Origin of the sequence: Pseudomonas sp. A-RE-22, assembly GCF_019956035.1 — a bacterium.
Lineage (GTDB): Bacteria > Pseudomonadota > Gammaproteobacteria > Pseudomonadales > Pseudomonadaceae > Aquipseudomonas > Aquipseudomonas brassicacearum.
Genome location: NZ_JAHBCZ010000039.1, coordinates 1 through 50,729 on the forward strand (window position 1 = coordinate 1; position 50,729 = coordinate 50,729).

49 protein-coding genes are annotated in these 50,729 nt (G+C 59.9%); 24 read left to right on the forward strand and 25 right to left on the reverse strand.

The window, feature by feature from the left end; genetic code table 11:
• Positions 1 to 35: 35 nt before the first annotated feature.
• The 4 genes from KGA89_RS19300 to KGA89_RS19315 are packed head-to-tail and all read right to left on the reverse strand — an operon-like array spanning position 36 to position 4,901.
• Positions 36 to 1,076 (reverse strand): beta-ketoacyl synthase N-terminal-like domain-containing protein, encoded by a 1,041-nt coding sequence (locus KGA89_RS19300; protein WP_223472319.1) that lies wholly within the window; start codon positions 1,074 to 1,076, stop codon positions 36 to 38.
• Positions 1,073 to 2,185, reverse strand: a complete 1,113-nt coding sequence (locus KGA89_RS19305) for a DUF2169 domain-containing protein (protein ID WP_223472294.1) — start codon at positions 2,183 to 2,185, stop codon at positions 1,073 to 1,075. Before KGA89_RS19305 ends, KGA89_RS19300 begins: the two co-directional genes overlap by 4 nt.
• Before the next feature lie 15 nt (positions 2,186 to 2,200).
• Positions 2,201 to 2,659, reverse strand: a complete 459-nt coding sequence (locus KGA89_RS19310; protein WP_223472295.1) for a DUF6484 domain-containing protein — start codon at positions 2,657 to 2,659, stop codon at positions 2,201 to 2,203.
• Positions 2,660 to 2,675: 16 nt separating this feature from the next.
• Positions 2,676 to 4,901: a type VI secretion system Vgr family protein gene (locus KGA89_RS19315; RefSeq protein WP_223472296.1), complete on the reverse strand. Its 2,226-nt coding sequence runs from the start codon at positions 4,899 to 4,901 to the stop codon at positions 2,676 to 2,678.
• A gap of 549 nt (positions 4,902 to 5,450) precedes the next feature.
• Between KGA89_RS19315 and KGA89_RS19320 the strand changes: the two genes are divergently transcribed.
• The 7 genes from KGA89_RS19320 to KGA89_RS19350 all read left to right on the forward strand — a co-directional run bounded on the left by KGA89_RS19320 (position 5,451) and on the right by KGA89_RS19350 (position 11,725).
• Positions 5,451 to 6,155, forward strand: a complete 705-nt coding sequence (locus KGA89_RS19320) for a heavy metal response regulator transcription factor (RefSeq protein WP_214510414.1) — start codon at positions 5,451 to 5,453, stop codon at positions 6,153 to 6,155.
• Positions 6,155 to 7,528 (forward strand): heavy metal sensor histidine kinase, encoded by a 1,374-nt coding sequence (locus KGA89_RS19325; RefSeq protein ID WP_223472297.1) that lies wholly within the window; start codon positions 6,155 to 6,157, stop codon positions 7,526 to 7,528. The genes KGA89_RS19320 and KGA89_RS19325 overlap by 1 nt, the downstream gene beginning before the upstream one ends.
• 128 nt (positions 7,529 to 7,656) lie before the next feature.
• Positions 7,657 to 7,917, forward strand: coding sequence for a DUF2790 domain-containing protein (locus KGA89_RS19330; protein WP_027913078.1), 261 nt, complete (start codon positions 7,657 to 7,659; stop codon positions 7,915 to 7,917).
• Between the two features lie 45 nt (positions 7,918 to 7,962).
• Positions 7,963 to 9,009: an oxidoreductase gene (locus KGA89_RS19335; RefSeq protein WP_223472298.1), complete on the forward strand. Its 1,047-nt coding sequence runs from the start codon at positions 7,963 to 7,965 to the stop codon at positions 9,007 to 9,009.
• A gap of 70 nt (positions 9,010 to 9,079) precedes the next feature.
• Positions 9,080 to 10,402 carry an NTP/NDP exchange transporter gene (locus KGA89_RS19340; RefSeq protein WP_223472299.1) on the forward strand — a complete coding sequence of 441 codons (1,323 nt, stop codon included), beginning with the start codon at positions 9,080 to 9,082 and terminating at the stop codon, positions 10,400 to 10,402.
• A gap of 71 nt (positions 10,403 to 10,473) precedes the next feature.
• Complete coding sequence (locus tag KGA89_RS19345; RefSeq protein WP_223472300.1) at positions 10,474 to 10,974, forward strand: lipocalin-like domain-containing protein; 501 nt, start codon at positions 10,474 to 10,476, stop codon at positions 10,972 to 10,974.
• Positions 10,975 to 11,089: 115 nt separating this feature from the next.
• Positions 11,090 to 11,725, forward strand: coding sequence for a hypothetical protein (locus tag KGA89_RS19350; protein WP_223472301.1), 636 nt, complete (start codon positions 11,090 to 11,092; stop codon positions 11,723 to 11,725).
• A gap of 42 nt (positions 11,726 to 11,767) precedes the next feature.
• Here KGA89_RS19350 and KGA89_RS19355 read toward each other — a convergent pair whose 3' ends face one another.
• A complete protein-coding gene (locus KGA89_RS19355) occupies positions 11,768 to 12,313 on the reverse strand; it encodes a hypothetical protein (RefSeq protein WP_024618963.1) in 546 nt (181 codons plus the stop codon).
• 196 nt (positions 12,314 to 12,509) lie between these two features.
• On the opposite strand from KGA89_RS19355, the gene KGA89_RS19360 reads away from it, so the two are divergent.
• Complete coding sequence (locus KGA89_RS19360; RefSeq protein ID WP_223472320.1) at positions 12,510 to 12,992, forward strand: LysR substrate-binding domain-containing protein; 483 nt, start codon at positions 12,510 to 12,512, stop codon at positions 12,990 to 12,992.
• Here the strand turns inward: KGA89_RS19360 and KGA89_RS19365 are convergent.
• The 5 genes from KGA89_RS19365 to KGA89_RS19385 form a co-directional block, all read right to left on the reverse strand.
• Entirely contained in the window at positions 12,888 to 13,589 is a 702-nt protein-coding gene (locus KGA89_RS19365) for a hypothetical protein (RefSeq protein WP_223472302.1), read from the reverse strand. The two genes, KGA89_RS19360 and KGA89_RS19365, sit on opposite strands and share 105 nt — an antisense overlap.
• Before the next feature lie 725 nt (positions 13,590 to 14,314).
• Positions 14,315 to 14,644: a hypothetical protein gene (locus KGA89_RS19370; RefSeq protein ID WP_223472303.1), complete on the reverse strand. Its 330-nt coding sequence runs from the start codon at positions 14,642 to 14,644 to the stop codon at positions 14,315 to 14,317.
• A 521-nt stretch (positions 14,645 to 15,165) separates the two neighbouring features.
• Positions 15,166 to 15,654 (reverse strand): hypothetical protein, encoded by a 489-nt coding sequence (locus tag KGA89_RS19375; protein WP_223472304.1) that lies wholly within the window; start codon positions 15,652 to 15,654, stop codon positions 15,166 to 15,168.
• 22 nt (positions 15,655 to 15,676) lie between these two features.
• On the reverse strand, positions 15,677 to 16,816 hold the full coding sequence (locus KGA89_RS19380; RefSeq protein ID WP_223472305.1) for an RHS repeat-associated core domain-containing protein: 1,140 nt from the start codon (positions 16,814 to 16,816) through the stop codon (positions 15,677 to 15,679).
• 456 nt (positions 16,817 to 17,272) lie between these two features.
• A complete protein-coding gene (locus KGA89_RS19385) occupies positions 17,273 to 17,515 on the reverse strand; it encodes a hypothetical protein (RefSeq protein ID WP_223472306.1) in 243 nt (80 codons plus the stop codon).
• A gap of 351 nt (positions 17,516 to 17,866) precedes the next feature.
• On the opposite strand from KGA89_RS19385, the gene KGA89_RS19390 reads away from it, so the two are divergent.
• Positions 17,867 to 19,432 (forward strand): M10 family metallopeptidase C-terminal domain-containing protein, encoded by a 1,566-nt coding sequence (locus KGA89_RS19390; RefSeq protein ID WP_223472307.1) that lies wholly within the window; start codon positions 17,867 to 17,869, stop codon positions 19,430 to 19,432.
• Positions 19,433 to 19,480: 48 nt separating this feature from the next.
• Here the strand turns inward: KGA89_RS19390 and KGA89_RS19395 are convergent, their stop codons facing one another.
• Positions 19,481 to 20,863, reverse strand: a complete 1,383-nt coding sequence (locus KGA89_RS19395) for an XAC2610-related protein (RefSeq protein ID WP_223472308.1) — start codon at positions 20,861 to 20,863, stop codon at positions 19,481 to 19,483.
• 155 nt (positions 20,864 to 21,018) lie between these two features.
• On the opposite strand from KGA89_RS19395, the gene KGA89_RS19400 reads away from it, so the two are divergent.
• Positions 21,019 to 21,648 (forward strand): LysE family translocator, encoded by a 630-nt coding sequence (locus tag KGA89_RS19400; RefSeq protein WP_027913091.1) that lies wholly within the window; start codon positions 21,019 to 21,021, stop codon positions 21,646 to 21,648.
• A 63-nt stretch (positions 21,649 to 21,711) separates the two neighbouring features.
• The gene (locus KGA89_RS19405) at positions 21,712 to 22,392 is read left to right on the forward strand and encodes a class I SAM-dependent methyltransferase (protein WP_003201980.1); all 681 of its coding nucleotides are present in this window, start codon (positions 21,712 to 21,714) and stop codon (positions 22,390 to 22,392) included.
• Here the strand turns inward: KGA89_RS19405 and KGA89_RS19410 are convergent.
• From KGA89_RS19410 to KGA89_RS19420, 3 genes are all read right to left on the reverse strand, one after another.
• Complete coding sequence (locus tag KGA89_RS19410; protein ID WP_027913092.1) at positions 22,381 to 22,953, reverse strand: phosphoglycerate mutase family protein; 573 nt, start codon at positions 22,951 to 22,953, stop codon at positions 22,381 to 22,383. The two genes, KGA89_RS19405 and KGA89_RS19410, sit on opposite strands and share 12 nt — an antisense overlap.
• Positions 22,954 to 23,190: 237 nt before the next feature.
• On the reverse strand, positions 23,191 to 24,429 hold the full coding sequence (locus KGA89_RS19415; RefSeq protein WP_028236860.1) for an OprD family porin: 1,239 nt from the start codon (positions 24,427 to 24,429) through the stop codon (positions 23,191 to 23,193).
• A gap of 119 nt (positions 24,430 to 24,548) precedes the next feature.
• A complete protein-coding gene (locus KGA89_RS19420) occupies positions 24,549 to 25,832 on the reverse strand; it encodes an MFS transporter (RefSeq protein WP_003201986.1) in 1,284 nt (427 codons plus the stop codon).
• Between the two features lie 262 nt (positions 25,833 to 26,094).
• Between KGA89_RS19420 and KGA89_RS19425 the strand changes: the two genes are divergently transcribed.
• The 11 genes from KGA89_RS19425 (at position 26,095) to KGA89_RS19475 (ending at position 36,889) form a co-directional block, all read left to right on the forward strand.
• Positions 26,095 to 27,042, forward strand: a complete 948-nt coding sequence (locus KGA89_RS19425; protein WP_223472309.1) for a LysR family transcriptional regulator — start codon at positions 26,095 to 26,097, stop codon at positions 27,040 to 27,042.
• A 92-nt stretch (positions 27,043 to 27,134) separates the two neighbouring features.
• Positions 27,135 to 27,926, forward strand: coding sequence for a putative hydro-lyase (locus KGA89_RS19430; RefSeq protein ID WP_223472310.1), 792 nt, complete (start codon positions 27,135 to 27,137; stop codon positions 27,924 to 27,926).
• A 40-nt stretch (positions 27,927 to 27,966) separates the two neighbouring features.
• Positions 27,967 to 28,506, forward strand: a complete 540-nt coding sequence (locus KGA89_RS19435; protein ID WP_223472311.1) for a hypothetical protein — start codon at positions 27,967 to 27,969, stop codon at positions 28,504 to 28,506.
• Between the two features lie 195 nt (positions 28,507 to 28,701).
• Complete coding sequence (locus KGA89_RS19440) at positions 28,702 to 29,622, forward strand: LysR family transcriptional regulator (RefSeq protein ID WP_043042161.1); 921 nt, start codon at positions 28,702 to 28,704, stop codon at positions 29,620 to 29,622.
• Positions 29,623 to 29,916: 294 nt separating this feature from the next.
• Positions 29,917 to 30,504, forward strand: a complete 588-nt coding sequence (locus KGA89_RS19445) for a hypothetical protein (RefSeq protein WP_223472312.1) — start codon at positions 29,917 to 29,919, stop codon at positions 30,502 to 30,504.
• A complete protein-coding gene (locus KGA89_RS19450; RefSeq protein ID WP_223472313.1) occupies positions 30,501 to 31,397 on the forward strand; it encodes a fatty acid desaturase family protein in 897 nt (298 codons plus the stop codon). Before KGA89_RS19445 ends, KGA89_RS19450 begins: the two co-directional genes overlap by 4 nt.
• A gap of 3 nt (positions 31,398 to 31,400) precedes the next feature.
• The gene (locus KGA89_RS19455) at positions 31,401 to 32,135 is read left to right on the forward strand and encodes a metal-dependent hydrolase (protein WP_003201999.1); all 735 of its coding nucleotides are present in this window, start codon (positions 31,401 to 31,403) and stop codon (positions 32,133 to 32,135) included.
• Positions 32,136 to 32,229: 94 nt separating this feature from the next.
• A complete protein-coding gene (locus tag KGA89_RS19460; RefSeq protein ID WP_003202001.1) occupies positions 32,230 to 33,609 on the forward strand; it encodes a UDP-glucose dehydrogenase family protein in 1,380 nt (459 codons plus the stop codon).
• Positions 33,610 to 33,785: 176 nt separating this feature from the next.
• Positions 33,786 to 34,493: an HPP family protein gene (locus tag KGA89_RS19465; protein WP_003202003.1), complete on the forward strand. Its 708-nt coding sequence runs from the start codon at positions 33,786 to 33,788 to the stop codon at positions 34,491 to 34,493.
• A gap of 134 nt (positions 34,494 to 34,627) precedes the next feature.
• Positions 34,628 to 35,734, forward strand: a complete 1,107-nt coding sequence (locus tag KGA89_RS19470; protein WP_223472314.1) for an enoyl-CoA hydratase/isomerase family protein — start codon at positions 34,628 to 34,630, stop codon at positions 35,732 to 35,734.
• Between the two features lie 3 nt (positions 35,735 to 35,737).
• Positions 35,738 to 36,889 carry an acyl-CoA dehydrogenase family protein gene (locus KGA89_RS19475; protein ID WP_003202007.1) on the forward strand — a complete coding sequence of 384 codons (1,152 nt, stop codon included), beginning with the start codon at positions 35,738 to 35,740 and terminating at the stop codon, positions 36,887 to 36,889.
• A gap of 243 nt (positions 36,890 to 37,132) precedes the next feature.
• Here the strand turns inward: KGA89_RS19475 and KGA89_RS19480 are convergent, their stop codons facing one another.
• The 11 genes from KGA89_RS19480 to pssA form a co-directional block, all read right to left on the reverse strand.
• Positions 37,133 to 37,906 (reverse strand): enoyl-CoA hydratase, encoded by a 774-nt coding sequence (locus tag KGA89_RS19480; protein ID WP_003202009.1) that lies wholly within the window; start codon positions 37,904 to 37,906, stop codon positions 37,133 to 37,135.
• Positions 37,907 to 37,919: 13 nt separating this feature from the next.
• Complete coding sequence (locus tag KGA89_RS19485; protein WP_223472315.1) at positions 37,920 to 39,047, reverse strand: acyl-CoA dehydrogenase; 1,128 nt, start codon at positions 39,045 to 39,047, stop codon at positions 37,920 to 37,922.
• Between the two features lie 9 nt (positions 39,048 to 39,056).
• Positions 39,057 to 40,247 carry an acetyl-CoA C-acyltransferase gene (locus tag KGA89_RS19490; RefSeq protein ID WP_161796641.1) on the reverse strand — a complete coding sequence of 397 codons (1,191 nt, stop codon included), beginning with the start codon at positions 40,245 to 40,247 and terminating at the stop codon, positions 39,057 to 39,059.
• A 12-nt stretch (positions 40,248 to 40,259) separates the two neighbouring features.
• Positions 40,260 to 41,021: an SDR family NAD(P)-dependent oxidoreductase gene (locus KGA89_RS19495; protein ID WP_003202015.1), complete on the reverse strand. Its 762-nt coding sequence runs from the start codon at positions 41,019 to 41,021 to the stop codon at positions 40,260 to 40,262.
• A 16-nt stretch (positions 41,022 to 41,037) separates the two neighbouring features.
• A complete protein-coding gene (locus KGA89_RS19500; protein ID WP_223472316.1) occupies positions 41,038 to 42,702 on the reverse strand; it encodes an AMP-binding protein in 1,665 nt (554 codons plus the stop codon).
• A gap of 262 nt (positions 42,703 to 42,964) precedes the next feature.
• On the reverse strand, positions 42,965 to 44,389 hold the full coding sequence (locus KGA89_RS19505) for an ArnT family glycosyltransferase (protein ID WP_223472317.1): 1,425 nt from the start codon (positions 44,387 to 44,389) through the stop codon (positions 42,965 to 42,967).
• A 100-nt stretch (positions 44,390 to 44,489) separates the two neighbouring features.
• Positions 44,490 to 44,783 (reverse strand): lipid-A-disaccharide synthase N-terminal domain-containing protein, encoded by a 294-nt coding sequence (locus KGA89_RS19510; protein ID WP_003202020.1) that lies wholly within the window; start codon positions 44,781 to 44,783, stop codon positions 44,490 to 44,492.
• A 1-nt stretch (position 44,784) separates the two neighbouring features.
• Positions 44,785 to 45,528 (reverse strand): glycosyltransferase family 2 protein, encoded by a 744-nt coding sequence (locus KGA89_RS19515; RefSeq protein ID WP_003202022.1) that lies wholly within the window; start codon positions 45,526 to 45,528, stop codon positions 44,785 to 44,787.
• Positions 45,529 to 45,561: 33 nt separating this feature from the next.
• Complete coding sequence (locus KGA89_RS19520; RefSeq protein WP_042956570.1) at positions 45,562 to 46,533, reverse strand: NAD-dependent epimerase; 972 nt, start codon at positions 46,531 to 46,533, stop codon at positions 45,562 to 45,564.
• 321 nt (positions 46,534 to 46,854) lie between these two features.
• A complete protein-coding gene (locus KGA89_RS19525) occupies positions 46,855 to 47,871 on the reverse strand; it encodes an AraC family transcriptional regulator (RefSeq protein ID WP_223472318.1) in 1,017 nt (338 codons plus the stop codon).
• 11 nt (positions 47,872 to 47,882) lie between these two features.
• A complete protein-coding gene (gene pssA, locus KGA89_RS19530) occupies positions 47,883 to 49,226 on the reverse strand; it encodes a CDP-diacylglycerol--serine O-phosphatidyltransferase (RefSeq protein WP_003202029.1) in 1,344 nt (447 codons plus the stop codon).
• Positions 49,227 to 49,347: 121 nt separating this feature from the next.
• Between pssA and KGA89_RS19535 the strand changes: the two genes are divergently transcribed.
• On the forward strand, positions 49,348 to 49,911 hold the full coding sequence (locus tag KGA89_RS19535) for a TetR/AcrR family transcriptional regulator (protein WP_003202031.1): 564 nt from the start codon (positions 49,348 to 49,350) through the stop codon (positions 49,909 to 49,911).
• A gap of 36 nt (positions 49,912 to 49,947) precedes the next feature.
• A complete protein-coding gene (locus tag KGA89_RS19540; protein WP_046062452.1) occupies positions 49,948 to 50,427 on the forward strand; it encodes a DUF1348 family protein in 480 nt (159 codons plus the stop codon).
• The last annotated feature ends 302 nt before the right edge of the window (positions 50,428 to 50,729 follow it).

A 50,729-nucleotide genomic window follows, 5' to 3' on the forward strand; every position in this document is an offset into this window, starting at 1 on the left:
AACCTCCATATTGTTGGCGTAGACCTCATTCGCCATTACGCAGCCCTCACAGTCTGGTAACTGAGCAATGCAACGGCGCGTTCGCCGGCGTCGTTGCCGAGGTGGCAGAAGATATTCGGACCTTCGCCGTAGCCCTTGCGACTGGCGGCCAACGCCACGGCGAGCATGGCCGGGCCGATGGCGGCGCCGACTTCGCCGATGCAGTCGGCCGGGTGCCAGAGATGGAAGAACTCCTTGCGTACGCGCAAGGTTCGGCTGAGGGCCAGGGAGGCTTCCTTGAAGTAGTACTGCTCGCCGGAGATGTCGGTGAGCCGATAATCCATTTGCTCCAACCCACAGCCGGCTTCGTTCAGCGCCGCCCGTACAGCTTGAGTCAGGCCTTCGGCGCGCAGGGGAATGCCTTCGGCCTCCACCGTGGCCTTTTCCACGCCGAACCCCAGGCCCATGCAGGCCAGTTGCGGCTCTTCGCTGGCAACGGGGGCGGCCAGGACCACGGCGGCGGCGCCTTCGCCGGGGATAAACCCGTTGGAATTCTGGCTGGTGAGCAGGCGTTCGCGTGCTTCGAAAGCGGCCAGCGTCGGTCCGTTCAAAAAGGAGTCGACGCCAGCAACCAGTACGTGGCGATTGCCGCCTTGGTAGATGAGCGTACGCGCATTAAGCAGGGCCACGGCAGCGCTGACCCGTCCACGGGCGATGACGTTGGAACTGGGATGAAAGCGCAAGCCCAGTTCGGCTTCGATGGCGTGCAGCAGCCCCTTATCGAGACCATTGAGGCGGCCGGGGCGCTCGGCTTCCGCTACCCCCAGCAGCAGCGGAGTCTTTTCCGGATCGACGTTGGGGGTACTTTGTAGCGCCTCGGCGATGGCACGGGCGGCCATCTTGATCAGCTTGGTGCGGCCGCGCCAGGGCTGTTCCAGAGACACGCTGGCGGCCATCAGCCATTCGCCACCTTGGTCAATAAAGCGAGTTTCCTGAAAGTTGTCGATGGCGCAGCGGATCGCCGCGCAGCTCGCGGCTGCACTAAGGCCGACAGCGCTGACCATGCCGGAGCCGATGATGCAAAGCGCGGTCATCAGTCCGCCTCCTCGGGTGCCTGCTTGGCTTTTACCAGGGAGGAGAGCGACGGGTAGTAATCCTTGCCCAGTTCACGGGCGCGCCACCAACCCGTGGACATGGTGCCGACCAGCACCTGGGCGATCTCGAACATATTGCGTCGCAGCGGCCGGGAGACACGCCAGGTCAGCTGCACCTGGAGCGCATCCGTATCAATCAGCAGGGTGTCGATGACCGCCTGCACAGTCTCATGGCCACCTTTTTTCAAGAAGAACGTTACCGGCACCTCCATTTCAGGGATGCGAAAACCCGCGCGCTCCTGGGGCGTGAGGTTGAGCAGCAGCACGTCCTCGCCGCCACGCAGGTAAGGAATCTGCTGATCGTCAGGGGCCGCCTGGAAGTAGCGACGGTCGAAATCTTGCGGCAGAAACGGAAAGCAGTCGGCCAGCCAGGTTTCGTCGTAAGTACCGGCGAAGCGGGCGCGTTGCGGCCAGCTACGGCCCAGGGGGCCGAGAGCCATGGGGCGGAAGTCGCCGGAGGGGCTGTCGATCGGCTTGCCCAGTTCCTCGGTATTGGGCATTGGCTTGTAAGCGACTTCAGCACTGTCGATGCTGCCTGGGAACCAACCGCAACCGCTTGGGTTGTCCGGGTAGCAATGACGCATATCCGGATTCTTGGCCATGGGATGGGTACCTCCGTAGGCCTGGGCATAGGAGATGTCCTGCTCGGTAAAGGGTTGCGGTAAACCGGGAGAAACCCCCAATAGCCCCGGTTGCCATTGTCGGGGGCCGAGGACGGAAAAGGCCTTGCTCATCTGACCGATGCGAATGCCCGCTGCCAACTGCGTCACGGGCCGCCCGCCTGGGGCATAGGCCTTGCCGCGTACCAGCACATCGCAGAATGGCTTGACCGGGGCGAAGTCCATTTCCTGTAGCGGAGCGCTGAGCCCCGGCTCGCCGAGGAAGGTATCGGCCATCAGCAGCGGTTGCTGGGTGTCGGCGAGGGTTGCCGGACGGCCGTCCAGCGGCAAATTGAACGTGCCTTTGGCCACTATCACCAGGGATTCGCGGCCATCGGGCTCCAGGCCCTGGGTGTAGGCAGCAAGCAGTTTGCTGGCGTTGAGCAGTTCCATAGGCCGACTACCTGTCTAGTTGATCTGCACCGAACCGCCCTTGATGCGATTCACGCCGGATGACCGGTTCGAAAGATAGGTCCCTCGAATCAGCACCTTGCCCTCGCGGGTGAGGGTGATGCTGGCCTTGCCGCAGCGCAGGACGATTTCCCGCTCCGCGGTGAACTCCAGGCGTTCGCCGTCCAGGTGGGCGACGGCTGGCGTTGTGGTTTGCGGCAGACGCTGGATGCGACCGATCACCAGCGGCCGGGTCAGGTCGCCGGCCTCGAACATCAGCGCGACCTGGGCGCCGATGTCCTCGCGGCTGAGCGGTGTGGTGGTGCGCGCGGCGAGGCCGCCGTCAGCAGGGCAGCCGGGAAATGCCACGACCGGCGCGTCGGCCTTGGGCACATCCAGCAACAGGCCGATCACGACGCCATCCACGCGCGTCGGCGCGGCAGTGGAGGAGGAGGGCAGGTAATATTCGACGGTCATCGCACACGCTCCATGACTAGTTCTGCAGAATCTTCTGGCCTTTGACGACCACGTTTTTGTTGGCCTTGATCTTGATGGCGCCAGAGCCGTCGATGGTGATGTTCTTGCCGCTGATCACGATGGTGCCGTCCTTCTTCATGGTGATGCTCGCCGCGCCCGTGGTCAGGCTGATGGAGTCGCCGGCGGTAAGGGAGAAATGCTTGCCCACGTCCAGGCTGTCGTTCTGATTGATGTTGGTGGTGCGATTCTGGGCGACGTCGCGGGATTCGTTCTGGCCAATCTGGGTGCTCTGGTTGCCGTTGATCTCGATGCCTTCGTTGCCCTGGACCGTTTCGTTACGGTTGCCGCTGATGCTGATCGTTTCGTTGCCGCCCACGTCTTCGGTGCGGTTGCTGGCGATGCTGATTTTCTCGTTGGCACCGACTTTTTCCGTGCGGTCTGCGCCGATGGTGATGGTCTCGTTACTGCCCACTTTCTCGGTGCGATTGGCGCCAATGGTGATTTTCTCGTTGCTGCCAACATCCTCGGTGCGGTTCACACCGATGGAGATGGTTTCGTTATTGCCGACCTTTTCCTTGCGATCCACACCAATGGTGATGGTTTCGTTGTTATCGACGGTTTCGGTGCGGTCGTGCTTGACATGCACGGTCTCGTCGTTGTCGATGGTCTTGCGGCGATCATGGCCGACCCAGTGGGTTTCGTCGTTCTCGACCTCGATGTCCTGGTTCTTCTCGGCGTGGATAAACAGTTGCTCCGAGCCTTTCTTGTCCTCCATGCGGATTTCATTGAAGTTGGCCGGTGAACCGCCCTTGCTTGAACGACTTTTCACCCCGCTCTGGGTGGCATTGGCCGGCAATCCGTAGGGCACGGTCTGTTCAGCGTTGTAGACGCGGCCAGTGATAATCGGCCGATCCGGATCGCCCTCAAGGAAACTGACGATCACTTCCTGACCGATCCGCGGGAGCTGCACGGATCCCCAGTTCTTACCGGCCCAGGCCTGGGACACGCGAATCCAGCAGGAGCTGTTTTCGTTGGACTGGTCATGGCGATCCCAGTGGAAATGCACTTTGACCCGGCCATACTGGTCGGTCCAGATATCCTCGCCGCTGGGGCCGACCACCACGGCAGTCTGCGGCCCGCGAACAATGGGCATGGGCGTGAGGGGCAGAGGGCGGAAGGACTGGCTGGCATCCATGCAGTCCAGCTCGCTGACGAACTGTTCGGCGATGTCCGACTGGCCGCTTTCATAGGCTTCCTGACGGATCTGATAACGGGCGACCACCACCAGGTACTCGCGGTTCTGGTCTGCACGGTCGTATCCCGTCAGCGTGAACACATGACCGCAACCGATTCCGCGGGCGCGACCGCGTAATTGCACACGCTCGAATTGGCTGTGAATGGCTTCGATGCGGGTACGCGCGTAGTGATCGCCATCGTTGCTCTGGACGTATTCACCCGGGTAGTCGTAGAGCGGGTAGTCGGCGTTGGTGTGGTTGCGCGGCACGCTGGAGCGCACCTCAAGACTGGCGCGTGGGCGCAGGAAGTCATAGTCGTTCAGCGCCAGCGAACCGGGTTGGACTTCCCGCGCCAGTTGCCAGTCGTAGAAATGATCGCGCTCGCGCATTTGCCGATCAGGCGGATAGAAGGGCACCGAGGCGTAGTCTGGCGCCGTGGAGTGGGCGCCATAGGCGTCGGCCAACACCAATACATGGCGCGCCTCTTCATGGCGAAAGTAGTAATAGATGCCTTCCTGCTCCATCAACCGACTGACGAAGTCGAAGCTGGTTTCGCGGTACTGCACGCAATATTCCCACTCGCGGTAGCTGCCGCTCAGGCTGTCCTCGAAATCGGAGAAACCGAGGTCGCGGAACACCTGCTTGATGATGTCCGGCACGGTCTTGTTCTGGAAAATCCGGCAATCGGAGGTGCGCGTGAGCAGCCAGAACCAGGGGCGCAAACTGACGCGATAACCGGCGAATTGGCCGTGGCCGGTCAGTTGCCGGCAACTGCAGACAATGCCGTGGAAGTAGCGTTTGCCGCCGTCATACAGTTCCAGGGTCAGGCCCATTGGCTTGCCCAGCAGCTGGTCGAACGTGATCGCCCGGTCTTCGGAGGTCAGGTCCAATTCGTAGTGGAACAACCGCCCCAACTCTTCGCTGCCTTCCATGCCTTGCAACAACAGGACATCGCCGCCGAGAGGACTGTCGACCTGTACCAAACGGTTGTTTTGCGTGATTGCCATGAACGGCTTCCTTTGGCTCGTGTTCGGGCGTCAGTTGGCCGTCGTAAAGAAGGTGGCGTCGCATGCATCGTCGTCGCCATAGGGGATGCCAGGGGGAATCGAGTCCAACAATTGCTGCACATCCACCACAGGGGGATCTCCTTATCGGTCTTGCGGTCTTCAATCAAACTGGACGTACGAGCAGATCCTTATCCTGCGGATTAACGTGTGTCTGGAGCCCGTTGGATAACGTTCCAGCATCGCCCCAAATGGGACGGATACCTGACGTCAAGATAGGTGACGGAAGGTCGTCTACATAGTTTCGTTAGCTATAACTGTAATTCCAAATTCGAATAACTCCACGAGAATGACGAACTCGGCCCTTGAAGCATTTTCTGACAAGAATGTCAGGAGGCGGTCAGCCTGCGGACACCTTCACAGCCTAGACTGGGGAAAATGTACATCCAGGCGATCTTGCAGGGGGGCTTGAAGCATCAGCACCAAGCCAAACATCGGGATCGACTATTTGATCTCCCAATTTGTGGCACCGTTTCAGAGAGGCGTTACCCGATGCGTTTGCTCATTGTCGAGGACGAAGAAAAAACCTCCTCCTACGTCCATCGTGGCTTGACCGAACTCGGCTACATTGTCGACGTTGCCACGAATGGCATCGATGGCCTGCATTACGCGCTGGAATGGGATTACGACGTGGTGATCCTGGATGTTATGTTGCCGGGCAAGGACGGCTACGACGTGCTGCAAGGCCTGCGCCTGCACAAGAAAACCCCGGTCATCATGTTGTCGGCCAGGGGGACGGTGGATGACCGCATTCGAGGACTGCGCGAGGGCGCCGATGATTACCTGGGCAAGCCTTTTTCGTTTGCCGAACTTGTCGCACGTGTCCAGGCCTTGATCCGTCGTCGCGCCGGTGACACGGTTGACCTGACGCATTTGCGCATCGACGACCTGGAGGTCGATCTGCAAGCGCGCAAGGTGACCCGGGGCGGGCTGCGGCTGGACCTGACGGCCAAGGAGTTCTCCCTGTTGAGCCTGTTGGCGCGGCATCAGGGCGAAATTCTTTCCAAGTTGATGATTGCGGAGCAGGTCTGGGACATGAATTTCGACAGTGATGCCAACGTGGTCGAGGTTGCGATCAAGCGCGTTCGCGCCAAGGTAGATGCCCCGTATCCGCGCAAGCTGCTGCATACCGTCCGTGGCATGGGGTATGTGCTGGAAAGCCGTGAGGTCGATGGCAGGCAAAGTGGAACGCCTTGATGAAAAGATCGATCGCCAAGCGGCTTGCCCTGATGTTCGCCCTCGCTGTCCTGCTGATCATGTCGATCAGTGCGACGCTGTTGCGCTGTTCCTTGAAGCAATCGCTCGATGAGCAGATGCAGAACGAGCTGATCCTGCGCCATTCCGTGCTCGACCCGGTGCTCGCCAAATACGATTCGCCGACGTTCTGGGTCGGTTTGCGCCAGAAGCTCGACGGCCTGACGCCTGCGGATGAACGGGTCCGCTATTGGATCCTGGTTGACGACCCCGCCTTCAGCTACGGCGGGGCGATGCCGGACGGCCAGGATTGGTCGAAGCGCTCCGATGGACTGTTTACCCTCGACCTGCCTGACCGAGAGCGGCCCATGATGGCGTTGCTCAAGACCATTCCCGCCATGGTCAACCGTCCGGAACTGCGTTTTATCGTGGGGCTGGATTCAACGCCGTTTCTGAAGACCCTGGACCACTTCACCAAGATTTTGATCCTGACCTCGGCGTTGGGCATCGGGCTGGTTGCGCTGCTCGGTTACTGGATCGCGCGTTTCGGCCTGGGGCCGGTGAGACGACTGAGCCGTCAAGCCAATAGCCTGCCGCCGGGAGATTCGAAGCAGCGACTGGACACCGAGGCGCTGCCTGGCGAATTGCAGGAGCTGGCGGTGTCGTTCAACGGTGCCCTGGCTCGCCAGGAAGCGGCCTGGTGTCAGCTCGAAGGGTTCAATGCCAATGTGGCCCATGAGCTGCGAACGCCCTTGACCAATCTGATCGGACAGACCCAGGTGGCATTGGCCCACGGGCGCGATGTGGGTGAGCTGCAGGATCTGCTGCAGTCGAACCTCGAAGAGCTGGAACGGATGGGCACCATCGTCAACGACATGCTGTTCCTGGCGGGGGCCGAGAGCGGGCAACGGGCAACCGAGCTCAGTGATGTCTCGCTTTATGAAGAGGCGTTGAAAACGGTGGAGTATCTGGAGCCGGTCTTGCACGACAAACAGCTGGGCGTGGTGATCCAAGGTGACATGCGCGTGTGCATCGACCGACGCCTTTTTCACCGTTCCCTGGCTAATCTGATACAGAACGCGGCGCGCTACGCTGTGCCGACCAGCACGATCACGGTGAGCCTGGTCAACCACGGCATGCAGGTCGAGGTGAGCGTTTCCAATGCCGGAGAGCCCATCGACAATTCGCACCTGGAGCGTTTGTTCGAGCGTTTCTATCGCGCCGACACCGCCAGGGCGCGAAGCGATGCGCACCATGGCCTGGGCCTTTCCATCGTGCGGGCGGTGGCGTCCATGCACGGTGGCCGCGTGTTTGCCCACAGCGAAAATGGGCTCAACACCTTCGGATTCTCCTTGATGAACCAGGCGGCGCCTTAGTCGTCGCCTGCGAGTAAAGTCTGCCCGCGTTTGACATCTTCCCGTCAGCCAGCAGTCACCTTGACGTCAGTCGCCCCCGCCTAGAGTGCTACGACCATCCCAACGAGGACAGTGTCGTGGAGCCCACTATGAACATTCGAAACCTGTCGATTGCCGGCCTGCTGGCAGTCATCTCCTTGAGCGGTTCACCGCTGCTCGCCAAAGAACAATCGCAGCTTCCGGCCTACGAATATGGCATGCCGCTGGACATTGCCAGGGTCATTCATATCGAGGCGGCGACATCGCCGGTATGCGAGGTCGTGCCAGCCAAGATGACCTACTTGAACACCCAAGGGGTAAAGAAACACGTCAGCTTTCTGCAGTTGGCTGAGGCGTGCTCGACACAGTGACCGTCCGGCGATGCCGGTTCATTTCTTCAGACAGGGACCATCACCATGTGGAATAGCACAACAACACCCACCATTGGCCGCATGAGCCGGCTTGGAAGACTGGCTCGAATCCTCGCTGCGGGCGTCGCGCTGCTCAGTGCGGTGAGTATCGAAGCCTCCACTCGCGTTGCACCGAAACCAGACTGGTCGACCGGCGACATACCGTCCCAAAAAGGTCGAATTGTCCTGATCACCGGTGGTACCAGTGGCATGGGCTACGAGGATGCGCTGGCCTTGGCGCGTGCCGGCGCCGAGGTCATCATCGCCGCGCGCAACCCGGAGCGCGGCGCACAGGCTATCGCACGTATCCGCGAGTCCGTGCCCGATGCCAAGGTGCAGTTCGAGAACGTGGACCTGGCTGATCTTTCATCGGTGCGCGGCCTGGCCCAGCGTCTCCATCAGCGACTGCCGCGCCTCGATGTGTTGATCAACAATGCCGCCGTCATGGCGCCGCCCGAGCGAGGCACGTCCGCCGATGGCTTTGAACTTCAGTTGGCCACCAACTACCTGGGGCACTTCGCGCTGACCGGCCTGTTGGTGCCGCTCTTGCGTCAAAGCGAGGATGCCCGCGTGGTAAGCCTGTCCAGCATTGCTGCGGCGCGCGGCGCGATGAATCTTGATGATCTTCAGAGCGAGCAGAAGTACGACCCGTACGCCGCCTACGCGCAATCGAAACTGGCCGTCTTGCACTGGGCATTTGCCTTGCAGCGGCGCAGTGATGCCGAAAACTGGGGCATTCGCAGCATGGCGGCGCATCCCGGCGTTGCCGTTACCGAGTTGGTCGCACGGGGGCCAGGCCTCGACAGCGAGTTCGGTCGGCGCTGGGCAAAGGACCGTGACGCGTACCACTCAGCGGCACAAGGGGCGTTGCCCACCTTGTATGCCGCCACGGCTGCGCAAGCCGTGGGTGGGGCTTATTACGGCCCGACCGGTGACGATGAAAGACGCGGTCCGTTGGGGTTCGCCAAGACACCGCCCGCCGCGAGCACGGAGGCGGATGCCGAGCGGCTCTGGGTTGTCTCCGAGCGTTTGACCGGCGTGACCTATCGCTGATGCAACCCTGGGCGCGGGCGCCCGTCCCGCGCTTGACCTTTGTCTTGTTGCCGTTTCTCCGGAGTCCCTTATGAGTGCGCCTTCCTATTTGCACCGGCTGAGTCTCGCCCTCAACGCCCGTGACGGCGAGTTGCGTCCGGCGCTGTGCGGGTTCCTGCTGTTCCTTTGTCTCTTCACCGGTTACTTCATGCTGCGCCCAATCCGTGAATCGATGGGCATCGCGGCGGGGGTGGAGAATCTGCAATGGCTGTTTACCGCGACCTTCCTGGTCATGCTGGCAGCCGTGCCGTTGTTCGCCTGGCTCAGTTCACGGGTGCCGCGCCTGCGCCTGATCGACTGGGTGTACGGTTTCTTCGGTTTCAACCTGCTGATGTTCGTCGAGCTGTTCCAGTTCCAGCCGGACAGTGTCTTGGTGGCCCGGGTCTTTTACGTCTGGATATCGGTTTATAACTTGTTCGTCGTATCCGTGGCCTGGAGCTTGATGGCGGATGTATTCGACAGTGAGCAGGCCAAGCGCCTGTTCGCCTTCATCGCTGCGGGCGCCAGCGTCGGCGGCCTGCTGGGGCCGACCCTGAGCGCGCTGCTCATCGGTCCCCTCGGCGCCTCGGGGTTGATGCTGCTGGCGGCCCTGTTGCTCGGTGCCACGCTGGTGTTGAAACGAGCACTGATGCGGTGGCGCGAAACGGGCGGAGCCGGCCGCCCCGGCGCCGCACCGACGCAAAGCCCTCGGCAACCATTGCACGGTAATCCGTTCAGCGGTTTGACGGCGGTGCTCAAGTCACCTTACTTGCTGGGAATCGCCGGCTTCGTGGTGCTGTTGGCGACAGTCAGCACCTTTCTCTATTTCGAACAGGCGCGCCTGGTGGCCGAGCACTATCCGGATCGCCAGGCGCAGGTACGCATCTTCGGCACCATTGACATCATCGTGCAGGCCGGTGCGTTGCTGTCCCAGTTGTTCATCACCGGCCGCATCGCGCCGAAGTTGGGGGTGCGTGCGTTGTTGGCCGTCGTGCCGCTGCTCATGTGCATCGGCTTCCTCGGCCTGGCGTTGGCGCCGGGGTTCGCTCTACTGGCGGCGGTGATGATCGTGCGACGGATCGGCGAATACGCGTTCGTCCGGCCGGGCAGGGAAATGCTGTTCGCGCCGCTGGATGCCGAGAGTAAATACACGGCCAAGAACTTCATCGACACCGTGGTTTATCGCGCAGGTGACGCCATGAGCGGCTGGGCCAAGAGCCTGCTCGACCTCCTGGGACAAGGCGCCGGCCCGGCCGCGATAATCGGCGCCTGTTGCGCACTGCTGTGGGGCTACTTGGGCTGGCAACTGGGGAGGAGGGCGGATAATGCCACTTTGCGGGAGCTACGCTTGGCGGCCATCTCGGCCAGGGCATGAAGACCGTGCCGACCAGAATGAAACCCACTCTATTGTCTGCCGCGTCGTTGCGGCGAGGAAAGGTGAAGCGGATGAGTCTGAAAAATACGCTACTGGCAGTCGTAGCAGCCATTGCCTTCTCGGCGTTCTCCACAGCGTTTGCGGGCAAAGAAAATTCCGTGGTCGGGACATGGCGCATGGTCAGTGCAACCGTTGAGAGCCAGGGCAGTAGATCGAATGCTTATGGCCCCGATCCTCATGGTTGGCTCGTCTTCACGCCAGAGCTGACGTTTGTCGAAGTACTCACGGATCCACGCGTGCCGGCGTTTCGATCCAACGTTCGTGGCGAAGGCACCGATGAGGAAAACCGGGCCGCGATGGCGGGAAGCATCGGTTTTTTCGGGCGATATACCGTCGACCAGAACGGTGAGTTCACAGGCAACACTGTCGAAGGGGCTACGTTCCCGAACTGGGTGGGCGCTGTGCGCACCCGGGATGACCTGCAGTTGAAGGTCGATGGCAACCGGATGGTAGAAGATTTTCGCCGCCCGGATGGGGCGAAGGTTCACATTGTCTTTGAGCGTGTCAGGTAATCGCGAAGCGGCGTGTGTGCAATCAGATGATAGCCTTTTGCTTTTAAACGGATCCCGCTAGAATTCGTCCCCCTCTCTGTGAGCGGCATTAGTCAAATTACGCAAGGAAGTCGATATGCAATTTGCAAAAGCCATAGGCCTAGCCCTGGCCTTGAGCCTGAGTGGATGCGCCAGTTTCACCAAAGATGAAGTAGCCCCCGTGAATCTGCCTTCAATGGCCGGCTACTCGAACAAGCCGAACGTCTATGTCGATTTCGATTTCTATCAGGGCGACCCCGACAATGCCAAGGCCACCGAGGTGCCGCAGGCTCGCGACATGCTCAAGCCGGATCTGAAGCGGACCTTCGATGAGTCAGGGCTTTTTGGGCGCGTGGTCTTTGACGAATTCCAGAAGCAACCAGGCGATTACAATCTTCGATTGAAGGTCTATAACCATGCGCCAGGCGGTGGGCAAATGGTCCTGGCGTTCCTCAGTGGCTTCACGTTCACGATCATTCCTGCGTTGGCAACCGACCAGTACACCATGAGCCTGGAAACCCTGGACGAGCAGGGCCAGCCGTTGGGCAAGGCCAGCAATCATGATGCGATCAACACCTGGATGGGCATCTGGTTCCTGCCCCTGGCAGGTAATACGCCCAAGGCGGCCATCACCGACACCTTCAACCGCCAGGTCAATGCGCTGTTGAAGAACTGGGTCGACAACAACCGCATAAAATACTCCGCTGTCGACACCCGCATTCCACGGGGCTGACACCGATAGAAAAAGAGCCGCAATCGCGGCTCTTTTTTTTGATCACTTCAACGCTTGAGTGAACTGCGGGTCGTTGTACAAGCTCTTGAGCAGGTCTTGCACCATTGGGTTGTAGTTGTTCGCGGCCGCCGGAATGGCGATCGGACCGAAGAAACTGCTGTCCCAATCACGCTGCACGTCTTTAGTGGTTTCGTATAGAACCTGATCACCTTTACGCAGCGTGAAGCGCGCAGCCACTTCGCCATGGCCGCTGCTCATGCCTGCGGTGAGCTGGCTCTTGACCAACTGAACCTGCAGCTGCCGATCAGCCCGAGGGTCCAACAGACCCGCCTGGCGGAGCTCATCGTTGATCGCGGCCTGGATGTGCAGTGGAACGCTGCCCTCGGGCGACGAAATCGGGTTCAGGCGCACCATCAGCGACCCTTGACCTGAATCCGCATTCACCTGCGTCTCGCGCAAGGGCTGCATGGGTGCATTTTTCTTGAGCTGCTGAACGTTCTGAAAGTTGGGTTCATAGCGGGTCATGGTCACACCACAACCTTGTAGCAGCAGCGCGCAGAACGGTAGAGCCAAGTAGAGCTTCTTCACAGCAAATCCTTATGTGCTTTTTTAGAAGGGGTGATTATCGACTGGTGGCCTTGAGCCATCAATGGTGAAGTGCGGTTTAGAATGCAGTGGATGATGAGAACGAGGGGGAAGCGAAGGCCGTCTTCGACCTTATCGGTCGACTGGAGGGTAGGATACAGCCTGTCATAGATCTCTGTTCTCCTGGCAGGCCGTACGCATTCGTCGCCCAGCCGAGGCCTTCGTCGTCACTCGGCATGTGGGCGATTTGCGCGTGGGCCTGTATGCTACGGCGGGGCTACTCGAGCACCGAGGATGGCCTCGATGCGCAAAGGAACTGAGCGAATACCCAGTTATCGGACCGGACCGCAACCTGGCGGAGCAGGCGTTCCAGGCACAACAGGGCTTTGCCTGTACAGGGGAACATGCGGTATTTCGCAGCGACGATCACCTGGCCCAATTCGCAGCGCTCCGCTCAGGGCTGGGCATTGGCGTGTACTCAAGCCAACTGGCGCGCCGTCATGCGCTGGCGCGCTTGCTGCCCGAGCAGGTGGACTTCTCGATGGACGTCTGGATCGCGATGCAGTACGAGGCGGAACTATTTAAGATATTCCATGCGTCGTTTGGCCCTGTAACAGTCATTGGTATCGATGGCCTTCTGGTAATACTCCAAGCGCCGCGCACGATTGCTGTCGCCCTGTAAACGGTAGATCTCAGCTTGATAATCACGACCGTTGCCCCACTGCATGGCGAAGCCGACCGGTTCCTCACGCTTGCACTCAAGCCTGACAACAGGCTGTGGAAAATATTTTTCGTAAAGCGGCATGCTGGTTTCTATGGCTTGCAAGGCTTTTTGGTACTCGGGCGTATCGGTAAACGCCAAGCACCAGGAGGCAATTTCAAGTGCTGGTGGAGCAAAGCCTTGGGCGAGGCTTCGTTCGAACAAGGGGCAAGCTTTCTCTTTGATCACTTCGCTCGGAGATAGCATCGCGTAAATCAATCCGAGACGATATTGGGCCACGGGATGATCAAGGGCCGCTGCTTGTTCAAGCAAGGTAAAAGCTGGCTTGAGTAGCGCACCTCCTTCTTCGGCTAGGGTGAGGGAGCGCTGCCTTTCCTCCTCGCTTGTCGTTGGGGTATCGGCTGTCACTGCTTCAAGCTTGTCATCCGCTTGTAGCAGGTATGGGAGAGCTTCCTGATAAAGGCTCTCGGCACGAGGATCGATATGCAGTGTGCTGGCCAGGCTCAATTGTGGCAGCAAACAAATTAGTAGGATGTAGCTCCAACGATGTAGGTACACAGATTGGCCTTCTTGCATCAGCTATTAAGGTACGGTCTAGACAAACTGTCCGGTGGTTTTTTCGCCGCCAGAGGCATTTAATTTGGCCGACCGCCGGCTAGTATCGGCCGGTTCGCTTCAAAAATTAGCTGCGCTGTCTGACCGACAGCAAAATTTTTGTATTGGCCGGCGGGGGATCGCGGCACGATGAGACAGTTATCAAGTGGGTGGGAGCGGATGTTTTACTCGTTCAACCTGGGGAAGATGGGCTGGGGCTGTGCCGTCGTTTCTTGGGTACCATCCCCCCGACGAGGGCGCTCTTTTTCTGGTAGCGTCACGCAGCCATCAAGGATGTGAATATCTACGACACGGTGCTTCATCTGGCAGACACTGGATGGACGCATAGCAGAAATCTAAACCACAGCGGCCTAACGATGTATTGCCCTGCTTAACTACTGGGGTTGGAATAAATCTCACTGATGCAACGCTCGTACTGCTGCTTGCTGCTCGAAGTTGTCAGCCTCGAGCAGGCCAAGCCAGGTGTGCTATATAATCCTCGTGCCGAAGCTTTCCCGGAATACGGTATTTAATATAAAAAAGCGGCACCTATTTCGACAATCAATGCCTAAAATGCAATTCTAACCGTTTGATCGCTATCATCATTTACCTTTGGATTCGTAGATGGCAACAGGCTGTCAGAGGACATATTTCGCCTATCGCGCAAGCACGAATGTCAACTACCCTAATCAAAGTCGGGATGGATTTGCTTTCAATGTTTGAACTACGTCTTTCGGTTTCTTTTTGTAGCATTCAATCATATGCTTGCAATAATCACCGACAGTGTAAATTGTCAAATTTCCAGAGCTTATCGCTTTGCGTGCCTCTTTGGTGCATACATCCAGAATGTCGCCTTCAATTATATCGCACTCATTTGGGTTAAAGAAACCAGGAGCGCGAGTGGCGTTTAGGTCGCGTCCAAACACTGAGCTTTCAGTCAATTCATCTACAGAGATTTTGAATACACTTGCAATTCGCTGCATGGCGAGCCTGCGAATAGTGTCATCTTGGGTTGTCATATACTGACCTCATATTTATTTTGCGTAAATGCAATCGCCTGCGGAGGTGGTTTCCCAGGCAGCCCTTCCTATTACTCCCCAATCATAAAACCCCTCCATCACAACCGAAGCGGTGGCTATAGTGCTTGCTGCGACTATGGTTAGCGTGCGTCCAATAACTCTCAATGCTCTAGATTTGGAATCTACTTGGCCAACGACTTAATTGACTAGTTGACGGGTTTACCTCGCTTTTGGAATCCCGAGAGCTCTCATCTCACTTGAGGCTTTCACCTTTGATTGCATCGTATTTAGTTGGATTTAATAAAGCCAAGAGGGAGAGTGACTTTAAGGTCACAGCCAATACCAGGCTGTCATAAACTCGTTTGCAAAGATGTTGGTTTCACTTGAAACTCAAGGCAAGCTTGCGAAATGATTTTGCTTTGATTTTTAGTATTTTAACCTCATGCGTAGCCGACCCTGTTTCCTGTGGGACCTTGTCACTTGACGCATAGCGACTGATATAGGTATGTAACCTACCAAAGTTATTGTCGCGTACGTGCGGATTCCGTCAAAGCATTTTTAGCACTCTGCCGCACAATCTCGCAAAATTTTTCCGCCTCTGCATTGTTAATGCATGTATTGGAATTTAGTATGATCCTGTTCAGGTCGTCATCTGAAACGGTCGCATCGATATGCTGTATCGCCCAGCTTTGAAAATCAGGGTGTGTTTTTGCCAGTGAGACAAATGTATCGAATTGATCCCATCTTCTGGCGAAGAGGTTTGCCACGGCTTCAGAGTAGCCTTCGCCAAGCTCACCATCATCACAAGAAACGAAGGCCTTTTGATGTTTAAAAAGAGATGACCAATCTCCGCGTGCTTCAACTAACAAACCCGCTGCTCGGTTATTCATCTCGGGAGGGCACTTTCCGTACGCCGAAGCCTGGGAGAATGGCATATATCCCAATCCAAGTCCGAAGAGCAAGATCAAGAAGATCAGGGAGCGAGAACATATAAATCTGCTGAGCATCATGATTATCACCCTTTCGATCATACTACTGTTGTGTACCAAACTGAGGGGCGTTGGCGTTGTTATTGATAACGGTCATGGATGTTACTGGGTCAGTTGTTATGAGATTACGCACAAACCCCATAGCCGCGTCTGTCGTTCGGATACATCCCAGCGTCGGATGGTTTTGTGCACCGCTATTCGCTCTGCCTGAATGGAGCCCCATTCCTGTTCGCCCCGGAACGTTGAAGATAATAATTCCATGCGAGCCATATGGACCATTGGCACCGCTCTCTGGATGCGGATTAGAACCGCTGTAAGAATAAGTTCCATTTGGCCAAGGCCCGTTGCTTGTTGTCGTGGTGTTATTGTTTGCAGGGTAGGTTCCGACCGTATTTCCAGCGCTATCCCTGATGGTGACAGTGTGCGTTTGGCCGTCGTAACTGACCGATGAGAGACCGTTCGGGTCTACCCAGCTCATAGGGTTACCGCCCACATATGCGTACGTATTAATCCCCCCCGCAAGATCAATCGGATCTCCCGAGATAAACCGCCCAAAACTTGGAGAGTAATACCGTGCCCGATAGTAATAGAGACCCGTGCCATCATTTTCTCGACCGGTGTATTGCTGGCTGTTAACACTGACGGAGCCGCTGCTGCTGGTCTGGCCATAAGGATCATAGGTGTATTGAGTGGTGGATGCTCCGCTGCTGTCGGTGAGCGCCTGGGTGGAACCCAGTGCATCAGCCAAGTAGTTGTAAGTGCTGCCACTGGCTTCGGTGCGGCTAAATATTTCATCTAGGCCGCCCGTGAGGAGGTTGGCTTGCACCGTCGGGGGGGCGGTACCGGTCAGCTCTTGCACCAGGTTGGGGCCATCGAAAACATAGCCGGTGGTCTGTCCGGCAATCGTCTTCTGGCTTCGTCTGTTGGCCGCGTCATAACTGAAGCTGCCGGACATGGTGCCCGTAAGAGTGCTCAAGCGCTGGCGCGAATCCCATGTGTAGCTATTGCTGCCGTCACTGGTCATGTTGCCGTTGGCGTCATATAGCAAGGAGGCACTGCTCCATGCCGTCAACTGGTTAGCCGCATTATAGCTGGTGGTGCTCACGGCACCGGGGAGGGTGGTGCGGGCCAAGCTGCCGCCAAGCTGCACTCGTTGGCCGGCGTTGTCGTAGCCGTAGCTCAAATTACCAAGGCTCGTGCTGTTCGGAATGTGATTGAAACCTTGGCGTCCACCCAGGTCGAGCGCGGGGTTAGCATCGAGCGCTTCAATATGAGGGGAGTATTTTGCAAGGCAATAGGCGAAGGGGGCGATCAGGAGCGCGCATTGGCTAAGCAAACACGGGAGTGGGCTGAGGCATCTGCGGGATTTGTTCGGACGAGGGCGATGCTTGAGAAGATTGCCCAATCTTGGGATCGCGACGCGGAGCGCTCTGATACTGACGCCCAGCAAAACGCTTTGAGATTTTGATGGAACCCGAGCTTGACCCAACGCCCCGTGGCAAGGTACGCGGATCGATCTGTGGAAAAGGTGCCGTTGCATCTGTCCCGATTCGGACGATCAGATTATCGGTTTGACGGCCACTTTGGAGCCAGATGGCGTAACCATCCAGCAAAGCCAGAATCGCCTCAAAGTGGCAGGTTAAGATGGTGTCATCGACATCCAGATCTCGGCTTTTGGCATAGGTGTAAAAAGCCTGGATAGCACGTAGGTGCGTGCGGCGGTGTTGTATGCACGATGCCTGAGCTTGAGCTTGAGCTGGACGTAGATGAATGGAACGAGCTTAGGCAATGGCGCTACCTGATCATCCTGAACAAGCAGCGGTACGCGCTGACCGGAAGAGAAACGGATCTGAACCAACTTCACTGGAAGGTCCTCATTCAAAGGTGCTCCATGAACATTTAGTACATGGCCCGTTGAGAGAGCGGATGTCAGAAGCGGGTTTGTCGAATCAGCGCCTTGCGAGGCTAATGAACATTCATAAACACATCGTTTAACATAATATACATTACACGTAATAGTATATTTCAGATTCTGCCTGGTTACCCCATGCAGCCATTCTCAAACGGCTGCCACTCGACTTGGCTGGACGCCGCTGCATTGGGCAAGTCGATGTTCAATTTCAAGCGCGCGCCGATAAGCTGGAGAAAATATGAGGCCATTATCCATTGGTCTGGCGCACCAGTGGTTCCGGGCTAGAGTGATTCCTTCAGGATATTTTTGAAGGATGCAGACATGGCCAGCACTTACAGCGCCCCGGGGATCATGATCGTCGATATCGCCGGGCACACCGATAATGTCCAGGACATGATCTTACAGCCCGACGGTTCAGTACTGATCGCCGGCTTCAGTTACCACAACGATGACCTGGATGACGGCAAGGATTTTTCCCTGACCCACCTCTACGCCGATGGTAGTTTGGATACGACCTACGGCAACGCTGGTCGGCTGGTGATTCACAAGCAAATCCCCCTCGACAAGGCGTACAGCCTTCAAGTCCAGGCCGATGGCGCCGTGGTGACGGCTCACGAAGGCCACGATGACACCCCTATCGTCCAGCGATGGGGGCCAGACGGTAAAGCCGATACCGCGTTCAACAGCAATGCCCAAGCCAGCCTGTCCAGCGGGTTCGGCGCCGCGCCGCTAGTGGACGTCAACGCCGACGGCAGCTTGCTGGTCGGTGCAATCGAGGGCAATACGTTGAAAGTGGCGCAGCTGCTTGCCGACGGCACGCGGGACCTGTCCTTCGGCACGGATGGTGTATTGACCTTGCAAGCCCAGGGAACGTTTGCATTCATGCAGGGCATCACCGTCCTGAAGGATGGCGGCGTGTTGGTCCAAGGCGCGCCAGGTTTTGACAACAGCCTGCTCAAATACACTGCCAGCGGGGAGCTGGACAGCCACTTTGGCGATAATGGCGTCGTCGCGCTAACCCACTTTGCCAGCTACAACGGCAACGTGGCTGTACAAGACGATGGCAAAATATTAGTCGCCAGCACTGTAGCTTACGATGTTTTTTCCGTACTGCGGCTCAATGCCGATGGCAGCCCCGACACCAGTTTCGGTAATCAAGGGCTGGTCAGCATCGACTTGCCCGGGGTTTCGGCGGCAGCCAACGAAATCACCCTGCAGAACGATGGAAAATTTTTGCTCAGTGGAAGCGCTTTTGCCAACGGCGGCAGCGACTATGCGGCCGTTCGGCTCAATGCCGATGGCAGCCTGGACACCACGTTTGGCAGCGCGGATGGCAACACAAGACTTACCGGCTCCTCTGGCCATGATGAATTGCAAGGCTTGGGTACTGACGAAATCCTGCGCGGTCTTTCAGGGGACGACGTGCTACAGGGCAATCTCGGCCGTGACCTGCTATCCGGCGGCTCGGGAAGCGATGTATTCAACTACGCCAATGTGGCCGACAGTTTTCGCACCGCTGACAGCAGCGGCAGTGACCGCATACTCGACTTCAACCCCAGTGAGGATCACATCGACCTCAGTGCCCTGGGCTTTACGGGTATCGGGAACGGATACGACGGCACCCTGGCGATCGGAACTAACGCAGACGATACCCGCACGTACCTGAAAAATTTCGAGGCCAATGCCGACGGCCAACGCTTCGAGCTGGTGCTCGACGGCAACCTTGCCGCACAGCTCAACGACAGCAACCTGATATTCAGCACGGCGAGCGACGCCGCCCGCTCCGGCTTCGATGCTGCCAAGGGCCAAGTCGAGCTTTACGCGCCTGAACACGTGGAGCTGACGCTGATAGGCAGCGTGAATTCACCCAGCTATGACCTGACCTGATCGGCCACGCAGTGGCTGAGCCAGCCTTCATCCCCATTAATGTCCTGCTCAACGCTGCTTCAAATAAACCCCCGTCAACATATCCGGGGAATCTGGCGCAGCGTTGTAATTGATGACCGCAAAATTCTTCACAAGCTGTATGTGATATGGGCCATTTTTCTCGGAAGCTTGCGGCTCGCGCACGATGATCAGGTTGTCGCTTTCCATCGGTACGATGTGATGCTCGGTCACGCCGCCCTTCAAGGTCACGGTGAATTCGGTGACTTCTTTCCCGTTGGCGTCGCGGTCCGGCAGGATCTTCAAGTCCAGGTCCGCGTCGCGCCCCAGGGCGTCCTGGCGCATCTGGTAATGGCCGCTGCGCAGGTCACGGTCGACGTCGTCGATTTTGTCGCCATCCAATTCGCGCTCTTCATCGTGCAGCAGGATCGCCAACTTGCGGTCGTCGCCCTGAGTGCCGCTGACCCAGGTGCCGGTGTGATTGTAGGGTTCGACGTTTTCCCGGGAGATCCTCCAGGTACCCGTTTGACGACCGTCATCGGCATATTCGTGGAGGCTGATGAGGTCGTCGTCGGCGTCTTCCCGGGTTCCCAGCAGATTGATCGGTTCGCCACTGCCCGCCTGGGTATAGCGCACCTCGCCAATGATCACGACACCTTGCGCCTGGTACCAGAGTTCTACCGGGGTCTTGGCATCGAGGGTTCCGGCAAGAATCACCGGATCCTCCTTTTCCGGGCCTTCCAGGCTCGATTGTTCGCGCCACTGGCCATCTTTCAATTCGCCGGTGGTGCGTAGCGTGTAGCCGCTGGGCATGCTGGTATTTTCGCCTGGCTCGGTCGGCTGGATCTGCTCCTCGGTGTCCGAGTGAAGCAGGACCAATTCGTCGCCGCGCATTTTCCAGTGGGTGGCGCGAGTCCAGCAGCAGTCACGGTCGGTTTGCGAAAGCAGGACGCCGTCCAGCGGGCTGACGGCGAACATGCCTTTGCTGTCCTCCTTTGCCAGGCCCGTCAGCGCAGGGTTGAGGACCCACTGAGTTTTCTGCGGATCTTGCAGGTAGACGTCGAACGCCGGTTTGTAGCTCGCGTCGGGATCGTTGCCGTTACGAATCGCCAAGTCCAGGCGGCCATCGAAGTTGAAGTCGTCGAAGTACAACAGGCTCTGGGGGCCGAGTAGCCAGTTGTCGACTTTGCCGTTGCGGTCCACGGGCACATTGCCGGCGGGCGTCTGCAACTGCTGCAAGGCTTCGTGGGTGGCGTTGTCGCGAATGGTGATAAACGCGTGCGCCAGTTGATGCGGGTCTTCCGGCGGTTCCGGGAACAACACTTCGACCAGGTATTGGCCGCTGCGATCATTCACCGAAAACGCCCTTGGCTCGGCCATGACCGGGGCTACCAGCGTCATGGAAAGAAGCACACTGCTGACAAGCGAACGCATCCACCCACTTCCTTGCTGAAATTCGGGCCAGCAGTTTAGCGATTACCGTGATGCATCGCGAGAAACGACTGTTGCTATCAGATTGGCCCGGACTGTAACTGACGCCCTCCTCGTCATTCGCTTACTGTCGTGGCTCATCCCACGGAGTGATCCCCATGCCGGATACCGCCAATCTCTACCTGTTCGTGGTTGCTGTCGTGCTTCTGCTGATCGTCCCAGGGCCCAACATGGCCTTCGTCACCAGCCATGCGCTGGCCCACGGCTGGCGTGCCGGCGTTGCCGCCGCCCTTGGCATTTCCTTCTCGGACGTGCTCATGACGATGATGGTCAGTGCGGGCATTGGTGCGCTGGTGATGAGCTGGGCACCGGCGTTCGACATCCTGCGCCTGGCCGGGGCTGGTTATCTGCTGTGGCTTGCCTGGCAAGCACTGAGAACGCCAGCAGCGACTCAGGATAGCCAGCTCCAGTCGGCTTCGCTGTGGAAAATCTTCTGCCGCGGCGCCCTCAACAGCCTGTTGAATCCCAAGGCGCTGCTGTTCTTCATGGTGTTCCTGCCCCAGTTCGTCAACGTCAAGGTCGGCGGCGTGAGCCTGCAGTTGATCTTCCTGGGCGCGCTGCTGGCGCTGATTGCACTCATCTTCCATACGCTGCTGGGTGTTTGCGCCGCACAGCTCAGGGCGAAACTGGCAAGCGGCGGGATTTCAAGGCGCTTGGGCACGTATGGTTTTGCCGGGGTCATGGCAGCGCTGGCGGCACGCCTGTTGTTTCTTGACCGCCCGCTTTGAGCACTGGCTTCCCTGCGCCAGCGATTGGCCTATGCTTAGCCAATCCATTGCGGAGCTGGATCAATGTCATCCTCGGAAACCACCCTCCTTCAAAGCTGGCACCACAATGCCCAATCCTGGATCGAAGCCATCCGTACAGGTGCCATCGAAAGCCGGCTGACGGTCACGGACCAGGCCATGCTACTGGCGGTACAGAGCCGCCAGCCCGAGCGCGTGCTCGATCTGGGTTGCGGCGAAGGTTGGCTGTTGCGGGCGCTGGCTGAACGGGGCATCGAAGCGGTCGGTGTGGATGGCGACGCGACGCTGGTCGATGCGGCGCGGGCGGCGGGTTCCTCGCCAGTGCATCTGGCAAGCTATGACGCGCTGGTGGAGGCAAAGGTGGACGTCGGCAGCGGCTACGACCTGATCTGCGCCAATTTCGCCCTGTTGCACCAGGACATCATCCCATTGCTCGCCGCGATGAATGCCCTGCTCAGCCCAGGCGGTGCGCTGGTGGTTCAGACGCTGCATCCATGGACCGTGGCGGCAGGCGATTATCAGGACGGTTGGCGAGAAGAAACCTTCGATGGGTTCAAAGGCCAATGGCAACGTATGCCGTGGTACTTCCGCACCTTGTCCAGTTGGCTCAACGCCCTGGACATGGCCGGTTTCCGATTGGTGGTCCTGCAGGAACCGCAGCATCCACAAAGCCCGATGCCGCAGTCGTTACTGCTGGTGGCCGAGCAATCCCCGTCATGGCGTTAGCGACTCGACGGTAAAACACCCCGAGCGATACACCCTGCGCGCCTGCAGTCCGCGCTTTTGCAGGGTTTTCCTGACAGTTCTGAGAAACATGCCGTGGGAGATAACGATCGTGGTCTTTCCCGGTTCGCCGCAGCTGCTGTAAAGCTCATCGGCGACACCGAGCGCCCGCTGGTGTTCGGCTTTCCGGCTGGCGGCTCCCAGTGAAATCCCCAGCAACCACAGGATCCTGTGCAAGGCGAACCAATGCCTCACGCCCATTTTCAAGACGGGAATGCTGCTCAGCCGCAGGTCGTATTCACGTAGTCGAGCATCCTGTTGGATACGTGTGGCTTCGAATAGCCGGCATGCCGTCGCGTAGGCTCTGTTGACGGGCGAGGAAATGATGTTGGCTTCGGTCGCCAAAAGCACTTGGGACAAGTCCGGTTGGCTCAGGAATGCGGCAATTTCACCCTCATCGATGGACGAGGTCTGATTGTATTCATCCAGCAGCAGCTTGGCCGAATGCGCATTGCAGGGTTTGTAATCGATCAGCGGCGTGGCATGGCGTATCAGGTAAATCACAGCGACAGCTCCCTTGTATTGTCTTGAAAATCCCTTTCGAAGCGCACCTGTATACAGGCAACGACGCCATTCATCGAGTTTGATAATGTAGGAACCGTGTAGGAGCTGTCGAGTGCAACGAGGCTGCGATCTTTTCCCAGACACTTGAGTCTCAAGCGAAAGATCAAAAGATCGCAGGTTTCGCCAGCTTCTACAGAGTCCTGCGAGAGCAAGCTCTGGCCAGAAATTGCCGGGGGCTTACCAAAGCGCCATCGTGTAGCTGACAATCAACCGGTTCTCATCCAGGTCATTGCCAAAATTCGAGCGCACCGTCGCGTTGCGCCATTTCAAGCCCAGGCCCTTCAACGTTCCGTCCTGTACCACATAGGCGATATCCGTGTTGCGCTCCCATTCCTTGCCTTCGCCCGGTGCGCTGCGCTGGACGTTGTCGCCGGTGATGTAGCGGGTCATGAAGGTCAACCCGGGTACGCCAATGGCCGCAAAATTGTAGTCATAGCGCGCTTGCCAGGAACGCTCGTCGATGTTGGCGAAGTCGCCGATCTGCACGAAGTTGACCAGGTAGGGATCGCTGCGTCCGATGTACGGGAACGGATCGTCGCCGCTCATGCGCTGGTAGCCCAGGCCCAACGCATGGCCCGCCAGGCTGTAGGTGAACATGGCGCCGAAGGCCTGGTTGTCGAGTTCGCGAAAACTGCCGTCTTCGGTGCTGCGCGAATAGCGCACGTCACTCTTGAACGACTGGCCTGCGCCCAGGTCCAGGGTGTGGACGAAGCCGAGGTAGTTCTGCTGGTAGATGTCTTCCAACAGGCTATAGCGGTATTGCGCGCTGAGGTTCGGCAGGAACTGATAGTCCGCTCCGGCGAACTGGAACTTGTCGCTGCTGCCGCCGATGCGGTTGGCGGTCATGTCCTGGTAGTCGGTGGAGTCGACAAAATTGATCTGCGTGAGTTGCCCGGCGGTCAGCTTCAAGCGATCGATTTCCTGCACGCTCAGCAAGCCGCCCTTGAAGGTTCCTGGCAACAGGCGCGTGTCGTTGGAACTCACCGCAGGGTCCTTGATCTGCAACGTTCCCAGCTTCAAGGTGCTGTTGGACACACGGACTTTGGCGGTCAGGCCCAGTTCGCCATAGCGGTCTTGCGAACCACCAGACAAATCCGCTGGCAGCAGGTTGGTGCCCGCCGTACCGCCCCCGGAGTCCAGTTTGAAACCGGCCATGCCCAAGGCATCGAGGCCGAAACCCACGGTCCCGGCGGTGTATCCCGACTCCATCCGCAGCAGAAAGCCCTGCGCCCATTCTTCGGCCTTGTCCCGTGCCCCTTCCTGGCGAAAGTCACGGTTGAAGTAGAAGTTGCGGGCCTCCAGGCTGCCTTTGCTGTCGGCGATGAAGTCGGCCTGGGCGTTCGGCACGCCGATCAGGCTCAGGCCCAGCAACGTACCGGCGGGGGTATAAAACCAGGTGGATGTGAAATGCCCCATGTCATGCTCCTTTTTTATGGACGCGAGCGAACCCTCTCGGGGGCGTTGCAATCGCGTCCGATGGTTGTTGTTTTAAGGGGTGTAGCGGCGTCCGCGCTGTGCACGGACGTCACAGGTAGTCAGGACTCGAGTTGTCTGCCGCGGGTTTCCGGCAGGCTCAACGCCGCCAGGATCACCACGCCATAGGCGCCAGCGGCGAATACGCCGATCCCGGTGCCGATGGGCAAGGTGTTGCTCAACGCGCCGATGAACAAAGGGAACAGCGCCGCGATGGAACGCCCGGCGTTGTAGCAGAATCCCTGCCCCGACCCGCGCATGCGGGTGGGAAACAGCTCGGTCAGGAATGCGCCCATGCCGGCGAAGATGCCCGAGGCGAAGAAGCCCAGTGGAAAGCCCAGCCAGAGCATCCAGGTGTTATCGATGGGCAACTGGGTGTAGGCCAGGACGATTGCCATTGAGCCGACGGCGAACAGGATGAAGTTCTTCTTGCGGCCGATGGCATCGGTCAGCAATGCACTGGTCACGTAGCCGATGTAGGAACCGACGATGACCATCGCCAGGTAGCCGCCAGTACCGAGCACACTAAGGCCGCGTTCGGTTTTCAGGTACGTCGGCAACCAAGTGGTAATGGCGTAGTAGCCACCCAGCGCGCCGGTGGTCAACAGCGAGGCGCGCAACGTGGTGCTGAGCATCCGTGGGGCAAATATCTCGAAGAATGCCCAGCGAGAGCCCAGTTCCGGCTTGGCCTGACGCTCCCGCATCGCATGTTCGAAGGTATCCGACTCCTTGACCAGTCGACGGATCACCAGCACAAACAACGCCGGCACCAGGCCGATCATGAACAACGCCCGCCAGGCGTCTTCCGGCGGCAGGAAACTGAACAGCCCGGCATACAACAGCGCCGTCACTCCCCAGCCCAGCGCCCATCCGGCCTGCACCATGCCCACTGCTTTGCCACGGTCCTTGGAGCGGATCACCTCGCCAATCAATACCGCCCCTGCGGTCCATTCACCGCCGAAGCCAAAGCCCATCAAGGTCCGGGCCACCAGCAATTGCTCGTAGTTCTGCGCCAGCCCACACAGGAAGGTGAAGAATGCGAACCACAGGACCGTCAATTGCAGGGTCCGTACCCGGCCGATGCGGTCGGACAGGATCCCGGCGATCCAACCGCCGGCCGCCGAGGCCAGCAGCGTGCAGGTGCCGATCAAGCCGGCGTCGCCCTTGGAAATCCCCCAGGTCGCGATCAGGGTCGGGATGACGAAACTCAGCATCTGCGTATCCATGCCGTCCAGGGCATAGCCGATCTTGCAGCTCCAGAATGTACGTTTTTCATTTTTCGACAGGGGGCCGTACCAACTGAACGGGCCCGTGCGCCCTGTCCCGGTGGTTACGCAGTCAGTCATGGTCTTTTCCATGGAAGGTTCCTGCGGCAGCAAGCGAAGATGACGGACACGCCTCGTTATTTTTTTGTGAAGGCGTTGTCGTTGGGGATGCGGACGCAGTGGCTGCGTCGTGGAGCGGATTCTTGGTGGCGAATCGGCACAGCGTCAAACGGGAAAAACAACAGATGGGACATAAGAAAATTTGATGCCCCAACGGCCCGATCTGGAGTAACAATTGCAAAACAATTGCAACATAAGAACCACACGCCCCCAGAGAGCCTTCATGAACCTCAAATTCCTCGAAACCTTTGTCTGGGTCGCCCGGCTACAGAGTTTCAGCCTCACCGCCGAGAAGATGTTCAGCACCCAGGCGGCGATCTCCAGCCGGATCGCTTCGCTGGAAGAGGAGTTGGGCCTGCGCCTGTTCGTACGGGATTCACGCGGGGTTTCGCTGACACCCGAAGGCCTCAAGGTGCTCGACTACGCCGAACAGATGCTCGAAGTGCAGCGGGCGTTGAAGCAGTCACTGGACACCAGCAGCCCGCAACAAGGCCTGGTGCGCATCGGCGTGATGGATACGGTGATCCACACCTGGCTCAGCCCGTTGATGTCGATGCTGATGCAAGCCTTCCCCGCCGTGGAAATCGAAATCACCGCCGATGCCGCGCGCAATCTCTGCGAGCAATTGCAGAAAGGCTACCTGGACATCGTGTTCCAGACCGATCTGGTCCGCCACGAAAGCGTGCGCAACCTGGAACTGGGGCACTATCCCATGCACTGGATCGCCGCCAGCCAGTCGATCTATGCCCGCCCCTATGCGTCGCTGGTGGAGATGGCCGGTGAGCGCATCATCACCTTCGTCAAGCATTCGCGACCGCATCAGGATGTGCTCAACCTGTTGTACGCCCATGGCGTGAGTGCGCCGCGGGTCAGTTGCGTCAACTCGGTATCGGCCATGACCCGGCTGATTCGTGACGGATTCGGCATCGGCGCCCTACCCGCCGCGCTGGTGGCCAAGCCCCTGGCCAGCGGCGAATTGATCCAGCTCGAACCCGGCACCGCCCTGCCCCAACTCGACGTCGTCGCCTCGTGGCGTGCTGGTGTCGGCCTGGAACTGATCGAGAACATCGTCCAGATGAGTCGCGAGGTGGTCAGCCAATACGCCGTTGATGTCGGGCCGCTACGCATGGTGGCGGCCCCCGGCCTGAACAGCCAACCTCCTCTTGAATAACTTTTAGTTGTCACGGGGTAGCAATATTCCTTGTTGGACGTCATCGCCACGGTGTTCTCAAAGTAGCGAACGAACGCTTGGAGAGCCCCGTAATGACGTCCTTCGAACAACTGCAGCAATGCACGCCCCTGGCCCTGCGCCAAAGCATCGCCGCCGGCCAATACCAGGGCCATACCAGCGGCCTGGGCCAGGGCCGCGTACAAGCCAATATCGTGATCCTGCCCGGCGACTGGGCCAATGAATTCCTGCGCTACTGCACCCTCAATCGCCAGGCCTGTCCGGTGCTTGATGTGACCGAGCCAGGCGATCCGTTCTTGCGCAACCTGGGCGCCGCCATCGATATCCGCCACGAGGTGCCTCAATACCGGGTCTACCGCCACGGCGAGTTGAGCGAAGCGCCGCTGGACATCGAACACCTGTGGCAGGACGACCTGGTGGCCTTCGCCCTCGGTTGCTCGTTCTCGTTCGAACAACCGCTGCTGGAGGCCGGCATCCGTTTGCGGCACATTGAGTTGGGGCGCAATGTCGCGATGTTCCAGACCAACATCGACACACGCCCCACCGCCCGCCTGTCTGGCAAAATGGTGGTGACCATGCGGCCGATGAAAGCCACCGCAGCGATCCAGGCGATCCAGATTACCGGGCGCATGCCCAACGTTCACGGCGCCCCGGTGCACATCGGCGATCCGTCACTGATCGGCATTCAATCCCTGGACTCGCCGGATTACGGCGATGCCGTGCCGGTGGAAGCGGACGAGATCCCGGTATTCTGGGCCTGTGGCGTAACGCCTCAATCGGTGGTCCAGGCCTCACGTCCACCGTTGTGCATCACCCATGCCCCGGGCTGCATGCTGGTGACGGACTTATGGAACAGTGATCTGTAAACCTCGGACGAGACTGTTTTTCAACTTGAAGGGACCCACGATGAACACTGCTCAGCGATCGATCCAACAGTACATCAGCGCCAAGGACGGCAACCGCCCTCACCTGCTGGACCAGGCCTTTACGCCGACTGCTATTCTGCACATGGTGGTGCGCACCGGCTCCATCACGTTTCCCGACCACGTCGAAGGCCGGACCGCCATTGGCGACGTGCTGGTCAGTCGCTTTGGCCAGACCTTCGAAAACGTCTACACGTTCTGCCTGGCCGCCCCGCCACCGGCAAACGCCGAGGCGTTCCAGTGCAAATGGCTGGTGGCGATGTCCGACAAGAACAGTGGCGAGGCACGCGTCGGTTGTGGCCTGTATGACTGGCAGTTCGATCCGGCGTCGAGCCTGGCCGAGCGACTGACCATCACCATCGAACACATGAAGACCCTGCCGACGACCGATCTGCCTATGATCATGGCCTGGGCATCGCGGCTGGAGTATCCATGGTGCCGGCCTGAGGCGGTTATCGATAACGTGCCGGATCTGGACGAGTTGCAAGAAGTAGTTCTGTACATGGCTAATGCCGAGCAGTGAAGAATATGAAGCTTGCCTAGCCACTGTGCGAAGGACTTTTCTGTGGGAGCAAGGCTTGCCCGCGATGCAGGCGCCTCGGTCCCAGGGAGAGCGCATTGACCTCATCGCGGGCAAGCCTTGCTCCCACAGGGTGTGGAGACACTCCCCGCGCCACAGTTTCTATGCTCCCATGACTGCGCCAAGGAATCGCCCCAAATGAACATCAAGTTTCTCGAAACCTTCGTCTGGGTCGCCCGCCTGAAGAGCTTTCGCCTCACCGCGGAAAAGCTGTTCACCACCCAGGCGTCCATTTCCAGTCGGATCGCCGCCCTGGAGGACGAAATGGGTGTGCGCCTGTTCGTGCGCGATTCCAAAGGTGTGTCGCTGACCTCCGAAGGCCAGCGCGTGCTGGAGTACGCCGAGCGCATCATGGACACCATGCAAAGCATGAAAGCCGTGATCAAGGATCCGCGCCAGGTGCGCGGCCGGATTCGCATCGGTGCGATGGATACGGTGATCCACACCTGGCTCAGCCCCTTGGTGACACGCCTGATGGAATGTTACCCGGCCCTGGAAATCGAACTCTCGGCCGACACCGCGAGCAACCTGTGCTCGCAACTGGAAAAAGGCTACCAGGACATCATTTTCCAGACCGACATCCTGCGCCTGGACAGCGTGCGCAACGCGCTGCTGACCCGTTACCCGATGCACTGGGTGGTGCGCACCGGCTCCGCCTATGACCGGTCCTATGCATCGCTGGAGGACTTGTCCCAGGAACGCATCGTGACGTTCTCGCGCAACTCACGGCCCCACCAGGACATCCTCAACCTGCTGCACTCGGCCAACATCGTCTCGCCACGCATCAACTGCGTGAACTCGGCCTCGGCCATTACCCGCCTGGTTCGCGACGGCTTTGGCATTGGCGCCATGCCCGCGGCGCTGGTCGTCGGCGAACTGGCCCAAGGCACATTGACGTTGGTGGACGGTGTGCCGCTGCCATCGGTCATGGACATCGTGGCCAGTTGGCGGACCGGCGCGGGAATGGAACGGGTGGAAGACATCGTCAGCCTGACCCGCGAAGTGGTCAGCGAATTCGTCGCACAATTACCGGCCGGGTACCGACTCGATATGAATTAAGCCGCACATTCATTTCGTCATCAGATATTCACACCGGTGACATACCGTGGGCACCGATTGATCCCGTCCCTCGATCGGTGAGCCATCTGCCTGATGCAAGCATTCCTGAAAAAAACAACGCCCAACGCGCCGACTACAACGACGAATCATCGGGAACACAGGCATGACGCGCAGAACAGCGACAGATCCCGTGAAGGTGAGATCTGTGTTCGGTTCCTGTCGTGTGCAGACATCCCCTCGTTGCTTGAGCTCGAGCAAAAGAAATGGACGGACGATCAGCGGGCCGATGCCGCCATGCTGGCCTCGCGAATCGCTGCATTCCCTGCCCTGAGTGTCGGTGCGTTTTGCACACGCAGCGGCACCGCGCATGCATCGCTGTTCATGAAACCGACCCGGCACGATCATATTCGCCAATGCCCGACCTGGGCAGACTGCGCGAGGAAACAGCAGGGTGACGAAGCGGCCGGAACGGATGCGTTGTTTGGCATCAGCCTGAGCAGCGTCGACCCGAAAGCGGCCAATGCGATTTTCGAGTTCTTCTGGCCCTACGCGCTGAAACAAGGCTGGTCGGTCATCTACCTGGGATCCCCTGTCCCGGGCCTAAGGGATTGGCGCTCGAAAAACCCGGGTATCACGCTGGCGCACTACATCCTGAGTAAACGCCAAGGGCTGCCGTTGGACCCACAGTTGCGGTATTACTTCAAAAAAGGCTTTCGCAAGATTGTCGCCATCAAAGACAACTACTTCCCCCATGAACCTTCGCTGGATGTTGGCGTGCTGATCCAAGGCAAAGTGCCGCTGTCGGGCCTTTCGTTCATCTGGAAGAGAGTTCCGTTGCCCTGGTTGCAACGCATGAAAAAACTGGTCTTCGTGTGCCTGTGAACACCTCCCAGGCTGTAGACGTTGCGCGCGCAGTGGCTTTTCCTTCATCGAGCAGCAATCTTCCCAGCTACCTATTCATGATGCTGTGTGTCCTGAATAGCACCGCGATTGCCTGGCTGGCGACGCACGAGGCATTCGTATGGCTGGCTGTCGCGCCACTGATCGTGCTCCAGGCAATCCTGATGATCGGTGTCCAGGAGATCAAGCATCAAGGCGTGCATCGCCGGTTCCTCGTGGGCACACGGCTCAATGACGCAGTGGGTGTGTTCGCGGCGGGCATTTTTGCGGCCAACTTCGTGGGCTACCGCTACTTCCACCTCGAACACCACCGCAAGACCTGCCAGGCCGATGATCCCGAAGGCTTGATGTACGAACAGACCTGGCCGACCCGCTGGATCAGCCTGCTGGGCGCCGCAGAGCAACTCTGGGTGGCGATCTCCACCAACAGGATCTCCCGCCGCTACTTGCCGCCACACGCGGTCTGGCGCTGGCGCTGGAACAACGCCTTGATCGTCGTTTTTGCCGGTGCGCTGGCGTTCGGTCTCTATGAGGTGCCTCGCCTGGTCGTCTGCGTCTATCTGCTCCCGTATTGCCTGTTTGCCTGGATGGATTTCTGGCTGACGCAGGCCGAGCACTATGGCGTACGGATCTCGGCCCAAGGCCCGCGCCGCGCGCCCTGTGAGATCACCACAGACGTGCGCCTGCCAAAGGCCCTCTCCTGGCTGATCCTGCATCGCTCGCTGCATCGCACCCACCATCATGCGCCGGCAACCCGCTGGTTCCACGCGTACGCGCAATCGACGGTGCTTGCCAAAGACAAGCCCGGTGGCATGACAGACCTGCCCGCGTTCGTTGCGACATGGATGCGACTCGGCCCCCGACTCTGGAAATAAGCCATGAAAAACAACTGCGAGCCCTTCTGGAACGACACACCGATCAGGACCTACCTGTTCGATGCCTTTTCGGTGCTGCTTCCTGCCGGCGAACAATTCGTGATTTCTGTGGTGGAATCATCCGCTCTGCAGTTGCCGCCAACCTCGACACTGGCTGACCAGTCGCGCGACTTCGTGGCCGAGGAGCGCGCCCACCAGCGAGCCCATCGTCTCTACAACCAACAACTGGAAAAGCAGGGTTTTGAAGTCAAGAAATACGAACGCGAGATCGAAAAGGACCTCGATGCCCTGCGCGCCAAACTGTCACTCCATGCGCAGCTGTCCCTGGCCGCGGCGTTCGAGCATGTGACGGCCGTCACCTCGCGGATCGCTTTGCGCAGCGGCGGGCTGCTTTCTACCAGCGCCTCCCCGCAAACACGCCTGTGGCGCTGGCACTGCGCCGAAGAAGTGGCTCATCAGCACGTCACCACCGATCTGCTCCAGGCGTTGGGTGTTCCCTATTGGCAGCGGATTTTCTATTTTTTGGCCGCATCGGCGCTGATGACCTTCGATGTCCTGCGGCATCTGCACGGTTTTGCTCGCCTGGACGTTGCCCGCGGCCGCGTCAGCACCCGGCAACTGGGACGGGCCACGGGGCGCCTGCTGCTGCGCGATGGCGCGAACCTGGCGCTGCTGGCAGCCGGATGGGCTGCCTACTTTCTTCCGCTGAAAACGAATGCGGTGGCGGACTGTAAGTGAACTGCAACATCCCCGACTTATTCTGGACCGAGCGCACGGCGGCGAATGGCTGGTTGTGCATGTCGCCCGCTCGGAACGATCCAGGGAGTTCGCCATGAAAATCAGTGTATTCGGAAGTGGTTACGTAGGCTTGGTGCAAGCCGCCGTGTTGGCCGAAGTGGGCCATGACGTGGTGTGCATGGACATCGATGAGCGCAAGGTCGACAGCCTGCGCCAAGGCCAAGTGAGCATTTACGAGCCTGGCCTGGCCGCGCTGGTGCGTGAAGGCCTGGAGGCTGGCCGTTTGCATTTCACCTGCGACGAACAGCTCGCCGTGCAGCACGGCCAGGTACTTTTTATCGCAGTGGGCACGCCTTCCCGGGACGATGGCAGTGCCGATCTGAGCCAGGTTCTGGCCGTCGGCGAGGCCGTCGCCCGCTACCGCGAGCAACCGCTCATTGTGGTGGAGAAGTCCACCGTGCCGGTGGGCACCGGCGACGTTCTGCGGGCGCACATCGACAAATGCCTGCTCAAGGCCAGTCGCCTGCTGCAGTTCGATATTGTCTCCAACCCCGAATTTCTCAAGGAAGGCTCGGCGGTCGCCGATTGCCGTCGTCCGGATCGCATCGTGATCGGCTGCGAACGCGATGAAGTGCGCGAAACCATGCGCGACCTGTATGCCCCGTTCAACCGCAACCACGACCGGGTCCTGTTCATGGACCTGCGCAGCGCCGAGCTGACCAAATACGCCGCCAACGGCATGCTGGCGACCAAGATCAGTTTTATCAACCAGATCGCCGAACTGGCCGAGCACCTGGGGGCCGACATCGAGTCCGTGCGCCTGGGCATCGGCGCCGACTCGCGCATTGGCTATCACTTCATTTACCCGGGATGCGGCTACGGTGGCTCGTGCTTTCCCAAGGACATGCGAGCCCTGATCCACACGGCCGAGCAGGCTCATTGCTCCAGCGACCTGCTGCAAGCGGTGGAAGCCATCAACGGGCGGCAGAAACACAAGCTGTTCGAGCGGATCAATGCGTTCTACCAGGGCGACCTGCGCGGCAAGACCTTCGCCCTGTGGGGCCTGGCCTTCAAGCCCAACACCGACGACATGCGCGACGCACCGAGCCGCACCTTGCTGGAATCGCTTTGGGCCGCGGGTGCCAGCGTCCGCGCGTTCGACCCGGAGGCGATGCAGCAGACGCAATTGCTCTACCCCGACGAGCCCCGACTCATGCTGATGGGCACGCCGGAATCGGTGTTGCCGGGAGCCGACGCGTTGGTCATCTGTACCGAGTGGCAGCCCTTCAAGGCGCCGGACTTCGACCTGATCCAGCAACGGCTCAAGGCCCCGGTGATTTTTGACGGTCGTAACCTGTTCGATCCGGAGCGCATGGCCGACAAGGGTTTCACCTATTTCCCGATGGGTCGCGGGCAGTCGCGCAACCTGCCTATCGCCCAGCAAACGTGGTTCCCAGCTTCGAGAAGCGCGTGAACTGTGGCGTTACCTCAAAATTAATGCACTCAACCAGCATTAATATGAATTTGTCAGCAGGGGTCGTGAACGGCACACTGTGCGCCGTTCCTCCCCCAACTGTTGGAACACTTAAAGGGCTTTCTGGGACTTTCCCGTAAGCCCCTTTTTTTGTTCGTTTTCTGGATTTTCGCTTAATGCTTTCTCGCTGGTTCCCCGCTGCTATCAATACCCGTCCCACCGAATGGAGCCGCGCCGCCATCGGCATGGCGCTGGGGACGATGTTCAGTGTCTGGCTTTGCGGGCAGGTATTTGGCCTTGAGGTGGCGCAACACCTCATCGGCCCCCTCGGCGCCTCAGCGGTGCTGTTGTTTGCAGTGTCATCGGGCGCCCTCGCCCAGCCCTGGTCGATTGTCGGCGGTTATCTGTGTGCGTCGGTCGTCGCGCTGCTGGTGGCCCATGTATTGGGCCGCACGCTGGGTAGCGCCTGCCTGGCGGCGGGCATGGCGCTGGTGTTGATGTGCTGGCTGCGTTGCCTGCATCCGCCGGCAGGCGCCCTGGCGGCGACGCTGGTGCTGGCGGCCCCGTCTATCATTGCCTTGGACTGGCAAGCCGTTGGTGCGGCGATGCTGGCCGGCTCCGGGCTGCTGGCCTTTGCGCTGGCCTACAACAACCTGACGCGGGTGCGCTATCCCAGGCGTGCCAGCGAACCGCTGGCCGTCATACCGGCTGACCACCCTCCCGTCGACCGCCAGGCGATCACGGCCGAAGACCTGAAACTGGCCCTGGCGGAAATGGAAGCATTCTTTGACGTCACACCGGAAGATCTTGAGCAATTGATCCACGTCAGCGAGCGAAATGCCAAGCGTCGCAGCATCGCGGAGGTTCTCTCTAGTCGCGGTTGAGCCTGTGGCTGCTATAAATATGCAGAAAGGACCTGCACGTATCCCGGTTGTGCAATGCAAATTTGCACTGGTACGATCCTGAATGGGTACGCGCGACACAATTCATAAAGAAGAATAAAAGCAGGGAGTTAGCGATGACAGCTCAGGTTTCATCACACGCCGCGGGAACCATCGAAACCGCGGCCTATGAGGTGCTGGTCGAAGTTCGCAATCACATTGGCCATTTGACCCTGAACCGCCCCGCCGGCCTCAATGCCCTCACCCTGGGCATGGTGCGCAGCTTGCAGCAACAACTTGATACCTGGGCCCTCGACCCACAGATCCGCGCCGTGGTGCTGCGTGGTGCGGGCGAGAAGGCGTTTTGCGCCGGCGGTGATATCCGTTCGTTGTACGACAGCCACAAGCAGGGCGACACCCTGCACGAAGATTTCTTCGTCGAGGAATACGCCCTCGACCTGACGATTCATCACTACCGCAAACCGATCGTCGCCTTGATGGACGGCTTCGTGCTGGGCGGCGGCATGGGGCTGGCACAAGGTGCCGACCTGCGGGTGGTCACCGAGCGCAGCCGCCTGGGCATGCCGGAAGTCGGCATCGGGTATTTCCCGGACGTGGGCGGCAGTTACTTCCTGCCGCGCATTCCTGGCGAACTGGGTATCTACCTGGGCGTCAGCGGCGTGCAGATCCGTGCGTCTGACGCCTTGTATTGCGGGCTGGCCGACTGGTATCTGGACAGTCGCAAGCTTGAACAGCTCGATGCGCGCCTCGATCACCTGGAGTGGGGTGATACACCACTCAAGGACCTGCAGAGCCTGCTGGCCAAGCTTGGTGTGCAACAGCTGCCTGCCCCGCCCCTGGCCGATTTGCGGCCAGCCATCGACCATTTCTTTGGCCTGCCCGACGTGCCGAGCATGGTCGAGCAGTTGCGCCAGGTCACCGTCGCCAACAGCCACGAATGGGCAATAAAGACCGCCGACCTGCTGGACAGCCGCTCTCCCCTGGCCATGGCCGTGACCCTGGAAATGCTGCGGCGCGGTCGGCATTTGAGCCTGGAAGAATGTTTTGCCCTGGAACTGCATCTGGATCAGCAATGGTTCGAACGCGGTGACCTGATCGAAGGCGTGCGCGCCTTGCTGATCGACAAAGACAAGAACCCGCGTTGGAACCCGCCGACCCTGGAGGCGCTGGACGCCGACCATGTGGCGAGCTTCTTCGACGGCTTCGACGACCACGGGAACTGAGCCATGCATGACCTCGAACTGACCGAAGAACAAGTGATGATCCGCGACATGGCCCGGGACTTCGCCCGTGGCGAAATCGCTCCCCATGCCCAGGCGTGGGAAAAAGCCGGCTGGATTGACGACGGCCTGGTGGCGAAGATGGGTGAGCTAGGCCTGTTGGGGATGGTGGTGCCGGAAGAATGGGGCGGTACCTACGTCGATTACGTCGCCTATGCCCTGGCCGTGGAGGAAATCTCCGCAGGCGACGGTGCTACCGGCGCACTGATGAGCATTCACAATTCGGTGGGTTGCGGGCCTGTGCTGAATTTCGGCACCGACGAACAAAAGCAGACGTGGTTGGCCGACCTCGCCAGTGGCCAGGCCATTGGTTGCTTCTGCCTGACCGAGCCCCAGGCCGGCTCCGAAGCCCACAACCTGCGCACCCGGGCCGAATTGCGCGATGGCCAGTGGGTTATCAACGGTGCCAAGCAGTTCGTCAGCAATGGCAAGCGAGCCAAACTGGCGATCGTGTTTGCCGTGACGGACCCGGAACTGGGCAAGAAAGGCATTTCGGCGTTCCTGGTGCCCACCGATACGCCGGGTTTCATCGTTGATCGCACCGAACACAAAATGGGCATCCGCGCCTCGGACACCTGCGCGGTCACCTTGAGCAACTGCACCATCCCCGAGGCCAATCTGTTGGGGGCTCGCGGTAAAGGCCTGGCCATCGCCCTGTCCAACCTGGAAGGCGGCCGCATCGGCATCGCCGCACAAGCCTTGGGCATCGCCCGTGCGGCCTTTGAAGCGGCGCTGGCTTACGCGCGCGATCGGGTTCAGTTCGACAAGCCGATCATCGAGCACCAGAGCATCGCCAACCTGCTGGCCGACATGCACACCCGCATAAACGCCACCCGCCTGCTCATCCTCCACGCCGCCCGCCTTCGCAGCGCGGGCAAGCCGTGCCTGTCAGAAGCCTCCCAGGCCAAGCTGTTTGCCTCGGAAATGGCCGAGAAAGTCTGCTCCTCGGCGATACAGATTCATGGTGGGTATGGGTATCTCGAGGATTATCCGGTAGAGCGCTACTACCGCGATGCGCGGATTACCCAGATTTATGAAGGGTCGAGCGAGATACAGCGGATGGTGATTGCCCGGGAGCTGAAGCACTACCTGGTGTAACGGCAGGAAAAGCATCGCGAGCAAGCTTTGCTCCCACTGAATCTACGCTGCACACAGAATACTTGTGGGAACAAGGCTTGCCCGCGATAGCGGTGTATCAGCCATTTATAGGCTGAATGTACCGCCGCCATCGCGGGCAAGCCCAGCTCCCACAGGGTTCAGTGGTGTACACAGATACTGCGTACAGCCCAGATCCACTGTGGGAGCGAGCTTGCTCGCGATGGCGTCAGTGAGACCGCCGCGTTACTTGTCCTGGAACTCCGCCGCACGCTTGGCCACGAATGCCGCCATGCCTTCCTTCTGATCCTGCGTCGCAAACGCCGCATGGAATACCCGCCGCTCGAAGCGCACGCCTTCGGACAGGCTGACCTCAAAGGCGCGGTTGACGCTTTCCTTGACCATCATGCTGATGGGCACCGACTTGGAGGCGATCAACGCTGCAGTTTTAAGCGCCTCGTCCAGCAGCTCATCGGCCGGTAGGATCCGCGCGACGATGCCGCAGCGTTCGGCTTCCACCGCATCGATGAAGCGCCCGGTCAGGCACATTTCCATGGCCTTGGCCTTGCCCACCGCGCGGGTCAGGCGTTGGGTGCCGCCCATGCCTGGCAGCACGCCGAGGTTGACCTCCGGCTGGCCGAACTTGGCGTTGTCGCCTGCCAGGATGAAGTCGCACATCAACGCCAGCTCACACCCCCCGCCCAAGGCAAAACCGTTCACCGCCGCTATGATCGGCTTGCGACGGTTGGCCACGCGGTCGCTGTCGCTGAACAGGTCGTCCAGGTAGATCTGCGGGTAGGTCAGTTCGGCCATTTCCTTGATGTCGGCACCGGCGGCAAAGGCTTTTTTCGAACCGGTCAGCACGATGCAGCCAATCTTCGGATCAGCCTCCAGGCTGTCCAGCGCCTGGTTCAGTTCGCTGACGATCTGCGCATTCAAGGCGTTCAATGCCTGGGGACGGTTGAGGGTGATCAGGCCGACGCGGTCCTTGATCTCCAATAAAATCGTTTCGTAGCTCATGCAGGACTCCTGTTCAAAGATTGCGCGAAATGACCATGCGCTGAATGTCGCTGGTGCCTTCGTAGATCTGGCAGACTCGCACGTCGCGGTAGATGCGCTCCAGCGGGAAGTCGTTGAGGTAACCGTAGCCGCCCAGGGTCTGCAACGCCATGGAGCAGACCTTTTCAGCCATTTCCGAGGCGAACAGCTTGGCCATGGAGGCCTCCACCAGCGCCGGTTGGCCACTGTCTCGCAGGGCGGCGGCGTAGTGCACCATTTGCCGGGCCACGGCGATCTGGGTCGCCATGTCGGCCAGGCGGAACGCCACGGCCTGGTGCTCGATGATCGGCTTGCCGAAACTGGAGCGCTCCCGCGCATAGTCCCGGGCCGCCTCGAACGCCGCGCGGGCCATGCCCACCGCTTGCGCCGCGATGCCCACGCGCCCGCCTTCCAGGTTCGCCAGGGCGATCTTGTAGCCCTCGCCCTCCTCCCCCAGGCGATTGCCCACTGGCACCTTCAAATCCTCGAAGAGGATCTGGCAGGTGTCGGAAGCGTGTTGGCCGAGTTTGTCTTCGACCCGGGCCACGCTGTAGCCCGGCGAATCGGTCGGCACGATGAACGCACTGATGCCACGCTTGCCGGCGCTCGGATCGGTCACCGCGAACACAATCACCACTCCGGCGTTCTGCCCGGACGTGATGAACTGCTTGCAACCGTTGAGCACGTAATGATCACCCTCCAGCCGCGCCCGCGTCTTGAGGCTGCTGGCGTCCGAACCGGCCTGGGGCTCGGTCAGGGCGAAGGCGCCAAGCATCGCGCCACTGGCCAGGGGCGTGAGGAATTTCGCCTTCTGCTCATCGTTGCCGAACTTGAGGATCGGCACGCAACCCACCGAGTTGTGCACGCTCATGATGGTCGAGCATGCGCCGTCGCCGGCGGCGACTTCTTCCAGGGTCATCGCGTAGGCCAGGTAACCGGTGTCACAACCACCCCACTGCTCCGGCACCAGCATGCCGAAGAAGCCCAGTTCGGCCATTTCATCGATGGCTTCCCGGGGAAAACGGTGCTCGCGGTCCCATTCGGCGGCGAACGGTTTCAAGCGTTCCTCGGCGAATTGCCGAGCCATTTCGCGGATTTGGGTCTGTTCTTCAGTCGGGAGCATGGTGATTCCTTAATACAGGCATTCGACGGCCATGGCCGTGGCTTCGCCGCCGCCGATGCAAATGGCCGCGACGCCGCGCTTGAGCCCCTTCTGGCGCAACGCCGACAGCAGGGTCACCAGGATCCGTGCGCCAGACGCGCCAATCGGGTGGCCCAGCGCACAGGCACCGCCGTGGACGTTGACCTTGTCATGGGCAATCTCCAGCTTGTCCATGGTCACCAGACTCACCACGGCAAAGGCTTCGTTGACTTCGAACAGGTCGACTTGATCCAGCGACCAACCGGTCTTTTGCATCAGCTTCTTCACGGCGCCAATCGGTGCGGTGGGAAACAGGCTCGGGGTATCGGCAAACGCCGCGTGACCGTGAATCACTGCCAGGGGCTTGAGGCCACGCTGGACGGCCTGGCTCTGGCGCATCAGCACCAGCGCCGCGGCACCATCGGAAATGGAACTGGAATTGGCCGCCGTCACCGTGCCGCCCTCGCGGAATGCCGGCTTGAGCGAGGCGATCTTGTCGATCCGGGCCTTGGGTGGCTGCTCGTCGTGGCGCACGGTCACTTGTTCCTTGCCGACCATGACCTGCAACGGCACGATCTCGGCATCGAAACTGCCGTCCTTGATCGCCTGCTGGGCGCGGGTGGTGGACGCAATGGCGAAGGCATCCTGGGCCTCGCGACTGAAGCCATTGGCCTCGGCGCAATCTTCGGCGAAGGTGCCCATCAGCCGACCTTTGTCGTAGGCGTCTTCCAGGCCGTCGAGGAACATGTGGTCGAGCACCCGGCCATGGCCCATCCGGTAACCGCTGCGGGCCCGATCGAGCAGGTACGGCGCGTTGGACATGCTTTCCATGCCGCCGGCCACCACCACTTCGGCGCTGCCGGCGATGAGCATGTCATGGGCGAGGATCGCCGCTTCCATGCCCGAGCCACACATCTTGTTGAGCGTGGTGCAGCGGGTCGACTTGTCGAGGCCGGCACCCAGCGCGGCCTGACGCGCCGGTGCCTGGCCCAGGCCGGCGGCGAGCACGCAACCGAACAGCACTTCTTCAACCGCGTCGGGTGCGATGCCGGCACGCTCCACGGCGGCCTTGATGGCGGCGGCACCCAACTGCGGGGCGCTGAGGCTTTTCAGTTCGCCCTGGAAGCCGCCCATGGGTGTACGGACGGCGCTGACGATGACAATAGGATCGTTGGACATCATGAATCCTCCTGATTATTTGGCTGCCATACGCAAGGCACCGTCGAGACGGATCACCTCGCCGTTGAGCATGCTGTTCTCAATGATATGCCTGACCAGCGCCGCATACTCGGAAGGTTTCCCAAGGCGCGGCGGAAACGGCACGCCGGCGGCCAGGGAATCACGGACTTCCGGGGTCATGCCGGCCATCATCGGGGTCTCGAAAATCCCTGGCGCAATGGTCATCACCCGGATGCCAAAACGCGCCAGCTCGCGGGCGGCCGGCAATGTCAGGCTGGCGATGGCGCCTTTGGATGCAGCGTAAGCCGCCTGGCCGATCTGTCCATCGAAGGCCGCCACCGACGCGGTATTGATGATCACCCCGCGCTCGCCGTCGGCGTCTGCCTCGGTTTCGGCAATGGCCGCAGCCGCCAGGCGCAGCAGGTTGAAGCTGCCGATCAGATTGACGTTGATCACCTGGCTGAAGCTGGCCAGCGCGTGGGGACCGTTCTTGCCGAGGATCTTCTCGCCGCGCACGATACCGGCGCAGTTCACCAGACCATTGAGACCACCGAACGCATCGACCGTGGCCTTGACCGCCGCTTCAGCCGCCGCTTCGTTACTGATGTCGGCCACCACGCTCTGGCAGCCCAGTTTTTGCGCCTGGGCGGCCACGGCGTCGGCGTTGAGGTCCACCAGCATCACTTTGGCACCGGCCTTGACCAGCATTTCGCCGGTGGCCGCGCCGAGGCCGGAAGCACCGCCGCTGACGAGAAAAATCTTGTTGTCGATCTGCATCATGGTTTCCTTGGATTCAAGCTGAAACGTTCTGCGCCGCAGCCTCTTGAGCTTTGGCGATTTCCTGGTTGCGCAAGATAAAGCGCTGCAACTTGCCGCTTGGGGTTTTCGGCAAGTCGCTGACAAATTCGATTTCACGGGGATAGGCATGGGCCGCCAGGCGCTTGCGCACGTGCTGGCGCAATTCTTCGGCCAGTTCCGCAGAGGCACGGTACTGCGCGCTGAGTACCACGAAGGCCTTCACCAGCTCGGTGCGTTCCGGATCAGGCTTGCCGATCACCGCCGCTTCCACCACCGCCGCGTGTTCGATCAGCGCGCTTTCCACGTCGAACGGACCGACCCGGTAGCCGGACGTGGTAATCACGTCGTCGCTGCGGCCTACGAAACTGATGCTGCCGTCCGGGTTCAGCTCCACGGTATCGCCGCTCAAGTAGTAGTCACCGACGAAGGCCTTGGTCGGCCCGCCTTCGTAACCGGCGAACCAGCACATGGGCGACTGGCTGCGGTCCAGTGCGAGAATGCCCGGCTGGCCTACGCCCAGCTCGCGCTGGTTTTCATCCAGCACCGCGATCCGATGGCCTGGCGAAGCAAAGCCGGCCGCGCCCAGGTGCACCGGGTGTTCCAGCCCATGGTGGTTGCACAGCACCATGCCCAGTTCGGTCTGGCCGTAATGGTCGTGGATCACCACGTTCAGGTTGTCGGCGAACCAACGGATCACCTCCGGGTTCAATGGCTCACCGGCGCTGCTGACGATGCGCAGCTTGCCCTTGATCGAGCGGGCAAACTGCTCGCCACCGGCAATCAACAGGCGATAGGCCGTGGGCGAGCCGGTGAGGTTGGTGATGCCGTATTTGTTGATGACCCGGCAGGTGCTTTCCAGGGTGAACGGGCCATCGTAGAAGGTAATCGGATGCCCCATGGCCAGCGGCCCGGTCACGCCAAAATAGATGCCGTAGGCCCAGCCCGGGTCGGCGACGTTCCAGAAGGCGTCTTCGGGACGCAGGTCTACCGCGTCACGGGTGTAGTTCTGGAACGCAACGATGGCCTTGAGTGGCACCGACAGCGCCTTGGCAGGTCCTGTGGTGCCGGAGGTGAACATCAGCAGGAACGGGTCTTCGCCGGTGAGCATCAGCGGTTCGCACTGGCTGGAGTGGTTCGCCACCTCGGCCCAGAAACTGTAGTCGCCACGCACGATGCCCTGGCCCTTTTCGCCGCCGACCGTGACGATGGTGGGACAACCGGCGACTTCGTCGAGCTTGGGACGGTTGACCGCATCGGTGACGACCAAGCGCGCTCCAGAACTGCCGAGGCGGTGCTCGATGGCCTTGGGCCCGAATGCGGTGAACAACGGTTGATACACTGCCCCAATGCGCCAGGTGGCGAGCACCACGATCAGCAGTTCAGCGGTGCGCGGCAACAGACCGGCCACTTTGTCGCCCTTGCCGATGCCTTGGGCGCGCAGGAAATTGGCGAACCGCGCGGCGTTGTCCTGCAGGTCACGGTAAGTCCAAGTCGCATCGCTGCCGTCACGGCCCTCCCAGAACAAGGCGATGCGCCCTGGCAACGCATGCCGGTCGCAACACTCTACGCAGGCATTGAGCGCCTCGAGCGAGCCGTGCAGTGCAGTGTTGACGGTGTGCAGGTAATCGAACTGCGAAGTGGCGGACGAATAATCGCGCATGACCAGCATCCCTCTGTGGTTTTTATTGGTTGGGGGAACCGTGAATAGCAGGCAAATACTCGCGCCGAAGGGCTGTGGCGGCAATGGTCAAAGCTTTCAAGTTGCTTGACTGGTTTGGCCATGGTTCAGGGATGTGGTGTTGTTTAGGCACTCATCGCGAACAAGCTCGCTCCCACAGGGGATTTATGATGGACCTCGATTTTGTGACCACCCAAGCACCAATGTGGGAGCGAGCTTGCTGGCGATGGCGGCGGTTCAGCCGCTACAAGGGCTGCTGCCAGGCAAACGAATACACCTTCTCCGGCGTTGGCGACTGACAGCGCTGGTTGTCCGCATCAACCCCCACCAGGAACCACTCGGCCCTTGAGGTATTGCCGACCCGGCGAGCTTTTTGCGGGTCGTAACAGCGGGCCAGGTCCCGAGCGGGCACCAGGGCGAAGGCCTGCGGGTGGCTGCGTAGCCAGGTGGCGGATTGTTCCAGGGAGTTGCCGTTATAAAAGCCGAAATGCACGATGGGTTGCTGGGCGAACAGCCAATGGCCCTCACGCCAACCCACGAGCACCAACTCGGCATTTGCAGTCATTCCGGCGACATCGCGCATCAAGGTCTGGTGGGGGTTGATGCCTTCCTTGTGGGGCTCGACGAAGCCGCGCACAAACCAGGCACACAACCACAGCGCAACCAGCACATTGAAGACCGCCCTGCCCCTTGGGCGCGCGCCAAACCAGCGGCGTAGCAGCCACGGCACAAGCGGCGCCACCACCAGAATCAACGCGGGTAACGCGGGAAAGATATACAACTTGCGTTTGCCGCTGCTCAGGCTAAAGAACACCAACACCAGCAGTACCCAACCGAGCAGCACCAGCACCCGACCGTCATGCTTGAGCAATTGTCTGCGCCAGGCCGGCACCAGCCAGGGGAGCATGAACACAATCGGCAGCCAGTACTTCGGAATCACCTGGACGAAGAAGTACCAGAAAGGTTCGCGGTGTTCCCATGCGTTGGCATAACGCCCAGCGGTCTGCTTGAACAGGATTTCCTGGGCGTACGCCAGGCTGTCGGCACTGCCCTGCGCGACAATCATCAGCAAGGGCCCCAGCCATAACGCAATGGCGGCCAATGCTACGACCAGCCCCAGCCACCAGCGTCCTGCCTGGCCAGGCATGGCCACCACCCCTTTCCAACCTTTGCGCAGCGCATAGGCGTAGGGAATCAGCATCAGCACCGGCAGAAAACCCACGCCTTTGCTGATGATCCCGAACCCCATCGCCGCACAGGCCACGTAGTACCAACGCCAGGCCGGGCCGAGCAACACGTGCCGGCACAAGCCATAGATCCCCAGGATGGTCCAGAGCGCAAGGAAACCATCGATCTGCCCGGTGCGCAGGATGCTGTAGGTCTGGTAGGTCGCGAGAAACAAGAGCGCCGCGATCACCCCCACGCGCCGTCCCCACAAGCGTCGGCCCAGGTCATACAGGCACGCGGTGGTGACGGCGCCTGCCAGCAGCGCGGGCAAGTACAGGGCAACTTTGGGCAGGTGGGTCAGTTGCACGAACAGCGCCACCGTCCACATGAACAGCGGCGGTTTGTCGGCGTAGATTTCACCGGCGCGATGGGGAATGAACCATGAGCCGTTCTGCAGCATCTCCAGGGCAACGCCAAGGAAGCGCTCCTCATCGACGTTCATCGGTTGGCGCCAGCCAAGGCCAGCGCCCACTATGATCAAGGCCAATACCACCAACGCCAGGAGCTCGAGCCGCGAGGAAGATAATCGTATCCGCACCGGTTCAGCCCTTCTTGGTCAGTTCGGGGTTTTCCTGCTCATGATGCTTGGCGATCAACTGTAAATTGCGCAGGTAAACGATAAAGCCGAAAGACTGGCCGACAATGAACACCGGGTCTTCGCGGTAAATGGCATAGGCCAGCAACAGCGCGCTACCGATGATGCTCAGGTACCAGAAGCCAACGGGAATCATGCTGCGCTTCTTGTATTCGCTGTACAGCCATTGCAGGGCAAAACGCCCGGTGAATGCCAATTGACCACCGAAGCCAACGGCCAACCACAACGATTCTCTGCCCATTTCAAACCTCGGTTTCTTGTGCGTTGACATCCAGGCGGGTGCGCTTGATCAGCCACCACACCCCGAACAGATCGACAATGCCCACCAGCGCCCGGTCCAGATTGCCGTAGTTGGACACCCCGGCCCCGCGCTCACGGTGATTGACCGGTTGAACCAGCATTCGGCCGTTGTGACGGCGGATCAGCGCCGGGATAAAACGGTGCATGTGATCGAAATACGGCAGGCGCAGAAACGCCTCGCGCTCGATCAGCTTGATGCCGCAACCGGTGTCGGGCGTCTGGTCCTTGAGCAGGCTGGCGCGCAGTTTGTTGGCAAATCGCGAGGCCCAACGCTTGCTCGCCGTGTCCCGGCGGTTGACGCGATGCCCTGCCACCAGCTTGACGCCCGCGGGGGTGCCTTCGGAGCCGCGCACCAGGTCGAGCATTTTCGGCAGATCGGCCGGATCGTTCTGACCGTCGCCGTCCAGGGTTGCCAACCAATGCCCGCGTGCCACTTCAGCGGCGTGGTAGATCGAGGTGCTCTGGCCGAGGGAACGGGTGTGGCTGAGCACTCGCAATTGCTGGTAGCCACTGCCTTGTAAGGTTCTTAACTCAGCGGCGGTGGCGTCGGTGCTCCCATCGTCCACCACGATGACCTCAAAGTTCTCATTGGCCAACGCCGTGCGCACTTCTTCGAGAAGTGGGATGAGATTGCCAGCCTCGTTTTTGGCCGGAATCAGGACCGACACATAAGGGGTTTCGTGCATGATGCTCCAGAAAAGATGCTGGGAAATGAGGGGTTAGACGGCGTAATAGTCGCGGTACCAATCGACAAACGACTGCACACCGACCGGCACTGCGACCTGTGGGCGAAACCCCACCCGCTCCTCCAATTCACGAGTGTCCGCCCACGTGTTGACCACGTCGCCCGATTGCAACGGCAAGAAATTCTTTATCGCGCGGATGCCCAGCGCTTCTTCAATGCACTCGATAAACTGCAAAAGCTTCACCGGTGAGCCGAAACCGATGTTGTAGACCTTATTGCACACGCCGGTCTCATCGGTCGGCGGCAGCGGTATCAGCCGCACGAGGCCCTCGACGATGTCGTCGATATAGGTGAAATCGCGAGACATCGCACCGTCGTTGTAAACGTCGATGGTGCGACCGTTGAGGATGGCATCGGTGAATTTGAACGGCGCCATGTCGGGCCGTCCCCAAGGCCCATACACGGTAAAAAACCGCAGGCCGGTGGTGGGAATTCCATAGAGATGCGAGTAAGCGTGGGCCATCAGTTCATTGGCGCGCTTGGTCGCCGCATAGAACGATACGGGCTGATCGACGGGGTCGGTCGTGGCGTATGGCAGGCGGTCATTCAAGCCATACACCGAGCTGCTTGAGGCGAAGATCAGGTGCGCCGGCCGATGGGCGCGGCAGGCTTCCAATATGTTGAGGAAACCTACCAGGTTGCTTTGCGCATAAACGTCCGGGTTGTCGATGGAATAACGCACGCCGGCTTGGGCCGCGAGGTGAACGACTTGGTCGAAGGCATGTTCGGCAAACAACTCCAACAGCGCGTGCTTGTCTGCCACATCCAGCAACTGAAAGCGGAAATCGCGGCATTCGGTCAACTGAGCCAGTCGTGCCTGTTTCAGCTCGACGCTGTAGTAGCTGTTGAGGTTGTCGATGCCAATGACCTGATGGCCATCGCTGCACAGCCGCTTGGCGGTATGAAATCCGATGAACCCTGCGACGCCGGTGACGAGTACTTTCATACGTCTCGTCCTTGCGGACCTTTCCCAACGGCGTGACAGGACCTGACTTGCAAACCGACACAATCGCTACCCAAAACGGTCACTTGCATACATTACTCTGATGGATGGCCTGGCTTTTCCGGCACCTGCAGAGGCTTATATCAAACATAGATGACGGTTTTATGAGCGGTAAATGACGCGATCGAACCCCTGTGGGAGCGAGCTTGCTCGCGATGAGGGCCTGATAGTCAATGAAGAGGTGGCTGGGCCACCGCTATCGCGAGCAAACTCGCTCCCACAAGGGGACTTGGGCAGGCACAAGATTGGAGGCCACCCGATGGGTCAATCAGGGTCGTTGAGAATCAGGCTGCGATAATGCCCGGGGTTGGAGCCGGACCATTTGCGAAACGCCTTGTAGAAGGAGCTGGCATCGGCAAAACCCAGGCGCGAGGCGATTTCGACGAAACTGATGGAGGGCTCGGCCAGCCAGGTGATTGCCAGATCCTTGCGCACGCTGTCCTTGAGGCCCTGGTAAGTCTGGCCCTCCTCCGCCAGGCGGCGGCGCAGGGTGGACGCGGACACGCACAACTGCTGGGCCAGCGCCTCGGTTTCCGGCCACTGTTCGGCAGGCAACTGCCGCAGGTCGTGCCGGATACGGCTGGCCAGGCTTTGCGGGTTGCGGTATTTGACCAGGATGTTGGCCGGGGCCTGGGCCAGGAAGCGCTTGAGCTCATCAGCGTTGCGCCTGATCGGCAGGTCGAGGCATTCAGCCGCGAGAATCATCCGGGTGCGCGGCCGGCCAAAACGCAGGTTCTGGGAAAACATCACCCGATAGTCGTCGCAGAAATCCGGTGCCGGGCAACGCAGTTCGACGGAAAGAATGGGAATGCGCCGCCCGGCCAGCCAGCAGGCCACGCCATGGACGATCATCCAATAGGTGAAATAGGTAAAGGCCCGGCGCGGTTCCTGATCGTCTTCCAGCAGCACGATCTCCGCCAGGCTTTGCTGGCGCATCCACTGGGCCGGCAGATGTTCGAGCATCAGCGACAGAAACCCCAGCCCCGCCGTCAAGCCGCTCGCCAGCGTGGGCTGGGCCATGGCGCACTGACAGAGAAACGCCAGGCTGCCGGACTTGAGCTTGCGCGGGTCCATGCCAAAAAACTCGTCATCCAGACGCCGGGCGAGCAAACGCCAGAGCCGCGCATAGGCATGGGCCGGCACCCGCGCCTGGGTGTCGTCGAGCAACGCAGGGTCTATGCCTACCTTGTTCAGGACCTCATCGGTAGCCGCTCCGGGGGCGCAGCTCTGCAGCAGCGCCTCTCGCACCAACTGGATGGAGATGGTGTCTTTTTTCGACATGGCGCGGGTGTTCACAGGATCCGGTAAAGCAGCCGTTCTATCCGCACCCGGCTGACCCGCTTCAGGAACCTGGCCACGGCGTCGGGGTAATCCGGCAGGGTTTCCAGGTCCAGGTAACGTTCGATCCGGCGGGTGTGGCGGTAGATCTGTTCAAGCTCGGCCTGGCGCGGCGCCAGCAACTCGCCCTTGGGGTCGTCCAGCAACAGCGCGTTTTCCAGGTCCAGGCGAAAGGCCCGCGGGTTGAGGTTATTACCGGTCAGCAAGGTGTAGCGCTCGTCGATCCACATGCCCTTGAGGTGATAGGTGTTGTCCCCGTCACGCCACAGGTGCAGGTTCAATTGGCCGCTGTCGATAGCGCGCTGATGGCGTTTGGCGAAGCGCCGCAAGCTGATTTCGTAGAGGTATGGCAGCGCCGCGATGATCTTGAACGGCTCGCTTGGCGGAATGTAGAAGTCGTTGGCGGTCTTGTCGCCGACGATTATGTCGATCTTGACCCCGCGGGCCAGGGCGCGATTGAGCTCCCGGGTCACCGCCAGGGGCAGGTTGAAATACGGTGTGCAAATGGTCAGTTGCTGGCGGCTGCTGGCGATCAGTTCGCCGATCACCCGGCTCAGCGGATTGTTCTTGCCCACCCCCAGCAACGGGCTTACCGACAGGCCGCTCTTGTCGAGGCTGCCAACGCTGGTGTCATAGGTCGCGTACTTGAGGCGACTGCGCAAATCGCCGATGTCCTTGCGCAAACTGCGGGTGCTGGGCAGGTTCGGCAGATCCAGGCGGTGCACGGCCCTGGAGGTGACCAGGCCGTGCTGCACCAGGTGATGCATCGAATCGGCCAGTGCCGTGTTCTGCAGCAGGTGATAGCGGTCGTAGCGGTACTTGTCGAACTTGTGCAGGTAGACGTTATTCAGGCTGGCGCCGCTGTAGAGCACACAGTCGTCAATCACGAAGCCTTTCAAGTGCAGCACGCCGAACAGCTCGCGGGTCTGCACCGGCACGCCGTAGATCGGCACTTCGCTGGCATGGGTGCGAGTCTGTTCCTGGTACCACGCCGAGTTGCCCGGCTGCTTCTTGGCGCCGATCAGCCCGCGCTGGGCCCGCAGCCAGTCCACCACCACGACCACATCCAGTTCCGGGCGCGCGGCCTTGGCGGCATGCAAGGCATCGAGGATTTCCTGGCCGGCCTCGTCCTGTTGCAGGTACAACGCGACGATGTAGATGCGCTGGGTGGCCTGGGCGATTTTCTCCAGCAGGCAACGGCGGAATTGGGCAGCGCCATCGAGGATGGTCACCGCGTCGGCGGTCAGTGCAAAGCTGCGCAGCTTGGGCAGCAGGGAGCGTTTGAAAAGCGACGGCATAGGGCTCGCAAAAGGTCGATTCCGAAGAACGGATGAGCTTACACCATGGATGGGTTTGGGTCTTCCTGTCCTCAAGAAAAAAAGACTTGACCAAGGAGAACGATCATTCTACTTTTGTTTCATGAACGAAATCACTGGTAATGAAACACGAGACATCATCCTCGATGTCGCCGAAAAGTTAATCTATAAAAGTGGCATCGCCGCCACCGGCATGGACCTTCTGGTGAAAACCGCCGGCGTCTCCAGGAAAAGTGTCTATCGCTACTTCGCCAACAAGGACGACCTGATCGTGGCCGCCCTCAGGCGGCGGGACGAACGCTGGATGCACTGGTTCAGCACCGAGGTGGACAAGGCGCCGACCCCGACTGCACGGCTGCTCAACCTGTTCACCGTGCTCAAGGGCTGGTTCGACAGCGAAGGTTTCCGCGGCTGTGCCTTCATCAACACCAGTGGCGAAACCGGCGATCCTCAGGATCCGGTCCGCCTGGTGGCGAAGCTGCACAAACAGAAGTTGCTCGATTACATAACCCGGCTGTGCGTCGAACAAGGTGTCCAGAACCCGGACGCACTGGCCCGCCAACTGCTGATTCTGATTGACGGCGCGATTACCGTGGCGCTGGTCATGGGCGACCACAGCGCGGCTGACGACGCCCAGGACATGCTGAAGATGTTGTTACACGCCTGAGCTGTTGGACCTTGTGCAATTCATTGGAGATCCGCCATGTCTGCTTCTTCCGAAGTTCGTCCGCCGTTGCCGCCGTTCACTCGTGAATCGGCGATCGAGAAAGTTCGCCTGGCCGAAGACGGCTGGAACTCTCGTGATCCACAAAAAGTATCCCTGGCCTACACGCTGGATACTCAATGGCGTAACCGCGCCGAATTCGCCCATAACCGCGAGGAAGCCAAGGCGTTCCTGACTCGCAAATGGGCCAAGGAGCTGGATTATCGGCTGATCAAGGAGCTCTGGGCCTTCACCGATAACCGCATCGCCGTGCGCTATGCCTACGAATGGCACGACGACTCGGGCAACTGGTTCCGCTCCTACGGCAACGAAAACTGGGAGTTCGATGAGCAAGGCCTGATGTACAACCGTTACGCCTGCATCAACGACATGCCGATCAAGGAAAGCGAGCGCAAGTTCCGCTGGCCGCTAGGCCGCCGGCCGGATGATCATCCTGGGTTGTCTGAGTTGGGGTTGTAACGCTTTCGACTGACCTGCCGCCATCGCGAGCAAGCTCGCTCCCACATTGGATTTCAGCGAATACACATGGTGTGTCCGACATGGAACCCCCTGTGGGAGCGAGCCTGCTCGCGATGGCGGCCTGACTGAGTACATATCCATTTCTGCAGTAATGGCGGCTTAGGGTTCCGCCCTTTGTATGGACTCGCCTCCACTGTCTACCCGCTTTTCAACACTGCTACCCGGCTGCATCTATGTATAAGGCCTATTCGAGGAAGCCCATCTTTGGCTTCTGGCCAACATTGGTTGAGCTCGCGGTATGC

Coding starts and splice junctions, on each gene's coding strand:
- KGA89_RS19525 (WP_223472318.1), bottom strand. CDS start 47,871: ATGTCGAAAAAAGACACCATCTCCATCCAGTTGGTGCGAGAGGCGCTG.
- KGA89_RS19500 (WP_223472316.1), bottom strand. CDS start 42,702: ATGCGCGATTATTCGTCCGCCACTTCGCAGTTCGATTACCTGCACACC.
- KGA89_RS19395 (WP_223472308.1), bottom strand. CDS start 20,863: ATGCGTTCGCTTGTCAGCAGTGTGCTTCTTTCCATGACGCTGGTAGCC.
- KGA89_RS19405 (WP_003201980.1), top strand. CDS start 21,712: ATGTCATCCTCGGAAACCACCCTCCTTCAAAGCTGGCACCACAATGCC.
- KGA89_RS19465 (WP_003202003.1), top strand. CDS start 33,786: ATGCTTTCTCGCTGGTTCCCCGCTGCTATCAATACCCGTCCCACCGAA.
- KGA89_RS19535 (WP_003202031.1), top strand. CDS start 49,348: ATGAACGAAATCACTGGTAATGAAACACGAGACATCATCCTCGATGTC.
- KGA89_RS19515 (WP_003202022.1), bottom strand. CDS start 45,528: ATGCACGAAACCCCTTATGTGTCGGTCCTGATTCCGGCCAAAAACGAG.
- KGA89_RS19480 (WP_003202009.1), bottom strand. CDS start 37,906: ATGAGCTACGAAACGATTTTATTGGAGATCAAGGACCGCGTCGGCCTG.
- KGA89_RS19350 (WP_223472301.1), top strand. CDS start 11,090: ATGCAATTTGCAAAAGCCATAGGCCTAGCCCTGGCCTTGAGCCTGAGT.
- KGA89_RS19310 (WP_223472295.1), bottom strand. CDS start 2,659: ATGACCGTCGAATATTACCTGCCCTCCTCCTCCACTGCCGCGCCGACG.
- KGA89_RS19485 (WP_223472315.1), bottom strand. CDS start 39,047: ATGCTCCCGACTGAAGAACAGACCCAAATCCGCGAAATGGCTCGGCAA.
- KGA89_RS19520 (WP_042956570.1), bottom strand. CDS start 46,533: ATGAAAGTACTCGTCACCGGCGTCGCAGGGTTCATCGGATTTCATACC.
- KGA89_RS19320 (WP_214510414.1), top strand. CDS start 5,451: ATGCGTTTGCTCATTGTCGAGGACGAAGAAAAAACCTCCTCCTACGTC.
- KGA89_RS19325 (WP_223472297.1), top strand. CDS start 6,155: ATGAAAAGATCGATCGCCAAGCGGCTTGCCCTGATGTTCGCCCTCGCT.
- KGA89_RS19445 (WP_223472312.1), top strand. CDS start 29,917: ATGCTGGCCTCGCGAATCGCTGCATTCCCTGCCCTGAGTGTCGGTGCG.
- KGA89_RS19495 (WP_003202015.1), bottom strand. CDS start 41,021: ATGCAGATCGACAACAAGATTTTTCTCGTCAGCGGCGGTGCTTCCGGC.
- KGA89_RS19540 (WP_046062452.1), top strand. CDS start 49,948: ATGTCTGCTTCTTCCGAAGTTCGTCCGCCGTTGCCGCCGTTCACTCGT.
- KGA89_RS19455 (WP_003201999.1), top strand. CDS start 31,401: ATGAAAAACAACTGCGAGCCCTTCTGGAACGACACACCGATCAGGACC.
- KGA89_RS19415 (WP_028236860.1), bottom strand. CDS start 24,429: ATGGGGCATTTCACATCCACCTGGTTTTATACCCCCGCCGGTACGTTG.
- KGA89_RS19390 (WP_223472307.1), top strand. CDS start 17,867: ATGGCCAGCACTTACAGCGCCCCGGGGATCATGATCGTCGATATCGCC.
- KGA89_RS19460 (WP_003202001.1), top strand. CDS start 32,230: ATGAAAATCAGTGTATTCGGAAGTGGTTACGTAGGCTTGGTGCAAGCC.
- KGA89_RS19475 (WP_003202007.1), top strand. CDS start 35,738: ATGCATGACCTCGAACTGACCGAAGAACAAGTGATGATCCGCGACATG.
- KGA89_RS19510 (WP_003202020.1), bottom strand. CDS start 44,783: ATGGGCAGAGAATCGTTGTGGTTGGCCGTTGGCTTCGGTGGTCAATTG.
- KGA89_RS19435 (WP_223472311.1), top strand. CDS start 27,967: ATGAACACTGCTCAGCGATCGATCCAACAGTACATCAGCGCCAAGGAC.
- KGA89_RS19340 (WP_223472299.1), top strand. CDS start 9,080: ATGAGTGCGCCTTCCTATTTGCACCGGCTGAGTCTCGCCCTCAACGCC.
- KGA89_RS19370 (WP_223472303.1), bottom strand. CDS start 14,644: ATGACAACCCAAGATGACACTATTCGCAGGCTCGCCATGCAGCGAATT.
- KGA89_RS19490 (WP_161796641.1), bottom strand. CDS start 40,247: ATGATGTCCAACGATCCTATTGTCATCGTCAGCGCCGTCCGTACACCC.
- KGA89_RS19430 (WP_223472310.1), top strand. CDS start 27,135: ATGACGTCCTTCGAACAACTGCAGCAATGCACGCCCCTGGCCCTGCGC.
- pssA (WP_003202029.1), bottom strand. CDS start 49,226: ATGCCGTCGCTTTTCAAACGCTCCCTGCTGCCCAAGCTGCGCAGCTTT.
- KGA89_RS19420 (WP_003201986.1), bottom strand. CDS start 25,832: ATGACTGACTGCGTAACCACCGGGACAGGGCGCACGGGCCCGTTCAGT.
- KGA89_RS19330 (WP_027913078.1), top strand. CDS start 7,657: ATGAACATTCGAAACCTGTCGATTGCCGGCCTGCTGGCAGTCATCTCC.
- KGA89_RS19375 (WP_223472304.1), bottom strand. CDS start 15,654: ATGATGCTCAGCAGATTTATATGTTCTCGCTCCCTGATCTTCTTGATC.
- KGA89_RS19335 (WP_223472298.1), top strand. CDS start 7,963: ATGTGGAATAGCACAACAACACCCACCATTGGCCGCATGAGCCGGCTT.
- KGA89_RS19345 (WP_223472300.1), top strand. CDS start 10,474: ATGAGTCTGAAAAATACGCTACTGGCAGTCGTAGCAGCCATTGCCTTC.
- KGA89_RS19425 (WP_223472309.1), top strand. CDS start 26,095: ATGAACCTCAAATTCCTCGAAACCTTTGTCTGGGTCGCCCGGCTACAG.
- KGA89_RS19400 (WP_027913091.1), top strand. CDS start 21,019: ATGCCGGATACCGCCAATCTCTACCTGTTCGTGGTTGCTGTCGTGCTT.
- KGA89_RS19305 (WP_223472294.1), bottom strand. CDS start 2,185: ATGGAACTGCTCAACGCCAGCAAACTGCTTGCTGCCTACACCCAGGGC.
- KGA89_RS19440 (WP_043042161.1), top strand. CDS start 28,702: ATGAACATCAAGTTTCTCGAAACCTTCGTCTGGGTCGCCCGCCTGAAG.
- KGA89_RS19505 (WP_223472317.1), bottom strand. CDS start 44,389: ATGAACGTCGATGAGGAGCGCTTCCTTGGCGTTGCCCTGGAGATGCTG.
- KGA89_RS19315 (WP_223472296.1), bottom strand. CDS start 4,901: ATGGCAATCACGCAAAACAACCGTTTGGTACAGGTCGACAGTCCTCTC.
- KGA89_RS19470 (WP_223472314.1), top strand. CDS start 34,628: ATGACAGCTCAGGTTTCATCACACGCCGCGGGAACCATCGAAACCGCG.